This window comes from Nonomuraea montanisoli, assembly GCF_013363975.1.
Taxonomy (GTDB): Bacteria; Actinomycetota; Actinomycetes; order Streptosporangiales; family Streptosporangiaceae; genus Nonomuraea; species Nonomuraea montanisoli.
Window position 1 is genome coordinate 1 of record NZ_JABWGN010000011.1, and the last position, 57,671, is coordinate 57,671.

46 protein-coding genes, 2 tRNA genes and 1 pseudogene (1 of these 49 running past the window's edge) are annotated in these 57,671 nt (G+C 72.6%); 23 read left to right on the plus strand and 26 right to left on the minus strand.

All coding sequences use genetic code 11. The annotated features are described in order from the left end of the window. Positions 1-581: 581 nt before the first annotated feature. Both HTZ77_RS27530 and HTZ77_RS27535 read left to right on the plus strand, forming a co-directional pair. Positions 582-983, plus strand: coding sequence for a hypothetical protein (locus HTZ77_RS27530; protein ID WP_175592619.1), 402 nt, complete (start codon positions 582-584; stop codon positions 981-983). Between the two features lie 1,079 nt (positions 984-2,062). Beyond that, on the plus strand, positions 2,063-2,305 hold the full coding sequence (locus HTZ77_RS27535) for a hypothetical protein (protein ID WP_175592620.1): 243 nt from the start codon (positions 2,063-2,065) through the stop codon (positions 2,303-2,305). Between the two features lie 21 nt (positions 2,306-2,326). On the opposite strand, the gene HTZ77_RS27540 is transcribed toward HTZ77_RS27535, so the two are convergent. Continuing rightward, positions 2,327-2,794 (minus strand): group II truncated hemoglobin, encoded by a 468-nt coding sequence (locus tag HTZ77_RS27540; RefSeq protein ID WP_175592621.1) that lies wholly within the window; start codon positions 2,792-2,794, stop codon positions 2,327-2,329. A 443-nt stretch (positions 2,795-3,237) separates the two neighbouring features. Here HTZ77_RS27540 and HTZ77_RS27545 point away from each other — a divergent pair, with 443 nt between their 5' ends. Continuing rightward, positions 3,238-3,780, plus strand: coding sequence for a class I SAM-dependent methyltransferase (locus tag HTZ77_RS27545; RefSeq protein WP_235995260.1), 543 nt, complete (start codon positions 3,238-3,240; stop codon positions 3,778-3,780). Positions 3,781-3,951: 171 nt separating this feature from the next. On the opposite strand, the gene HTZ77_RS27550 is transcribed toward HTZ77_RS27545, so the two are convergent. From HTZ77_RS27550 to HTZ77_RS48395, 3 genes and pseudogenes are all read right to left on the minus strand, one after another. Then, positions 3,952-5,286, minus strand: a complete 1,335-nt coding sequence (locus tag HTZ77_RS27550) for an ABC1 kinase family protein (RefSeq protein ID WP_175592623.1) — start codon at positions 5,284-5,286, stop codon at positions 3,952-3,954. A gap of 62 nt (positions 5,287-5,348) precedes the next feature. Next, positions 5,349-5,849, minus strand: a complete 501-nt coding sequence (locus tag HTZ77_RS27555; protein ID WP_175592624.1) for a hypothetical protein — start codon at positions 5,847-5,849, stop codon at positions 5,349-5,351. Between the two features lie 810 nt (positions 5,850-6,659). Then, a pseudogene (locus tag HTZ77_RS48395) lies at positions 6,660-7,028 on the minus strand (ThiF family adenylyltransferase); the annotation flags it as partial. Between HTZ77_RS48395 and HTZ77_RS27565 the strand changes: the two are divergent. The 4 genes from HTZ77_RS27565 (at position 6,933) to HTZ77_RS27580 (ending at position 9,586) form a co-directional block, all read left to right on the plus strand. Further along, positions 6,933-7,205 carry a hypothetical protein gene (locus tag HTZ77_RS27565; RefSeq protein ID WP_175592626.1) on the plus strand — a complete coding sequence of 91 codons (273 nt, stop codon included), beginning with the start codon at positions 6,933-6,935 and terminating at the stop codon, positions 7,203-7,205. The pseudogene HTZ77_RS48395 and the gene HTZ77_RS27565 sit on opposite strands and share 96 nt — an antisense overlap. 416 nt (positions 7,206-7,621) lie before the next feature. Further along, the gene (locus tag HTZ77_RS27570; RefSeq protein ID WP_175592627.1) at positions 7,622-8,404 is read left to right on the plus strand and encodes an enoyl-CoA hydratase/isomerase family protein; all 783 of its coding nucleotides are present in this window, start codon (positions 7,622-7,624) and stop codon (positions 8,402-8,404) included. Positions 8,405-8,471: 67 nt separating this feature from the next. Then, complete coding sequence (locus HTZ77_RS27575; RefSeq protein WP_175592628.1) at positions 8,472-8,987, plus strand: M48 metallopeptidase family protein; 516 nt, start codon at positions 8,472-8,474, stop codon at positions 8,985-8,987. 56 nt (positions 8,988-9,043) lie between these two features. Beyond that, complete coding sequence (locus HTZ77_RS27580; RefSeq protein ID WP_328808792.1) at positions 9,044-9,586, plus strand: hypothetical protein; 543 nt, start codon at positions 9,044-9,046, stop codon at positions 9,584-9,586. Positions 9,587-9,667: 81 nt separating this feature from the next. On the opposite strand, the gene HTZ77_RS27585 is transcribed toward HTZ77_RS27580, so the two are convergent. From HTZ77_RS27585 to HTZ77_RS27595, 3 genes are all read right to left on the minus strand, one after another. Continuing rightward, entirely contained in the window at positions 9,668-10,660 is a 993-nt protein-coding gene (locus HTZ77_RS27585; protein ID WP_175592630.1) for an endonuclease/exonuclease/phosphatase family protein, read from the minus strand. Between the two features lie 63 nt (positions 10,661-10,723). Continuing rightward, complete coding sequence (locus HTZ77_RS27590) at positions 10,724-11,296, minus strand: NUDIX hydrolase (protein ID WP_175592631.1); 573 nt, start codon at positions 11,294-11,296, stop codon at positions 10,724-10,726. Next, positions 11,293-12,570 (minus strand): zinc-dependent metalloprotease, encoded by a 1,278-nt coding sequence (locus HTZ77_RS27595; protein WP_407940563.1) that lies wholly within the window; start codon positions 12,568-12,570, stop codon positions 11,293-11,295. The genes HTZ77_RS27590 and HTZ77_RS27595 overlap by 4 nt, the downstream gene beginning before the upstream one ends. 79 nt (positions 12,571-12,649) lie before the next feature. Between HTZ77_RS27595 and HTZ77_RS27600 the strand changes: the two genes are divergently transcribed. The 6 genes from HTZ77_RS27600 to HTZ77_RS27625 all read left to right on the plus strand — a co-directional run bounded on the left by HTZ77_RS27600 (position 12,650) and on the right by HTZ77_RS27625 (position 18,820). Continuing rightward, complete coding sequence (locus HTZ77_RS27600) at positions 12,650-13,723, plus strand: NAD-dependent epimerase/dehydratase family protein (protein WP_175592985.1); 1,074 nt, start codon at positions 12,650-12,652, stop codon at positions 13,721-13,723. Between the two features lie 103 nt (positions 13,724-13,826). Continuing rightward, positions 13,827-14,252 carry a molybdenum cofactor biosynthesis protein MoaE gene (locus HTZ77_RS27605; protein WP_175592632.1) on the plus strand — a complete coding sequence of 142 codons (426 nt, stop codon included), beginning with the start codon at positions 13,827-13,829 and terminating at the stop codon, positions 14,250-14,252. A gap of 25 nt (positions 14,253-14,277) precedes the next feature. Next, positions 14,278-15,309 carry a YlbL family protein gene (locus tag HTZ77_RS27610; RefSeq protein WP_328808793.1) on the plus strand — a complete coding sequence of 344 codons (1,032 nt, stop codon included), beginning with the start codon at positions 14,278-14,280 and terminating at the stop codon, positions 15,307-15,309. A gap of 139 nt (positions 15,310-15,448) precedes the next feature. Then, on the plus strand, positions 15,449-18,406 hold the full coding sequence (locus HTZ77_RS27615) for a UPF0182 family membrane protein (protein WP_175592634.1): 2,958 nt from the start codon (positions 15,449-15,451) through the stop codon (positions 18,404-18,406). A 62-nt stretch (positions 18,407-18,468) separates the two neighbouring features. Next, positions 18,469-18,545, plus strand: a tRNA-Met gene (locus HTZ77_RS27620). A 198-nt stretch (positions 18,546-18,743) separates the two neighbouring features. After that, positions 18,744-18,820, plus strand: a tRNA-Met gene (locus HTZ77_RS27625). Between the two features lie 123 nt (positions 18,821-18,943). On the opposite strand, the gene HTZ77_RS27630 is transcribed toward HTZ77_RS27625, so the two are convergent. Further along, a complete protein-coding gene (locus HTZ77_RS27630) occupies positions 18,944-19,468 on the minus strand; it encodes a GNAT family N-acetyltransferase (protein WP_175592635.1) in 525 nt (174 codons plus the stop codon). 139 nt (positions 19,469-19,607) lie between these two features. Here HTZ77_RS27630 and HTZ77_RS27635 point away from each other — a divergent pair, with 139 nt between their 5' ends. Then, positions 19,608-20,873 carry a serine hydrolase domain-containing protein gene (locus HTZ77_RS27635; protein ID WP_175592636.1) on the plus strand — a complete coding sequence of 422 codons (1,266 nt, stop codon included), beginning with the start codon at positions 19,608-19,610 and terminating at the stop codon, positions 20,871-20,873. Between the two features lie 144 nt (positions 20,874-21,017). On the opposite strand, the gene HTZ77_RS27640 is transcribed toward HTZ77_RS27635, so the two are convergent. The 5 genes from HTZ77_RS27640 to HTZ77_RS27660 all read right to left on the minus strand — a co-directional run bounded on the left by HTZ77_RS27640 (position 21,018) and on the right by HTZ77_RS27660 (position 25,032). Continuing rightward, positions 21,018-21,212, minus strand: coding sequence for a hypothetical protein (locus HTZ77_RS27640; protein ID WP_175592637.1), 195 nt, complete (start codon positions 21,210-21,212; stop codon positions 21,018-21,020). Positions 21,213-21,258: 46 nt separating this feature from the next. Continuing rightward, positions 21,259-21,528, minus strand: a complete 270-nt coding sequence (locus tag HTZ77_RS27645) for a WhiB family transcriptional regulator (RefSeq protein WP_175592638.1) — start codon at positions 21,526-21,528, stop codon at positions 21,259-21,261. A 129-nt stretch (positions 21,529-21,657) separates the two neighbouring features. After that, entirely contained in the window at positions 21,658-21,918 is a 261-nt protein-coding gene (locus HTZ77_RS27650) for a hypothetical protein (protein WP_175592639.1), read from the minus strand. Positions 21,919-22,026: 108 nt separating this feature from the next. Further along, on the minus strand, positions 22,027-22,899 hold the full coding sequence (locus HTZ77_RS27655) for an acyl-CoA thioesterase (protein WP_175592640.1): 873 nt from the start codon (positions 22,897-22,899) through the stop codon (positions 22,027-22,029). A gap of 75 nt (positions 22,900-22,974) precedes the next feature. Then, positions 22,975-25,032 (minus strand): ATP-dependent DNA helicase UvrD2, encoded by a 2,058-nt coding sequence (locus HTZ77_RS27660; RefSeq protein ID WP_175592641.1) that lies wholly within the window; start codon positions 25,030-25,032, stop codon positions 22,975-22,977. A gap of 143 nt (positions 25,033-25,175) precedes the next feature. Between HTZ77_RS27660 and HTZ77_RS27665 the strand changes: the two genes are divergently transcribed. Next, positions 25,176-26,108: an alpha/beta hydrolase gene (locus tag HTZ77_RS27665; protein WP_328808794.1), complete on the plus strand. Its 933-nt coding sequence runs from the start codon at positions 25,176-25,178 to the stop codon at positions 26,106-26,108. A 90-nt stretch (positions 26,109-26,198) separates the two neighbouring features. Continuing rightward, the gene (locus HTZ77_RS27670) at positions 26,199-26,447 is read left to right on the plus strand and encodes a mycoredoxin (protein ID WP_175592642.1); all 249 of its coding nucleotides are present in this window, start codon (positions 26,199-26,201) and stop codon (positions 26,445-26,447) included. 75 nt (positions 26,448-26,522) lie between these two features. Here the strand turns inward: HTZ77_RS27670 and nudC are convergent, their stop codons facing one another. Beyond that, positions 26,523-27,485 (minus strand): NAD(+) diphosphatase, encoded by a 963-nt coding sequence (nudC, locus tag HTZ77_RS27675; RefSeq protein ID WP_407940564.1) that lies wholly within the window; start codon positions 27,483-27,485, stop codon positions 26,523-26,525. Positions 27,486-27,641: 156 nt separating this feature from the next. Here nudC and HTZ77_RS27680 point away from each other — a divergent pair, with 156 nt between their 5' ends. Genes HTZ77_RS27680 through HTZ77_RS27695 form a run of 4 tightly spaced genes read left to right on the plus strand, consistent with a single transcriptional unit; the run spans position 27,642 to position 33,114 of the window. Then, a complete protein-coding gene (locus HTZ77_RS27680) occupies positions 27,642-28,787 on the plus strand; it encodes an ATP-grasp domain-containing protein (protein WP_175592644.1) in 1,146 nt (381 codons plus the stop codon). A gap of 17 nt (positions 28,788-28,804) precedes the next feature. Further along, on the plus strand, positions 28,805-30,430 hold the full coding sequence (locus tag HTZ77_RS27685) for an IucA/IucC family protein (RefSeq protein WP_175592645.1): 1,626 nt from the start codon (positions 28,805-28,807) through the stop codon (positions 30,428-30,430). Further along, positions 30,431-32,038 carry an IucA/IucC family protein gene (locus tag HTZ77_RS27690; protein WP_175592646.1) on the plus strand — a complete coding sequence of 536 codons (1,608 nt, stop codon included), beginning with the start codon at positions 30,431-30,433 and terminating at the stop codon, positions 32,036-32,038. It abuts the gene before it with no gap. Next, positions 32,035-33,114 (plus strand): type III PLP-dependent enzyme domain-containing protein, encoded by a 1,080-nt coding sequence (locus tag HTZ77_RS27695; protein WP_175592647.1) that lies wholly within the window; start codon positions 32,035-32,037, stop codon positions 33,112-33,114. The genes HTZ77_RS27690 and HTZ77_RS27695 overlap by 4 nt, the downstream gene beginning before the upstream one ends. Here HTZ77_RS27695 and HTZ77_RS27700 read toward each other — a convergent pair. After that, positions 33,074-36,370, minus strand: a complete 3,297-nt coding sequence (locus tag HTZ77_RS27700; protein WP_175592648.1) for an ATP-dependent helicase — start codon at positions 36,368-36,370, stop codon at positions 33,074-33,076. The two genes, HTZ77_RS27695 and HTZ77_RS27700, sit on opposite strands and share 41 nt — an antisense overlap. Then, positions 36,364-39,597: an ATP-dependent helicase gene (locus HTZ77_RS27705; RefSeq protein WP_328808796.1), complete on the minus strand. Its 3,234-nt coding sequence runs from the start codon at positions 39,595-39,597 to the stop codon at positions 36,364-36,366. Before HTZ77_RS27705 ends, HTZ77_RS27700 begins: the two co-directional genes overlap by 7 nt. A 579-nt stretch (positions 39,598-40,176) precedes the next feature. Between HTZ77_RS27705 and HTZ77_RS27710 the strand changes: the two genes are divergently transcribed. Then, on the plus strand, positions 40,177-41,373 hold the full coding sequence (locus HTZ77_RS27710) for an RNA-guided endonuclease InsQ/TnpB family protein (RefSeq protein WP_328808797.1): 1,197 nt from the start codon (positions 40,177-40,179) through the stop codon (positions 41,371-41,373). A 52-nt stretch (positions 41,374-41,425) separates the two neighbouring features. Here the strand turns inward: HTZ77_RS27710 and HTZ77_RS27715 are convergent, their stop codons facing one another. The 4 genes from HTZ77_RS27715 to HTZ77_RS27730 form a co-directional block, all read right to left on the minus strand. Beyond that, entirely contained in the window at positions 41,426-41,575 is a 150-nt protein-coding gene (locus tag HTZ77_RS27715; protein ID WP_175592651.1) for a hypothetical protein, read from the minus strand. A gap of 171 nt (positions 41,576-41,746) precedes the next feature. Beyond that, positions 41,747-46,546: a cation-translocating P-type ATPase gene (locus HTZ77_RS27720; RefSeq protein ID WP_235995262.1), complete on the minus strand. Its 4,800-nt coding sequence runs from the start codon at positions 46,544-46,546 to the stop codon at positions 41,747-41,749. 197 nt (positions 46,547-46,743) lie between these two features. Next, entirely contained in the window at positions 46,744-47,424 is a 681-nt protein-coding gene (locus HTZ77_RS27725) for a hypothetical protein (RefSeq protein WP_175592652.1), read from the minus strand. Between the two features lie 144 nt (positions 47,425-47,568). Further along, entirely contained in the window at positions 47,569-48,372 is an 804-nt protein-coding gene (locus tag HTZ77_RS27730; RefSeq protein WP_175592653.1) for an SAM-dependent methyltransferase, read from the minus strand. A 95-nt stretch (positions 48,373-48,467) separates the two neighbouring features. On the opposite strand from HTZ77_RS27730, the gene HTZ77_RS27735 reads away from it, so the two are divergent. Both HTZ77_RS27735 and HTZ77_RS27740 read left to right on the plus strand, forming a co-directional pair. Further along, positions 48,468-49,439, plus strand: a complete 972-nt coding sequence (locus HTZ77_RS27735; RefSeq protein WP_175592654.1) for a helix-turn-helix transcriptional regulator — start codon at positions 48,468-48,470, stop codon at positions 49,437-49,439. 95 nt (positions 49,440-49,534) lie between these two features. Then, positions 49,535-50,041: a VOC family protein gene (locus HTZ77_RS27740; RefSeq protein WP_175592655.1), complete on the plus strand. Its 507-nt coding sequence runs from the start codon at positions 49,535-49,537 to the stop codon at positions 50,039-50,041. Between the two features lie 639 nt (positions 50,042-50,680). Here HTZ77_RS27740 and HTZ77_RS27745 read toward each other — a convergent pair. From HTZ77_RS27745 to HTZ77_RS27770, 6 genes are all read right to left on the minus strand, one after another. Further along, positions 50,681-53,533, minus strand: a complete 2,853-nt coding sequence (locus tag HTZ77_RS27745) for a CDP-glycerol glycerophosphotransferase family protein (protein WP_235995263.1) — start codon at positions 53,531-53,533, stop codon at positions 50,681-50,683. A gap of 104 nt (positions 53,534-53,637) precedes the next feature. Next, positions 53,638-53,943, minus strand: a complete 306-nt coding sequence (locus HTZ77_RS27750) for an MGMT family protein (protein WP_175592656.1) — start codon at positions 53,941-53,943, stop codon at positions 53,638-53,640. A gap of 16 nt (positions 53,944-53,959) precedes the next feature. Then, positions 53,960-54,319, minus strand: a complete 360-nt coding sequence (locus tag HTZ77_RS27755) for a hypothetical protein (RefSeq protein WP_175592657.1) — start codon at positions 54,317-54,319, stop codon at positions 53,960-53,962. A 23-nt stretch (positions 54,320-54,342) separates the two neighbouring features. Further along, entirely contained in the window at positions 54,343-55,515 is a 1,173-nt protein-coding gene (locus tag HTZ77_RS46665; RefSeq protein WP_175592658.1) for a S8 family serine peptidase, read from the minus strand. Further along, entirely contained in the window at positions 55,509-56,309 is an 801-nt protein-coding gene (locus tag HTZ77_RS46670; protein ID WP_328808798.1) for a hypothetical protein, read from the minus strand. Before HTZ77_RS46670 ends, HTZ77_RS46665 begins: the two co-directional genes overlap by 7 nt. Positions 56,310-56,461: 152 nt before the next feature. Further along, positions 56,462-57,671: the 3' portion of a S8 family serine peptidase gene (locus tag HTZ77_RS27770; RefSeq protein ID WP_328808799.1), read on the minus strand. Its footprint extends 26 nt past the window's final position; the window shows 1,210 of its 1,236 coding nt (coding positions 27-1,236); the start codon falls outside the window, past its right edge; the stop codon is at positions 56,462-56,464.

Below are 57,671 nucleotides of genomic sequence, written 5' to 3' on the forward strand. Positions count from 1 at the left end.
CTCCATTAAAGGTCTGATACCCAACTAAAAAGGAATCCGTCACCGGCTTTCGCCGATATGACGGGGTCATGCATTGTTCATGCACTGGCTTTTAACACACTGTTGAGTTCTCAAGAAACGGACGCGTTCTCCCCGGTCCTGCGAGAGGCGCTTTTCGTTTCGTTCGTTCGTTGTGTCTTTATTCTTTCAGCGACCGTATTTTCTGTCAAATTCGGCGCTTTCGGAATTCCGACCGCACCCCGTCTCCGGGGCAACCCCTCTAACTTACCAGCCGATCCAGACACATGCGAATCGTCCGGACTGAGCCAGAAGTTGGAGGGAGGTGCTGGGCTTCTCCGAGGCTCTCCCGAGCCCCTGGCTGCCCTGCGCGGACAACTCTAGCAGCCCTGCGCCCCTGCTTCGCGCCACTCGGGTAATCACATGGTCCTTCCCTCCCCTCATGTCACTCAAACCTCGGGATGACGTGAGCTGTTCGTACGACGAGTCGGCTTGGTCGCGCGGCAAGCCGACGTCAACCCATCCGCAATCGCGTGAAGGTACGAAGTACTTACGAGCACTCTGCACCTTCGGAGGTGTCCGCAATGACCCGCTCGGAGTTCGACGACATCCGCGCCTTCCTCGCCGACGAGGCGACCCACGCCGGCGACCTGCTGCGGGTCGCCCGGACTCTGATCGACGACCTGGAGCACGTCCGCACGCGTGAGGCCATCCTGCGGACGTACTACCTGCGTCTCCTCACCGCCGCGCGCGCCACCGTGGCTGCTGACACGGTCGGCGCGCCGGACCCGTTGGTCTTCCTCAAGCACGAGCTCGCCGAGCACGGCCAGCTCCCCGAGGAGGGCGAGGCGGTGCAGCGCATCCTGTCCGACGCTCGGGCGGCCGAGGCGTTGCTCGCCTGCCTGGAGCAGAACGGCCAGCGGCAGCGTCCGCAGGGCATGCGCCTGCGCCGGTGCGTCGGCACCGGCCGCCGTCTCTCCCACTGAGCCGCCTCTCCCACCGACCGGTACCGAGTCCCACCACCCACCGGTACCGGGCTTGTCGCTGACCGGCCGCCGGTGGCGTCTGTCCGGCCGTCGACTCCCGCTGACCAGCCGGCGTCACGCGCAGACGGCCAGCGTCACCGCGCAGACGGCCAGCGTCACCGCGCAGGCGGCCAGCGTCACGTCCCCCGCGAGCGCACCTCCATCCCGCCACCATCGCGTTCCGGCCAGCCACCGTTCCGGTCTGGCTGGCCACCGTCCCGGTCTGACCGGCCACCGTTCCGTCTGACCGGCCTGAGCGGTCACTGCTCTGGTGTGACCAGCCGAGCCGCCCGCGCCTCTGTGTTCGCCGGCGGACGGCTGCCGTCAGGAGTCTGCGCCCGGCCCACCAGCGAACGCGCTATCAGTGGTCTGCGCCCGGCATATCACCGGCTTCCGTGAGATGCCGGTGGCCGGCCGGGCGTCGACACACGTGGTGAGCGGACGCCTGTCTACGTCTGGGCGTCAACGCCACTGGTTGTCACCTACCGGCCGGCGGCCGTGCTCGTTCCGAGCCTGCGCCGCTCGGGTGCGTCCGACACCGCCTGTCTTGGACGGCCCTCGCTGCCGGAAGCAAGGGGCGCCTCGGTCATGCGGGGCTACGGCAGGGGATCGGTGGCCGAACTCGTCCCCGTCAGGCGTCCGCACCCCGACCTCCGTGAGGCCGTTCTCCGTCAGGCCGTTCGGACGGGGCGTCGGCGGCCTCGGAGTGGGGTGCCAGGGCCGTCCCTCACGCACTCAGCCCCTGTGAGCAGGGGCGGGAGTCGTGTGATGCGCCGGCGGCGGGGGTGACTGGATGACAACTTCGCACATACCCACCCTTGGTGCTATGGCTGTCAGACTGCGCGTATGTGGCAGCGAGGGTTGAATTGGGCGGCAGTCGCCTTTGTGGGGATATTCGGCCTAATGTGGGTTGGCGTAGTGATTTACGCGGACGCCCAATCCGCCCTCTGGATGCGCGTCGGAGAGACGATCTTCGGCCTTCTCCTCGCCGGCTGGGCCGTCCGAAGGGCCGCCAAGATGATCATAAGAGCGTGAGTGCCATGAGCGAGCAACTCTACGAAATCAGCTATGACATGGGCGACGACGTACAGGAGTCGTGGGTCGCCATGTACCGCGACAGGTTCCCGGAGCGGCATCGCATCGCCGAGATCGACGATGAGGCGGCGCGCGGCATCTCGCACTGGGTCCACGAGGAGGACCCGCGGGAGTCCGACGTGCACACGGACCTGTTGGAGGAGCCCCGATCGTACTTCGAAGAGGACGATCGGGACTGGACGACCTGAACCTACGACCTCACCGGTCTTTCAGGGCTGGTACGGCGGCGCGACGCCCCATCCCCATCGCGGCACCGGTGCGCTCGTCGCCGGCTTGGCGTCGGGCTGGGAGTTGTGCAGCGCCAACCTGGTTCCCCATTCGATGTAGCCGGCGAACGCCGCCCTGAACTCGGGATCGTCCGGCAGACCCACCTCGTCGGCGGCGTCCATGAGCAGGTTCACCCAGCGGCGCCGCTGCGGTTCGGTGATCGCCTTGCCCAGGTGCATGGACAGCATGTGGGAATAGCCGCCGCGCTCCTTCGTGTAGCGGTCGGGACCGCCGAACACCTCCGCCAGCCACATGGCGACATAGCGGGGATGGTCAGGATCCATGTGCCGGAACAGCGGGCCGACCAGATCGTCCTTCCGGACATGCGTGTAGAAGGCCTCCGTGAGGCGCTCCAGCGCCTCCGCTCCGCCTGCCCACTCGTAGAGAGTCGGCACTGTCTCATTTGTCACGTAATGATGTAATCAGGTGGAGCTGAAGCGGCTCAAGCCTATTTGGCCAGTCGCCGGGCCATGTGGAGTCACAGGATGCGCCTCTGACGGGCAAGCACGCCCCAGGACGCGCAGGTACGGGACGCGCTCTGAACGCCGCCCGTGGATGCGGGCGTCGCACAGGAGTCGTGGCCATGAGGATGTCGTCGTGCACAGGCGCCGATGTCCCCGATGTCTTCGCGTCTCTTCACCGGCTGGGCTCCGCCTTCACATCGGCATAGGCGGTACGTCACGCTCCACCCGCCGGGCACATATCCGCTCCGCACACTGCGCACACTCAGTCCACGCACCGGCTGCCGGCGAGGGGTCCTGGTCTCATCCCGTCACCGCGAGAACGCCCCGGCGCTACGCGAAGCCTGGACAATCTTCGAATGGCCTTCAACCACAATGATCACTATCACCCCTTGCTGACCAGGCAGATCCCTCGTGGAGCCCGCCGGGCGCTCGACGTGGGGTGCGGAACGGGACGATTCGCGCGCACGCTCGCCGCGCGAGGGCTGGACGTGGACGCGGTCGATCCCGACAAGGCCGTCATCGACGCCGCCACGGGGCAAGGCATCCGTTACATCCACGGCGACATCACCACCATGGAGCTGGAACCCGGCCGCTACGACTACATCTCCTGCCTGGCGAGCCTGCACCATGTGCCGTTCGACACCGTACGCGCGTTGAGGGCGGCGCTGGCGCCCGGCGGGGTGCTGGCCGTGCTGGGGTGCTACCGGGCGAGCGCTCCTTCGGATTACCTGTTCGACCTGCTGGCCATCCCCGCCAACGCCGCGATGCGGCTCGCGTTGATCGGACGTCCCGCTCCGGAGGTCGACGCGCCGGTGACGGCGCCGAGCATGACGTCGGAGGAGGTCAGGAGGGAGGCCGCGACGCTCCTGCCCGGGGTGCGGATCAGGCGGCTGTTGTTCTGGCGCTATCTGCTGACTTTTCAGGCCCAGTGACCCATCCGGCGGGGCTTCCTTCCCCCTGAGCTCTGTGATTCCCATGCCGTACGAGCTGCCGAGCTCTGTGGTTCGCATGCCGTACGAGCGGCGTTGGTCTTCCGGGCACCGTGATGCGCGTCCCGCACAGCCCCTGCCAGGGACATCCGTCCTGGCCGCGCCGCGCATGAGTCAGCTGAGGGCCAGGGCCTCGTCGTTCGGGTCGTCCGCGAAGCCGGGGACCCAGCGGATGACCTCGTCGCGAAACCGCGCCGTCGTGTTGAGCTGGCACAGGACTCCGACCCCGGCCGCGTGGACCCGGTGGATGAGGACGTACGACACCGGAAGGTTGAGCTGACGCACCACGTTCGTCGGGCGCAGGTCGGTGGCGGTGGCGGCCTGCGCCTGGAGCCATTCCCGGCTGAACGTGAACTCCTCCACCGCCGTGGGCTCCACGTACGGGGCGAGGAACGCGCGCAGCGCGTCCGGGTTCACCTCGATCTCCGGGCGGATGAAGCCCTCTTCCCTCAGGCCGTTGACCACGGTCCGCATGTCGCCCTGGTTGAAGATCCGGGTCAACTTGCCGAACGCCTGCGGGTAGCCGTCGGGGAGCCGGTTGACGGCGCCGAAGTCGAGGATGCCCAGCTTGCCGTTCGACAGCATGCGGAAGTTGCCCGGGTGCGGGTCGGCGTGCAGCATGCCGACGCGCGCCGGCGAGGAGAAGAGAAAGCGGACGAACAGCAGCCCCATCCGGTCGCGCTCTTCCTTGGTGCCCTCGGCGATGATCCGGGACAGCGGCGTGCCGTCCATCCACTCGCTGACGAGCACCATCTCGTTGGCGGCGATCACGTCGGGAACGTGGAAGTCGGGGTCGTCCATGAACTCGAGGGCGAAGGCGTGCTGCGCCTCAGCCTCGCGGAGGTAGTCCAGCTCCTCGGCGATGCGCTCGCGCAGCTCCGCCAGCACCGCCTTGATGTCGAGACCCGGCAGCATGACCCCGAACAGTTTGCCGAGCCGGGCGAGCTGGGCGAAGTCGCCGAGCAGCGCCTTGCCCGCCCCCGGATACTGGATCTTGACGGCGGCCTCCCGGCCGTCGTGCCAGACGGCCCGGTGGACCTGACCGATCGACGCGGCGGCCGTGGGCTTGTCGTCGAACGAGATGAAGTGGTCGCGCCAGTCGTCGCCGAGCTGCTCGGCCAGCACCTTGTGAACGGTGGCCGTGGGCAGCGGGGGCGCCGCCTCCTGCAACCGGGTCAGGGTGGCACGGTAGGGGCCCACGATCTCCTGGGGCAGGGCGGCCTCGAAGATGGACAGGGCCTGTCCCACCTTCATCGCTCCGCCCTTGAGCTCGCCGAGCACCTTGAAGATCTGCTCGGCCGTCCGCTGCTGGATCTCCAGGGCCACCGTCTCGGCCGGTTTGCCGCCGATCCGCTTGCCGAGTCCAAGGGCGGCGCGGCCGGCGAACCCCAGAGGAAGGGTGGCCAGCTTGGCGGAGCGCGTGACGGCGCGGCGCGGAAGATCGCTCACACTGATACGCGGTCTCTCGGCGAGAAACCGCTCCCCCTTTCGACGGTCGGCGCCGGAACACCTCAGTCGCTCTTGGGCGACACGACCATTCTTAGCGAATAAGGATTGTTTCGCATACAACGACATTCAGGATGACGCGTCCAGGGCGTGCTGCCCCAGCGTCCATCGGGGGTAACGTCCGCTGTGCAGTTCGTCACAGCGGACGGACGGCCGTCCAGATGGGCCAGCGCGTGGCTCGTCGCGGCGGCGGCCACGATCGCGGCCAGGGTGGTGTCGCAGGCGATCTCGCCTGGTGGGTAGCCGCCCAGCCGGGCGGTCACCATCGCCCAGCCGGGGTCGCGGTCACGCCGGGTCAGGTCGAGGCAGTGCAGGCACGTCGTACGGCCCGGCAGGACGAGCGGCCCCACGGACCCGTGCCCCTCGAACGCGGAGGCCGGCAGGTGCGGGATGCCCAGCTCGGCCAGCTCGTTGACCAGGACGAAGTCGAGCGGCTCGACGGGGGCCAGGATCACCAGGTCAGGGCGGTGCGTTCCGTCGCCCAGGTAGGGGCCGCCGGCTTGCACCAGGGTGGACGGTGTGCCCGGAGGGGGCGGCGGGGTGATGGTCGAGTGGTGACGGGCCCGGTCTGGTGCGGGCCGGAGGCTCCTTCCTGGCGTGGCTGGGCGCGGGTGGATGTCGCTTGCGCTTGGTGCCGTTGGGGGGTGGGTCTGGGTCTGTTGTCCCGTTGGTGGACGGTCGTCGGTCTGATCGGGGGCTGGAGGGCGACGGTCCTCGGTCTGGTGAGCCGCTGGGTGGCGGTCGTGGGTCTGGTGGGCCCTGGGTGAGTGGTCTTGGTTGCGGGCGGATGGCGGGGTGTCATGCATCCGGGCTGATGGTGGGTCGTCGTGGGCCCGGGCTGGTCGCGGGTCCTCATGGGCCGGGGCTGGTCGCGGGTCGTCATGGATCTGGGCCGATGGCGGGTCGTCATAGGCCCGAGCTGGTCGCGGGTCCTCATGGATCCGGGCCGATGCCATGTCGTCATAGGCCCGGGCTGATGGTGGGTGGTGGTTCGGGGGCTCGTTGGGACGGGCCGGCGTTGGTGGGTGGGCGCCGGGCCGGAGGGAGTGGGAGCCCGTTCGCTGCGGACGGGCGAGAGGGCTGACGGTGGCTGAGGGGGTGTGCTTCCCGCGAGAGTGGGGGCCTGGCCGGTGAGGGACCGGCAGGGTGGGAGTGACGTGACCGGCCGCCGGGGGCTTGTCGGCCGCTGACGCCCCGTTCGCGCCCTGGCTCACAGTGCCGTCCGTTTGCCGGCCAGCAAGGGCGCCGCCGGAGGTGAGGCGGCGTGCGACCGCCACAGCTCCGTCCTGGCGGCTGAGGCCCAGCTCGCTCCAGGTCAGGCCGCCGGGCGTGAGGTCGCGGGGGCGGACGGGGCCCGGGTCGAACACCCGGATGTCGCCCACTCCGCACGAGGCCAGCAGGGCGACGATCTGCGCCCCGATCCGGCCTGCTCCGTAGACGCGGACCCGTGCGCGTCTCCTCGCCTCGAACGCGGCGAAGCCGCCGTCGGAGCCCGGGGACGCCAGGTCGAGGGCGTCGACGTCGGGCTCCAGCCGGTCGCGCTCCGCCAGGGACAGCCCGCGCAGCGGCACGTGACCGGCTGAGGCGTCGTGGAGCACCCTGCGGGCGACGAGCTGATCGAGCAGGGCACGGGCCATCGGCTCGTCCAGGCCGGCCGCGGACGCGGCGCGCAGCACCTGACGCATGTCGCGCGTGCCGTCGAGCAGGGCCAGCCATCGCCGGACCGGGACGGTGAGACCGGTCAGGATGACCGCTCTGGCGGGGTGTACGCCGATCTGGAGGGTGTGCTCGTCGCGGAGGATGCGGCGGAGGGCGGGCTTCACACGTGGCCTCATGGGCGGAAGGTTTCCACGGCGTGGTGACCTCGTGGGGCGAGTTTTCGCAGGCTGTGGATAAGTCGGCGGGGTTGGGGGTGGGTGTGGAAAACCTGGGGGGTCGTCGCTCCATCATCGTGACGAATCGCTGCGGGAAGGTGCGTTCGTCTGTGGCCTCGGGCTGTCGCGGCTTGGGCAGTCACGCGGCTTGGGCAGTCGCGGGTGGGGTGCGGGGAGGCATGGGGTGAAGGTCTGGACGGCCGAAGGACGCCGAAGGACGCCGAAGGACGCCGAGGAACGTCGGGGATGCCGGGGGACGCCAGGGGATGCCGGGGGACGCCAGGGGATGCCGGGGGACGCCAGGGGATGCCGGGGGACGCCGAAGGCTTGCGTGACCGTGAAGGGCAGCCGTCGGAGCGGGCTCGCACCGCCCCACGAACCCGCCCCCGTCGTACGCTCCCCGCATGACCGAGCTTCTCGTCGAGCGCGACCCCGACGGTGTCGTGCTGCTGACCCTGAACCGTCCCGACCGGCGCAACGCCATGACCGACGGCATGACCGAGCAGTGGCGCACCACCATGGCCGAGCTGGCCCGCGACCGGGACGTGCGGTGCGTGGTCGTCACCGGGGCCGGGTCCGCGTTCTCCGCCGGTGGTGACCTGTCGTGGCTGGGCGAGCGGAACGTCGAGCCCGTCCCCGCGCTGCGCGACCGGATGCTGGAGTTCTACCGTTCCTGGCTGTCCATCACGGCGCTGGAGGTGCCGACGATCGCGGCCGTCAACGGGCCCGCCGTCGGCGCGGGGCTCTGCCTGGCGCTCGCGTGCGACCTCGTGTACGCGGCCGACGACGCCCGGCTGCTCGCGCCGTTCACCTCGCTCGGGCTGCACCCGGGCATGGCGGCCACCTATCTGCTGCCCGCCAGGGCGGGCGTCGCGCCGGCGCGGGAGATGCTGCTCACCGGAAGGGCTATTTCGGGCAGGGAGGCGGAGATTAAAGGTTTGGTAAATCGTTCATTTCCGCGAGCTGACCTCATGACGGAAGTCTCCGCCGTGGCGGGAGAGATCATCAGGAACGCTCCCGTCGCCACCCGGCTCACCAAAGTCGCTCTGGCCGCCGGCCACGCGGATCTCGAGGCCGCGCTGCGCTGGGAGGCCCTCGCACAGCCCGTGACCATGGCTTCCGCCGATCTGATGGAGGGGCTCGCGGCGCAGCGGGAAAGGCGTGTGCCCAAATTCACCGGCTCTTAATCACCTGACCAGGAGAAACAAGCACTGCCCTCTGTGGAATTTCGCCGGTGTCGGCTAACGTGCATATGTGCCCCCCGAGACAGTCGAGGTCCGTCGGAGTTCTCGTCGCCGGCGTACGGTCTCCGCATACCGCGACGGCGACAAGACGATCGTGCTCCTGCCCGCCTGGCTGACCGGTCAAGACGCGGACGAATGGGTGAGCCGGATGCTCGATCGGCTAGCGGCCAAGGAGCGCCGGAGGAAGCCGACCGACGAGGGCCTCCTCGCCCGGGCCAGGGAGCTGTCGACGAAGTTCCTCGACGGCAAGGCCGATCCGGCGAGCGTGCGCTGGGTCGACAACCAGCAGCACCGGTGGGGCTCGTGCACCCCGGAGAACGGCACGATCCGGATCTCGACCCGGCTCAAGGGCCTGCCCGAATGGGTGATCGACTATGTGATCATCCACGAGCTGGTCCACCTGCTGGTGCCGAGCCACGGCCCCGCGTTCTGGACGCTGGTGGAGCAGTACCCGCGGGCCGAGCGGGCGCGTGGATTCCTGGAGGGCTTCTCGGCCGCCGCCCACACCGCGCCGGAGGAATGTTGAGGCGGACAGCCGCGGTTCTCGTACGGCAGAGCATGTCCGGGGCGGCCCCTGAGGGCGTGGACCCGAGGGAGTTCCTGGAGGCGGTCGCCGAGGACGCCTACGAGGTGGTCGCCGGCCTCGACCTGGTGACGCCCGTCCTGGTGACCGAGGTTCCGGGGCTCGACCACCTGGTCTGGCCGGGCACCGAGGTGATCGAGGTGCCCGAGGACGAGCCCCTGGCGGGGGTCGCGGGGCGGCTGGGCGGCGACCAGGCCGTGGTGGTGTCCGCCGACGCGCCCGACCTGCCGCCGCTGCTGATCGGCAAGCTGTTCCGCGAGCTGGGACGGGCCCAGGTGAGCGTGTGTCCCGCCGACGGCGGCGGGGCCGTCGCGATGGCGTTCGGGCTGCCGATGCCCGCGTGGGCGGGGGCCGGGCTCGACGAGGACGAGCCGGTCGCGGCGCTGCGCGCGGCGGCTCCGGGCAGGCGGACGGTGGCCACAGTGCCGGGCTGGCACCGGCTGCGGACCGCCGACGACCTCATGCGGCTCGATCCGGGGCTGGAAGGCTGGGACAACACCCGGACGCTGTTGTCCGGGTCGGGTCTCTCCTCGCTCCGCTGACCTGGCCCGACCTTCACACCCGGGCCCGTCCTTCAGGAAGCAGCCGGCGAGGAGCACGCCGATCTCGCGACGCGACGCGCGTCACGGTACGGCGAGCTCGGCGAAGACCGCGCGGTGGTCGGTGCCCGGCACCGTGTGGACGCTGACCTCGCGCACCCCCACCCGGTGGTCCACCAGCACGTGGTCGATCGTGATGATCGGCGGCACCTTCTTGTTGGCCGGCCACGTCGGGACCAGCCCGGCCCCCACCTGGTCGGCGGCGTCCTTGTAACCACGCGACAGCACGCCGCGCATCGGCGCGTGGTCGAGCGAGGCGTTGAAGTCGCCCGCCAGCACGCGCACCACGTCCTTGGAGGCCGACGGCAACCGGCCGAGGGCCTCGCTCCACTCCACGGCCTGGGGCCCCAGCGGCGGGTAGGGATGGACGTCGACGAACTCGATCGCCGTGCCGCCCGGCAGCGCGATCCTGGCCGCCGGCATGTGATGGCCTACGGTCGGCGCGAGCTCGGGCATCGCCACCAGCGGGTGTTTGCAGAACAGGCCGCTCCCGGTGGCGCTCCACTCGGCCTGCAGCACCCGGTGGGGCATCAGGCTCTTGAGGCCCAGCGCGTCGAGCTCCTCGACGGCGCCGGGGGTGAGCTCCTGGGTGCTCAGCACGTCCGGGTCGAGGCGGTGGACGAGGTCCATGACCGCGTACGGGTCGGCCCTGCCGAACAGCATGTTGAGCGTGAGGACCCGCAGCGGCCGGCCGGGGGTGGCGTCGGCCGTGCCGAGCGCCCGGGGCAGGACGCTGGCGCCGAGCGCGGCCGTCGCGACGAGGGCGACGGCCGTGGCGGCGCGCCTGCGGCCCAGCGCGGCCAGGAGGAGCGGGATCAGGGAGCCCGCCGCGACGTACGGCGTGGCGGTCATGAGCTGCGTCGGCAGCGAACCGCGTTCGAGGCCGGCGACCCTGGTCACGGCCCACGCCGCGAACGGCGTCACGGCCAGCCACGTCAGCGTGGCGGGCAGCCGGCGGCGCCGCTTGGCGGCGGTGACGATCGTGCCTCCGACGGTGCTGTCGGCTGAGATCCCCACATCTTCCCCTTTGGACCGTTCCTAACCTGGGCCGGACGCCGCAGGCGTGGAACGGTACGGACTCTAGCCGGACACCTGTGAACGTGGTGTAAGACGTGACAGGAGAATGTCCCTTCCGCGTGCCGCGAGGCGGCGGGTGGCCTCGTCCGACAGCTCCGGGATCTCGTCGACGGGGAACCAGCGCAGGTCCAGCGACTCGTCGCTGATGACCGCCTCGGCGCCGGGCGGCGCCACGGCGGCGTACTCGACGTCGAGGTGCCAGCTCCGCGGCGGATGGCACCACACCTCGTGCCGGTCGAGCGCCAGCGGGCCCGGCAGCAGCTCCAGGCCCGGGATGCCGGACTCCTCGATGGCCTCGCGCAGGGCGACGGCGGCCAGCGAGGAGTCGGACGGCTCGCAGTGGCCGCCCATCGGCAGCCACATGCCGGCCTTGGGGTGCAGGGTGAGCAGCACCCGCCCGCCGTCGTGCGACAGCACCGCCGTGGTGGCCGTGAGGTGGCCGGGCACGCAGGCGCGCAGCATCGCGTCGTCGTGGTCACGCAGGTGGTCGAGGAACCCTACGCGGAGCCGTTCCTCCTCGGCGGTGGGCGCCGTCCAGCCGGACAGGACGGCCACCGCGTCGCCGTGCAGGCTCACTTCTGGTCGTCCTCGCCCTTCTCCTCGTCCTTCGTCTCTCCCTGCCCGCCTTCGAGCTGTGAGATGTCCCACGCCGACTCGCCGCGGACGAACGCCTCGGGGTCGTCGAGGTCGTCGGCCGACGGCATCAGGTCGGGGTGGGACCACATCGCGTCGCGCCCGTCGACGCCGCGCGCCTCGCGGACCGCCTCCCACAGCGCGGCGGCCTCGCGCAGCCGCCGGGGACGCAGTTCGAGGCCCACGAGGGTGCCGAAGGTCAGCTCGGCCGGGCCGCCGGTGGCGCGGCGCCGGCGTACGGTCTCGGCGAGAGCGCCGGCCGAGGGCAGCTTGCCCTCGGCGGCGTGGCCGGCCACGGTGGCGACCCAGCCCTCGACCAGGGCGAGCGCGGTCTCCAGGCGGGCCAGGGCGGCCTTCTGCCGCTCGGTCTCCTCGGGCTTGAGCAGGCCGCCGCCGCTCAGGGCCTCCTGGATGGCCTGGGGGTTGCTGACGTCGAGCCCGCGGATCTGCTCCTCCAGGGCGGAGGTGTCGACCGTGATGCCCCGCGCGTACTCCTCGACCGCGCCCAGCAGGTGGGCGCGCAGCCACGGCACATGCTGGAACAGCCGGTGGTGCGCGGCCTCGCGCAGCGCCAGGTACAGGCGGATCTCGTCGGCCGGCAGCTCCAGCCCCTGGCTGAAGGAGGCGATGCCGCCGGGCAGCAGCGCGGCCCGGTCGGACAGCGGCAGGCCGATGTCGGTGGTGCCGATCACCTCGCGCGCCAGCGAGCCGAGGGCCTGGCCGATCTGCTGGCCGACCATCATGCCGCCCATCTGCTTGAGCATGCCCATGAGCGGCCCGGCCATCTGCTGGGCCTCGGGCGGCAGGCCCGAGCCGCCGAGCGCGCCGCCCATGGTCTCGACCATGCGCGCCGCGATCGGCTCGCACAGCGTGCGCCAGACGGGGATCGTGTTCTCGATCCACTCGGAACGGCTCCACGCCTCGGGGGCGCCGACGCCGCTGGGCAGCGTGGTGGCCTCGTTGAGCCACAGGTCGGCCAGGCGCAGGGCCTCGACGATCTGCCGGCGCTCTCCCTCCATGACGCTGGGATCGCCCTCGGCCACCACGGCGTGACGGGCGATGTTCTTGGCCATGTCCCAGTTGACCGGGCCGGATCCCTGGGGCGCCGACAGCATGTCGGCGAACTGGCGCATCGCCTGAGCCATCTGCTCAGGGTCGCCGAACATGGCGAACGGGTTTTCGTTGGGGTCGTTTTCGCGACCTGGCAGGTCAGTCACCGCTCTACCTCGTGCAGGATGGAGGAGTCCACATCCGCCACGTTAGTCGTCCTGCGGCGGATCAGTGCAAAGTGAGGACCTGGTGCCTACCTCGAAACGCCCGCGCCAACCAGTCGTCGCCGTCACCGGCGCGGCCTCAGGGCTGGGCCGCGAGCTGCTCGCAAGGCTCGTATCCTCCGCGGATTTCCGCAGGGTGGTGGCCATTGACGAGGAGCGCGGCGACGTCCGGGAGGCGACCTGGAGAGTCATCGACGTCCGGGATCCGCTCTTGGCGAACCGGATCTCCGACATCGACGTCATCGTCCACCTGGCCGGTGACTACGCGGTCGACTCCGACCCGCGTGAGCGCCGCGCGTACAACCTGAGGGCCGCGCAGACCGTGCTCACGGCCGCCGCCGCCGCGCGCGTGCGGCGGGTGGTGCTGGTCACGAGCGCGATGGTCTACGGGGCTGCGCCGGAGAACGACGTACCGTTGCCGGAGGACGCCGCGGTGGCGGCCGAGCCCGACACGGGGGTCGTGGGCGACTACCTGGAGATCGAGGCGCTCGCGCGGCGGTCGCTGCGCAGCCATCCCGGTCTGGAGGTGACGGTGCTGCGGCCCGCGGCGGTCGTGGGCCCCGGCGTCGACACGGTCATCACCCGCCATTTCGAGTCGCCGCGGCTGCTGACGGTCAAGGGCTGCTCGCCGCGCTGGCAGTTCTGCCACCTGGACGACCTGGTGTCGGCGCTGGAGCTGGCGGCGCGGGGCGTGGTGACGGGCGTGGTCGGGGTCGGCTCCGACGGCTGGCTGGAGCAGGAGCAGGTCGAGGAGATGTCGGGGCTGCGCAGGTTCGAGCTGCCGGCCGGGCTGACGTTCGGCACCGCGCAGCGGCTGCACCGGCTGGGCATCACCCCGGCGCCGGCCACCGACCTGCACTACGTCGTCTACCCGTGGGTGGTCGACTGCGCCCGGCTGCGCGAGGCGGGCTGGAAGCCGTCGTGGACCAACGAGGCCGCCTTCAAGCAGCTCCTGGAGCTGCGCGAGAAGGCGACGACCGTGGTCGGCAGGCGTCTGCCGGTCAAGGAGGCCACGCTCACCGCGGCGGGCGCGACGGTCGCCGTCATCGGCACGGCCGCCATCGTGCGCCAGGTCCGCCGCAAGCGCCGCCAGTGACCGCCAGAGCATCAGTGACGGCAGAGCATCGGTGACGGGCGTCCACGAGGTCCGCCGCGAGTACCGCCGGTGAGGGCGCGGGCCGGTTCGGTAGGCTTTCGTCGTGGACGTCATCCGGTTGCTCGGCATACGTGACACCTCGCTCTCCGTGGAGGAGGTGCTCGCCGCCGTGGGCGACCACGCCGCCGGTGGCACGACGCTGTTCGTCGGCACCGTACGCGAGCAGGACCACGGCAAGCCGGTGACCCGCCTGTCCTACTCCGCGCATCCGACGGCCGAGGCCGAGCTGCGGCGCGTGGCCGAGAAGGTCGCGGCCGACTTCCCCGTCACGGCGCTCGCGGCCGTCCACCGGGTCGGCGACCTGGAGCTGGGCGACATCGCGGTGATCGTCGCCGTGGCGACGCCGCACCGCGGCGAGGCGTTCGCCGCCTCCCGCAGACTCATAGACGACCTCAAGGCCGAGGTGCCGATCTGGAAACATCAGGTGTTCGCCGACGGCTCGGCCGAGTGGGTCGGCGCCTGCGAATAAGCTCGTCCTCATGTCGCGTCGCGCCTTGACCCTGCTGGTTGCGGGCTTCCTCGTGCTCACTCTCGGCGTCATGGGCGCGGTGATGAAGGTGCCGTACGTGGTGCTGAGCCCGGGGCCGACCGAGAACACGATCGGCGTGGTCGACAAGAAGCCCGTGATCAGCATTACAGGCCGGCAGACCTATCCGACCAGCGGTCAGCTCAACCTCGTCACCGTCGCCTACCAGGGCGGGCCGAGCAGCCAGATCGACCTGCTGACCGCGCTGCGCGGCTGGATCGACCCGACCGTCGCCGTGGTGCCCGAGTCGACGATCTTCCCCGACACCCGCTCGCAGCAGCAGGTCGAGGAGGAGAACACCGTCGAGATGGCCAACTCGCAGGACTACGCGAAGGCCGCGGCGCTCACCGAGCTGAAGATCCCGTACAGCACGGCCGTGTCGGTGGTGTCCACCGAGAAGGGCAAGCCGGCCGACGGCAGGCTGCGCAAGGGCGACGAGATCACCGCGGTCGGCGGCAAGCCGGTCGGCGACGTGGAGGGCATCTCCGAGGCGGTCAAGGCGGTCGAGCCCGGCCGCGACGTGACGTTCGCCATCACCCGCGGCCAGGACAAGCTCGACGTCACCGTGCCGACCGTGCGGGGCGCCGGGGGCAAGACGGTCGTCGGCATGATGATGCAGGCGAAGTACAAGTTCCCGTTCGACGTCGCCATCAACGTGGGCGACGTCGGCGGGCCGAGCGCCGGGCTGATGTTCTCGCTCGGCATCCTCGACAAGCTCACGCCGGGGGAGCTGACCGGCGGCAAGGACATCGCCGGGACCGGCACCATCGACCCGTCCGGCGCGGTCGGCCCGATCGGCGGGATCGCTCAGAAGATGGTCGGCGCGCGCAAGGCCGGGGCGACCGTCTTCCTGACGCCGGCCGACAACTGCGCGGAGGCCATGAAGGCCGTTCCCGACGGGTTGCGCCTGGTCAAGGCCACTTCACTGCACGAGGCGGTGCAGGCTCTGGACGCCCTCCGCACGGGTAAGGGACAGGTGCCGGCCTGCTCCGCCGGATGACGCCTGATGAAACTTCCGCCGATCGCCGTGCGTTAGTCGAAGGGCTGGCACAGCGGTGTAGGTTGCCAGACACGGACCGTTTGTTCACCACGACGAGGGGTTGGCCTTGAGCTTCCGGACCCCAGGAGCCGGCCGGGCGATGCGCTTGCCCCGCCGGCCGAGATTGCTCCTGCCCGTCGCGATCGCGCTCGTGGCGATCGTGGCGTTGTTCTTCCTCTTCTCCGGCATCTACACCGACTATCTGTGGTTCGACTCGGTCGACTACACCTCGGTGTTCTCCGGTGTGCTGCTGACGGAGATCGTACTGTTCCTCATCGGGGCGGTGCTGATGGTCGGCATAGTCGGCGGCAACATGGTGCTGGCCTACCGCACCCGGCCGATGTTCGGGCCCGCCGTGTTCGGCGGAGGGAGCGGCGCCGACCGCTACCGGATGGCGCTCGACCCCCACCGAAAGCTGATCTTCATCCTCGGCATGGGCATGCTCGCGCTGTTCGCGGGTTCCTCCTTCGCCGGTGAATGGCAGACGTGGCTGGAGTTCGCCAACGGGACGACCGTCGGCAAGACGGACCCGGTGTTCGGCATTGACGTGTCGTTCTTCATGTTCGACTACCCGTTCATCCGGATGGTGCTGAACTTCCTGTTCACCGCCGTGATCATCTCGATCGTCCTGGCGGCGATCACGCACTACCTGTACGGCGGGTTCCGGCTCCAGTCGCCCGGCGTCCACGCCTCGCGCGCGGCGCGGGTGCACCTGTCGGTGCTGCTCGGCGTGTTCGTGCTGCTGAAGGCCGTGGCCTACTGGGTGGACCGGTTCGGGCTGGTGTTCTCCGACCGGGGCTACGTCGACGGGGCGTCCTACACCGACGTCAACGCCGTCCTCCCGGCCAAGACCATCCTGGCGATCATCGCGCTGATCTGCGCCGCGCTGTTCTTCGCGGGCGTGGTGCGGCCCGGCGGCATGCTGCCCGGCGTGTCGTTCGGCCTGCTGGTGCTGTCGGCGGTGCTGATCGGCGGCGTCTACCCGGCGCTGGTCGAGCAGTTCCAGGTCAAGCCCAACCAGCAGCTCAAGGAAGCGGCCTACATCGACCGCAACATCAAGGCCACCCGTGAGGCGTACGGGGTGGACGACGCCGAGATCCTGCAGTACTCCGCGGAGTCCGACCCGGCCAAGGTGAAGACCGACGGCGACGCGTCGGTGAGCGGCGTGCGCCTGCTGGACCCCGCACTGGTGTCTTCCACGTTCGACCAGACGCAGCGCATCCGCGGCTTCTACGGCTTCTCCGACCAGCTCGACGTCGACCGCTACAAGGACGCCAACGGCAAGCTGGTCGACCACGTCGTGGGCGTCCGGGAGCTGCTCAACTCCCCCGACGGCCCGGGCAACTGGATCAACCAGGCGCTGGTCTACACCCACGGCTACGGCATCGTGGCCGCGCCCGGCAACGAGGTCGATCCGGGCGGCCTGCCCGCCTACGACGCCAAGGACATGCCGGTCACCGGCCCGCTGGCCGGCTCGACGGGGCTGAAGGAGTCGCGCGTCTACTTCGGCGAGATCAACTCCAGCGAGTACGTCATCGCCGGCGGTGACCCGAGCAGGCCGCAGGAGCTCGACTACCCCGACACCGGCGGCACCGGCCAGAAGAACACCACCTACGCCGGCAAGGGCGGCGTGCCGGTCGGCTCGTTCGTCAACCGGCTGGTCTACGCGGCCAAGTACGGCGAGAAGAACATCCTGCTGTCGGGCGACATCAACGACAACTCGAAGATCCTGTACGAGCGCAACCCGCGCGACCGGGTCCAGAAGGTGGCGCCGTTCCTGACCCTCGACGGCAACCCGTACCCGGCGGTCGTGGACGGGCGCGTCACCTGGATCATCGACGGCTACACGACCTCGAACGAGTACCCGTACTCCCAGAGCGAGAGCCTGGGCGACATGACCCGTGACACGGCCGTCGACCGGCGCGTGGTCGCGCAGCAGCCCCAGGACAAGATCAACTACATCCGCAACTCGGTGAAGGCCACGGTCGACGCCTACGACGGCACGGTCAGGCTGTACGCCTGGGACGACAAGGACCCGGTGCTGCGGACGTGGAGCAAGGCGTTCCCGGGGATCCTGCAGCCGGTCTCGAAGATGAGCCCCGACCTGCTGAGCCACGTGCGCTACCCCGAGGACCTGTTCAAGGTGCAGCGCTACACGCTCTCGCGCTACCACATCACCAACGCCTCGGCCTTCTACAACGGCCAGGACTTCTGGAACGTCCCGAGCGACCCGTCGCAGGGCAACCAGTCGATCAAGCAGCCGCCGTACTACCTGACCGCGACGATGCCGGTCCAGGACGCCAAGCCGTCGTTCTCGCTGACGACGACGTTCGTGCCCAAGGAAGGGCCGAACCTCGCGGCGTTCATGGCGGCCGGCTCCACGTGGGGCCAGGACTACGGCAAGCTGCGCATCCTGCGCATGCCGTCCAACACCGCCATCCCGGGTCCGGGCCAGGCGCAGAACAACTTCCAGAACAAGTTCTCCGGCGAGCTGGGCCCGCTGGGCCTGGGCAACGCCAACGTCCGGTACGGCAACCTGCTGACGCTGCCCTACGCGGGCGGGCTCATCTACGTCGAGCCGGTGTACGTCCAGACCAAGGCCGGCACCGGCCAGGAGCCGTACCCGATCCTGCGGCGGGTGCTGGTGGCGTTCGGCAACAAGGTGGGCTCGGGCGACAAGCTGGAGGACGCGCTCGCGCAGGTCTTCAGCGAGACCCAGCAGCAACCCAACCAGCAGCAACCACAGCAGACGCAGCCCAACCAGCAGACGTCGGCCCTCGCCCAGGCCATCACCACGGCGCAGAAGGCCTACCAGGACGCCCAGAACGCCCTGAAGGCCAGCCCGCCTGACTGGGACGCGTACGGCAAGGCGCAGAAGCGCCTGGACGACGCCCTGAAGGCGCTGCAGGGGCTGGGGGCCCAGGTGCCCACCACGACGCCGACGTCGGCGCCCACGGGCACTCCGGCACCGACGGCGACGTCTCCGTCCTCTCCGTCGCCCTCGCCGAGCGCGACGCCCACGGGGTCGGCCTCGGCGAGCCCGCAGGGAGGCACGTAGCCGCCACGTGGCCCCGGCGATTTGCCACTGCCCCGCGATCCCTATAGTCTTTAGACACACGACGCGGGGTGGAGCAGTTCGGTAGCTCGCTGGGCTCATAACCCAGAGGTCGCAGGTTCAAATCCTGCCCCCGCTACCAGGTCAAAGGCCCGGAGGACTTCCTCCGGGCCTTTGCTTTTGGGGCATGAGTTCGCCGGTTTCCGTCCTCCGGCCACTTGATGTGACACGTCACACAAAGGACCGAAATTCCATACGCTCCTGGAATATCAAGGAGACCGGCGCTGGCTGTCGATTTGCCACCGCGCAGCCGTGCCTATAGTCTCAAGACACACACCGACGCGGGGTGGAGCAGTTCGGTAGCTCGCTGGGCTCATAACCCAGAGGTCGTAGGTTCAAATCCTGCCCCCGCTACCACTGACAGAGGTCCGGAGAGTTTTCTCCGGGCCTCTGTTTTATTGCCCGCGCACGTTCGCATCCCTCGGGAATCACAAGAACACAGCGCTGAGCCTCATTTCCTCTTTTGCCGACATCGTGGGGTCAGCTTTCGCCGAAGGTGGTCGAATAGATGCTGCGCGGCAGCCCGTGATACAGCGCCGTGCGCTCCCGGCCGAGCCCCAGTTTCTCGGCCACGCGCTGGGAGGGGACGTTGTCCGGGTGGATGATCGAGATCAGCCGGTCCACCTTGAGGACGTCGCGCGCGAGGTCGCGGCAGGCCAGGGCGGCCTCGGTGGCGTAGCCCCGGCCCTGGAGCCCGGGCGGCACCAGGTAGCCGACCTCGGTGAAGACCTCGCCCTCCACCGGCTGCAGGGTCAGGCCGCAGTTGCCGGCGAACTCCCCGGTCTCGCGCACCGTGAGCGCCCAGAGCCCGTACCCGTGCTCGGCGTAACTGCGCTCGCTGGACTCGATCCAGCGCAGCGACTCCTCGCGGGTGCGGGTGCGGGGGTAGTAGCGCATCACCTCCGGATCGCCCAGCAGGGCGGCCATGTCGTCGAGGTCGTGAGGGGTCAGCTCGCGGAACGAGAGCCGGGCCGTGGGCGGCGGCAGGACGCGTCGCGTGGTCACGTGGCAGGGGTCCCTTCGGGTCGGGGACGGTCGGGAACCCAGGGATCTTACGCCGGTTTCGGGCGATCGCAAGAGGGCTTACCAGCTGACTGTGGTAGTAAAGGTCCCCAATGTTGCAGTTGAGGCAAGAGGGGACATTATGACTACGCTGAGCCGACGACGCCTGCTCCAGACAGGTGCCGCGGCGGTGCCCGCCATCGCGCTCGGAGCCCGGCCCGCGCGGGCGGCGTCCTTCTCCTTGCCGGTCACGGGTGTCGTGCCGAGCTCGATGGCCGGCTTCGACCAGGCGATGCAGAAGTACGTCACCGAGCGGGAGATCGGCTGCGCCCAGCTCGCGGTGGCCAAGAACGGCAAGATCCTGCTGGCCCGCGGCTACGGCTCGTACACCAGGACCACGTCCGAGGGCAGGGTCTTCGCCCGGGTGCAGCCGACGTCGTTGTTCCGGATCGCGAGCCTGAGCAAGAACATCACCGGCGCCGCCATCGCCCGGCTCGCCCAGGACGGCAAGCTGAGCCTCACGGCGCCGGTCGCGTCGCTGCTGGGCCTGTCGGCCGACGCCGACCCCCGGCTGGCCCAGGTGACCGTGACGCGGCTGCTGCAGCACCTGGGCGGCTGGGACCGCGCGGTGTCGCCGGACCAGCTCTGGGCCGACCACACGATCGCCGCCTCGCTCGGGATCTCGCTGCCGGTCGACCACGCCGACATCATGAAGTGGTCCACGGCCAGGAAGCTCGACTACGACCCGGGCACCAAGTACGCCTACAGCAACTACGGCTACATGCTGCTCGGCCGGATCATCGAGAAGGTGTCCGGGATGAGCTACGAGGCGTACGTCAAGCAGAAGCTGCTGGCGCCGGCCGGCATCACCCGGATGAAGCTCGGCCGCAGCCTGATGACGGAGACCGGGATGAGCGAGGTCACCTACACCTCGAAGCTCACCAACAAGACCGTGCTCGATGACTCGGGCACCGTCGTGCCGTACCCGTACGGCGGGTTCAACATGCCCAACCAGGACGCGAACGGCGGCTGGCTGGCCTCGGCCGTGGACATGGTCAAGTGGGGCTTCGTCTTCGACAAGGCCGGGACGGTGCTGAACTCCACGTCGCTCTCGCGGATCTTCGCCAAGCCGGAGATCGGCATGAACTCGGGCGGCTCCTGGTACGGCTTCGGCTGGAGCGTGCGCAACAACAACGTGGGCACGCTCAACACCTGGCACACCGGGTCGATGCCGGGCACGTTCAGCTTCTTCGCCCGGATCCAGAACGGCGTCAGCTACTGCGCGATCTTCAACCGGCGCGAGGAGACGGGCAGCCCCGACTTCGACTCGATCGACCCGATCCTCGGGCAGGCGACCGGCACCGTGACGACGTGGCCGACGACGGACCTCACCCCCAAGTACTTCTGACACGTCCGGAGAGACGGAGAAGGGCCGGGCGCGACGATTCGCGCCCGGCCCCGGTCATTCATGGGGTGCCACCGCCTGGACGGGAGGTCCGTGCGGTGGCCCGGCATGGACGGGAGATCCTGCGCCGGCGGCAGGATCTCCGCGTCACACCTGCTGGCTCAGAGCCCTGCGCAGCCGTTCGTTGGCTCGCCGGACCTGTCGCCGCGCCCGCTCCACGCGCTGGACGCTGGCGATGAGCCGCTGCTCCTCCGCCTCGCGGTGGAGGGTTTGTATTCGGTCGTTGACCAGGTCATGGCTCAGATGCGGGACTTCGAGGCTGTGGATGATTCCGATGTTCATTGCTTTGTCTGCTTTCTGATGAAGAACTGCGGTGCGGAAAGGTGGGTCAGGCAGCGACCGGGTGCTTGCGGGGACGCCCGCGGGGCCGCTTGCGGGGCACGATGACGCCCCGGAGGATCAGCTCGCCGCCCCAGACGCCCCACGGCTCCTCGCGCTCGAGCGCGCGGGCCAGGCAGGCCTTCTGGATGGGGCAGCCGCCGCAGAGTGTCTTCGCGAACTCCACGTCCTGCGGCGATTCGGCGAACCACAGGTCAGGGTCGGTACGACAGGGGATCTTGGCTTCGTCGATCAGGTCCATGATCGTCTTGGCCCCCATCTGTGTCTCCTTTGATTCGATCCTGTTGATCTTGGTCGGGCACCTCGTAGGTGGTCGGGGATCACGGACAAACAAGAAGGCCGCGGATCCTTGGTGCGGATCCGCGGCCTGGGGGCTGCTGTGTGCCGGTCAGGTTGTGACCGGAGCATCCCTCCAGGGTTGCGGACCGCGCATTCCACCCTTGGTGATCTGCTGGGTCGGCACGTCGGCGCCTGCGGCGGCAGCCGGGGCACTCGGGGCGGCGGCGCCCAGGTGGACGCGCGCGTAGACGGGAGCCTGGCTGCGGGCAGACTTCTCCTGCCGCAGCTTGGCCGGCCCATCGGCGAGCCTCACCGTGCTACGGCATGCGGAAGCGAGCCACTGCGTGGCCGACATGTTGATGCTGATCACTGGGACTCACCTCCATCTACGGATCGCCGGACAGGACCGTCCGACTTGCTTGACCATGACCCTAAACCGGGAACGCAGATACCGGCAACCTATTTTCTACCTGCGATTTCACGACTTCGTGACACGGATCATCGCCTCCTGCACGACGGACACGACGAGGTCACCGGACGCGGTGAACATCTCACCGCGCGCGAGCCCCCGGGCCCCTCCCGCCCACGGCGACTGCTGCGCGTACAGCAGCCAGTCGTCGGCCCGGAACGGCCGGTGGAACCACATGGCGTGGTCCAGCGAGGCGCCCTGGATGTCGGAGGCGCCCCAGGCGATGCCGTGGGCGAGCAGGACCGTGTCGACAAGCGTGAAGTCGGAGGCGTAGGCCGCCAGCACCACGTGCAGCAGCGGGTCGTCGGGCAGGTCGGCGTCGTAGCGGAACCACACGTTCGTCTTCGCGCTGCGCAGCTCCGGGTTGCGGTGGGCCTCCCACGTCAGCGGCGTGGCGTAGCGGGCATCCACCGGCCGGGGCCGGGAGAGCCAGTCGCGGTACTCCGGCCGGTCGCCCACCAGCGCGTACATGCGGTCCTGGAACGTCGGCAGCGTCGCGGGGTCGGGCACCTCCGGCATGACCGACGCCTGATGCTCCAGCCCGTCCTCGAAGATGTGGAACGAGGCCGACATCGTGAAGATGGCCTTGCCGTGCTGGATGGCCACGACGCGGCGCGTGGTGAAGGAGCGCCCGTCGCGCACCCGCTCGACGTTGTACACGATCGGCACGGACGGGTCGCCCGGCCGGATGAAGTAGGCGTGCAGCGAGTGGACCGCCCGGTCCGGCGGCGCCGTGCGGCCGGCCGCGACCAGCGCCTGCGCGGCGACCTGGCCGCCGAAGACCCGCTGGATGCGCTCCTCGGGGCTGCGCCCGCGGAAGATGTCGAGCTCGATCTGCTCAAGATCGAGCAGGTCGAGCAGCTCCTTCAGCGCCTCGTTCACGGGTCCCCCTCAGGATGAGCAAGTTTGGTACGGCAAGTCTGACTTGTCGCCCAGCTCTCCCCCAAACCGGGTCGGTTATGAGGCAGAACGGCACAAGGACAGGACGGCCTCGCCGTACCGGTCGAGCTTGACCCGGCCGACACCGGCGATCGACAGCAGCTCCTGCTCGGTGCGCGGCGCCCGCTCGGCGATCGCCTGCAGCGTCACGTCCGTGAAGACGACGTACGGCGGGACCTTGCCCTCCTTGGCCGTGGCCGTGCGCCACGCCTTCAGGCTCTCCAGCAGCTCCTCGTCGTAGTCGGCCGGGCAGGTCGCGCAGCGGCCGAGCTTCTGCTCGGCCGCCGCCACGAGTGTCTTCGCGCAGATCCGGCAGCTCACCGGAGCGGCCACCTGGCGGCGCTCGCGCGCCGGGCCCGACGGCCGGGAGGCGGCGGAGGCAGAGGGAGCGCGGCCGGTCAGGCCGTCGAGGAAGCGGGAGGGCCGGCGGCCCTTGCGCCCGCCGGGCGCCCGCGACAGCGCCCACGACAGCGCCAGGTGCTGCCGGGCCCGGGTGATGCCCACATAGAGAAGGCGGCGCTCCTCCTCGATCTGCTCGGGCGTCTCCGCGTAGACGATCGGCAGCATGCCGTCGGTCAGGCCCACCAGGAAGACCGCGTCCCACTCCAGGCCCTTGGCGGCGTGCAGCGAGGCCAGCGTGACGCCCTCGACCGGCGGCGCGTGCTGCTCGGAGGCGCGCCGCTCCAGCTCGGCGACGAACCCGTGCAGGTCGGCCCCCTCGGCCGCCATGTCCTCGGCCAGGTCGGCCAGCGCCCGCAGCGACTCCCACTTCTCGCGGGCCTTGCCGCCGCCGGGCGGCGCCGGGGTCAGTCCGAGACCGGCGAGGATGTGGTGGACCTCCGAGGCCAGCGGCTCGTCCGACGCCGACCGGGCCGCCCCGCGCAGCAGGACGACGGCCTGGCGCACCTCCGGGCGCTCGAAGAAGCGCTCGCCGCCGCGCAGCACGTACGGCAGCTCCGCCTTGGCCAGGGCCTCCTCGTACGCCTCCGACTGGGAGTTGGTGCGGAACAGCACGGCGATCTCGCGGGACGGCACACCCTGGTCGAGCAGTCTCCTGATCGCCCGGGCGACCCCGGCGGCCTCGGCAGGCTCGTCGTCGTACTCGTGGAAGCCCGGCTTGGGCCCGTCGGGGCGCTGCGCGACCAGCTCCAGGCGGTGCGGCGAGCGGCCCTTGGCGATGACGAGGTTGGCCAGGTCGACCACCTGCGGGGTCGAGCGGTAGTCGCGCACCAGCTTGATCACGGCCGCGTCGGGGTGCTCGACGGCGAACCCGGTCAGGTAGCGGGGCGTGGCGCCGGTGAAGGAGTAGATCGTCTGGTTGGGGTCGCCCACCACGCACACGTCGTCGCGCCCGCCGAGCCAGGTGTCGAGCAGCAGCTTCTGCAGCGGGTTGACGTCCTGGTACTCGTCGACGACGAAGTAGCGGTACTGCCCGCGGATCTGCGCCGCCACCTCCTGGTGCTCGGTCATCACCGCCGCGGTCAGCTCCAGGATCGTCTCGAAGTCGACCAGGTGCCGCTCGCGCCTGACCTGCTCGTACGCGTCGTAGAGCCGCGCCAGCTCCTCGGCCGGCACCGGCGGGGTGCGGTTGTACTTGGCCGCGGCCGCGGCGTAGTCCTCGGGGCCGATCTGGGTGACCTTGGCCCACTCGACCTCGGAGGCGATGTCGCGCAGCTCCGACCGGTCGGCGCCCCGGCGCAGCCGGCGGCACGCCTCCGACAGCACCGGCAGCTTCGACTCGATCACCGACGGCGCCTCGCCGCCGATCACCCGCGGCCAGAAGTAGGTGAGCTGGCGCAGCGCCGCCGCGTGGAACGTGCGCGCCTGCACCCCCGGCGCGCCCAGCGCGCGCAGCCGCTGCCGCAGCTCACCGGCCGCTCGTGTGGTGAATGTCACGGCCAGCACGCTCGGCGCGTCGACCACCCCGCTGCGCACCGCGTGCGCGATGCGGTGGGTGATCGCCCGGGTCTTGCCGGTGCCCGCACCAGCCAGAACGCACACGGGGCCGCGCACGGCCTCGGCGACCGCGCGCTGCTCCGGGTCGAGGCCGGACAGGACGTCATCTGTGCTGCTCACCTGTCAATCCTCCCAGCCGGTGGCGCTGACCGTCCCATTCTGGCAACATGCGGGCCGTCATCCGTTCAACGTCACCGAGATGCAAAGAACTGGTCTTTTCCCCCACAATGGGGCCGACCACGTGCATGGGGGAAAGGAAGACCGTGCGCACAGCGGTTCTCGTGGGGGCTCTCGCACTCGCCGCCGTCACCGTCACCACCTCGGCCGTCGCCGCGCCTGCCGCCGCCGAGACCGCCGTCGTGGCCAAGGACCCGACGCCGGGCCCGGTCGCCACGGCCGGCCCGTCCACGGTGACCAGCCTCGCGTACGAGACCGTCACCTACGGCCCGCAGCGCCGCCAGGACATGGACGTCTGGTGGAACGCGGACGGCGAGCAGCGGCCCGGGGTCTTCCTCATCCATGGCGGCTGGTGGTCCGCCGGCGACAAGCGGCAGATGACCACGATCGCCCGCGGCTACGCCGACCTCGGCTACACCGTCTTCAACCTCAACTACCGGCTCTCCGGGCAGGCGGCCTGGCCCGCGCAGCGCACCGACGTGCTCGCGGCCATCCAACTGGCTCGCAAGCACGCCGAGCGCTGGGGCTTCGACATGAAGAACTTCGTGATCGTCGGCTTCTCGGCCGGTGGTCACCTGGCGGCCTCGGTCGGCACGTACGGCGACGGCATGAGCGGGCTCAAGGGCGTGGTCGGCCTGTCCCCCATCGTGTCGCCGCTGCGCGCCTACACCGACGGCGCCGTCTCCACCGACCCGTACAAGCGCCGGCTGCGCGCCGCAGCGATCAAGCTGGCCGGCGGGTGCGAGCCCAAGGGACGCTGCTCGCGCGTCTGGGCCAGCATGGAGGTGGCCTGGCACGCCAGCCGCCACGACGCGCCGATGCTGACGGTCCACTCCGAGGACGAGTTCGTGCCGCCCGCGCAGAGCCAGCTCCTCAAGCAGATGCTCGGCCAGGTCGGGGTGCCGGTGACGGTCATCACGGCGCCGGGCACGGCGCACAGCGCGCCGCTGTACCGGCTGCCGGGCATCGCCGAGCAGGTGCACCAGTGGATCGCGGACCGGCTCAGCGGGCAGCTCTGACGCCGGGTCTCCCCGGCGAGGAATGAGCGCGGGCCCGGCCGTGTTGAACGGAGCGGCCTGTCTCCTGGACCTTGGAGGGATTCGTCCGACATGGCGCTCACCGTCTACAGCACCACGTGGTGCGGGCCCTGCAAGTGGCTGAAGTCGCAGCTCACCCGCGAGGGCATTCCGTTCACAGAGGTCGACATCGAGCGTGACCCCGCCGCGGCGGAGTTCGTGATGAGCGTCAACAACGGCAACCAGACCGTGCCGACGGTCGTGATCGAGACCCCGTCGGGCCGCATCGTCCGCACCAACCCGTCGGCCCGCGAGGTCAAGGCCCTCCTCGAAGCGGCCTGACCCCACCACGACGACGAGGACCCGTGCCGCTCAGCGGTCCGGGTCCTCGTCACATGAACAGCTCGCCCGCGCTGCTTACCAGTCGCCCGTGAGGTGCTCGCCGTACCAGGTCTCGATGAGGCGGCGGGCGATGGAGACGGGCGGCGGGAGCCGCACCTCGCCGGAGGCCAGGGCCTCGGCGAGCTCCTCGCGGGAGAACCAGCGGGCCTCGGCGATCTCCTCGGCGTCGGGCGTGAGCGTGGTGGTCAGGGCCTCGGCGAAGAAGCCGAGCATGAGGCTGCGCGGGAACGGCCAGGGCTGGCTGCCGAGATAGCGCGGGTTGGCGACCTGGACCCCGACCTCCTCGGCCACCTCCCGGATCACCGCGTGCTCCAGCGACTCGCCCGGCTCCACGAAGCCGGCCAGGATGGACAGGCGGCCCTCCGGCCACTGCGGGCCGCGGGCCAGCAGGCAGCGGTCGTCCCGGTCGCGCACCAGCATGATCACGGCCGGGTCGACGCGTGGGAAGTGCTGGCTGGAGTCGCGCGGGCAGACCCGGATGTGGCCGCCGGCGCGCACCTCGGTGCGGCTGCCGCAGCGGGGGCAGTACTCGTGGGCCGAGTGCCACGCCTCCAGCGCCACCGCGTAGACGAGCAGCCCGGCGTCGCGGTCGCCGAGCAGGCCGCCCGCCTGGCGCAGGCCCGCGGCGAAGGTCTCGCCCTCTGGGGCGTCGAGCAGGCTCATCGGGACCGTGACCCGGCCGTTGACGTCGCCGGTGGCCGCGCCGGGCAGCGACGCCGCGACCGCGAAGTAGGCCACGTCGCCCTCGACGCCGAGCAGGTAGCGCTCGCCGGGGGGCGCCTCGTCCGGGCCGAACAGCACCGCCCGCACCTCGTCGCCGGTGCGCCGGACCAGGGTCTGGCCGTCCTGGATCACGAGCACCCGGGTCGTCGGCGCGGCCCAGGCACGTTCCAGCCACGCGGCGTCGGCCCGCAGGGCGGACGACCGGTCGATGGTGCCGCGCGCGAGGAGCAGCGGTCCGATCAGTTGCTCTTCCACGCTCGTCTCCACGGCCCCACCCTTCCAAGTTCCGGATGTCATCCTATGACCCCGGCGTTAGCCTGAGGTTGCGGCGTACCGGCTCGGGGGTGATCTCCGAGGGGCTAGGATCTGCGGTTAGGTTAGCCTTACCTGATCACCCGGGGGTGCCACGCGTTGCGGCTGTACCTGACCGCTCTCAAGCCGACCGACTCGGTGACCGACGGGTTCCTCCCGGCCGCCCGCGCGCTGGGCTGCGAGGTGACGATCCTCACCGACCGTCCCGACCGGCATCCCCATGCCGTCGGCTGCGACGTGCGCGACCCGCGCGCGCTCATCGACGCGATCGCCGTCCTGGGCCGCCCCGACGCGATCTTCTCCAACTCCGACCACCTCCAGGCCGAGACCGCCCTGGCCGCCGCCTACTTCGGCCTGCCGGGCAAGGACTGGCGGGCGTGCGTGTCGGCCAAGAACAAGTTCCTGACCCGCCGGGCGCTGGCCGAGGCGGGGGTCGAGCGGGTCCGGTCCGTACGGCTGGCGCCGGGCGACCCCGTGCCGGACGACCTGCCGTACCCGGTGGTCGTCAAGCCTCGCGAGGGAGTGGCCAGCGAGGACGTGCTGCTGGTCGAGAGCGGTCTGGCCGCGGCCGTGGCGGAGGTCAGGCGGCGGCGGCCCGGCGAGGCCCTGGTCGTCGAGGAGTACCTGGAGGGGCCGCTGCGCACTCTGGAGACGCTGGGCGACGGCTCGCGGACGCGGGTGCTGGGCGGGTTCGCGACCACGCTGGGGCCGCTGCCGCACTTCGTGGAGGAGCGGCTGGACTGGGCACCGGACGGCCCGCACGAGCACGTGCTGGCCGCGCTGCGGGCCCTCGGCGCGGGGTTCGGCGCGTGCCACACCGAGTACGTGGTCACCGCGGACGGCCCGCGCCTGGTCGAGGTCAACTACCGGGTGATCGGCGACCACTGCGACTTCCTGCTCGCCGACGTGCTGGGGGTGCCGCTGTTCGAGTGGATCCTGCGGGTCCATCTCGGCGAGCCGCTGTCCGCCCTGCCGGAGGTCCCGGCGGGCACCGGCCACGGCAGCGCGGTCAGCGTGGTGGCCGACCGGCCGGGCACGATCGTGTCGGGCCCCGGGGCCGAGACCGTCGTCGCGGACGGCGTGCGGCTCTGGCACCGGCCGCTGCGCTCCGCGGGCGAGGTGGTGGAACGCACCCACACCAACCGCGACTATCTGGGCGTGATCCGCGCCGTGGGCCCCGACCGCGACCGCGTGGAGGCGGCCATCGGCGGCTATCGGGCGACCCGGCCGTGGGTGATCGGGTGAAGGGGGTCGGAGGCCGGATGAAGGCCGTGCGGGACCGGGTGAAGGCCGTTCGCGAACGGGTGACGCACGACCGGACGGACGGCCCCGCCGATCCCCGCGACGGGCGGGGGCGGGAGGCTGAGCTCGCGGCGCGGGTGCTGAACGCGCTGCTGCGCGAGGACTACGGCCGCCTGTCGGCGCGGGTCAGCCGCAACAGCCGTGACGGCGTCGCGCTGGTGCTGGCCGGCGGCCGGGTGGTGCGGCTGGCGGCCGGCGCGCTGTTCCAGGACTTCGTGGTCGCGCCCGGCGAACGGCTCACGCTGGCCGAGGTGCTCGACACGCTCGCGGTGATCGCCGACCCGGCCGACGCCCAGGGGGTGGCGGCCTTCGCCGAGGAGTGCGCCCAGGCCCTGGCCGCCTGGCAGCTGCACGACGAGCGGGCCGACCGGGTGCTGGCCGGGGGGCCGTCGTACGAGACGCTGGCGGCGTTCGCGGACCACCCGGTGTACCCGACGTCCCGGGCCCGGCTCGGGCTGTCGGCCGAGGAACTGGTCGCGTACGCGCCGGAGTTCGCGCCCGTCTTCGAGCTGCGCTGGGCGGCGGTGCCCCGCTCCCTCCTGGCCCCGGGCTCGGCGGAGCTGCCGCCGGACGTGGCGCCCCCGTTCCCCTCCCCCGGCCCGGACACCACGCTCTTCCCCGTCCATCCGCTGACCGTGGGCGAGGTGGCGCGGATCGAGGGGGTGCGGCTGCTGGACGAGCCGTGGCTGACCGTGCGGCCGACCCTGTCCCTGCGCACCGTCGAGGTCGCCCCCCGCACCCACCTGAAGCTGCCCGTCCCCACCAGCACCCTCGGCGCGCGCAACCGGCGCTCGATCAAGCCGGGCACGCTGGAGGACGGCGCGCGGGCCGAGCTGCTGCTACGCCGGCTGGCCGACCCGGGCGTGCTGGTCGCCGACGAGCAGACCCACGCCCACGCGGGCCACGAGTACCTCGCCTGGATGGTGCGGCGGCTGCCCGTGGGCACTGAGGGCGCGGTCGTGCCCATAGGCACTGAGGGCGCGGTCGTGCCCGTGGCGGCGCTCAACGCGCCGGGCGTTCTGGCCGGGCTGGACGAGCGGCTGGGCGGCGACGTGCTGGCCGCCTACCTGCGCCTGCTGCTGGGCTGGAACGTGCGGCTGTTCGTCCGCTACGGCGTCGCCCTGGAGGCCCACCAGCAGAACCTGGCGCTCGTCGTGCGCGAGGGCCGGCTGGAGCTGCTCGTCAAGGACAACGACGGGCTGCTCGCCTCCCCCGCGCGGCTGGCCGCGGCCGGCATCGACCCGCCCGCCTTCACCGACGAGCGCATGCTCACCGACGATCCGCACGCCCTCGCCGACGTCTTCGTCACCATCACGCTCCACCTGGCCGCCGCGGCCGTCGTCTTCGGCGCCCTGCCGCACCGTCAGGCCGCCGCCATGCTGCGCGACACGCTCGCCGCGGCCCTCGGCGAGCACGGCGACGACCCCATGGCCCGGCTGCTGCGGGCCCGGACGCTGGAGGCGGCGCGGCTCACCGGCAAGTCGATGATCACCGCCGGCACGCTCGTGGCCAAGGAGCGGTCGGGCGCCCGCGACGTCAACAAGTTCTACGGCACCAGCGGGCCCAACTACCTGAGGAGAGCTTGAATGCACGGTCTGGTCCTCGGCGCGACCAGCTCCCCGGCCGAGGAGGCGACGCTGGCCGCGCTGCTGCGCTGCTGCGTGCGGGAGGTGGCCGGGCCGCGCGGGCTGGTGTGGCCGGCGCCGCCGTACGTGCTGCTGCGGGTGGGGGGCACGCTGCTGCGGGCGCGCACGCGCGGCGGGGCGGCGCTGCGCCTGGACGGGACGCCGGAGCGGCTGGAGCAGGGCGCGTGGCGGCCGCTGACCTCCGGGGAGCTGGTCCGGCTGGCCGAGACCGAGCTGCGCGGCCCGCGGGCGGACGGCGCGGCCAACGAGGAGTTCGCCGGGCAGGTGGCGGCCAGCAGGGAGGCGGTGGCCGCGATCCTGCGGGCGCGGGCCGTGACCGAGCCCCCCGCCGATCCGTGGCTGGCCTCGGAGCAGGCGCTGGTGTTCGGCCACCCGTTCCATCCGAGCCCGAAGGCCCGCTCCGGCGACGCGGACGAGTGGACGCGGTACGCGCCCGAGACGCACGCCCGCTTCCCGCTCCGGCTGCTCGCGGTGCGCGAGGACGCGCTGGCCGAGGAGGGCGACGTCTCCGCGCTCGACGCCCTGGGCGAGGCGCCGGCGGGGCACCGGCTGCTGCCCGCCCACCCCTGGCAACTCGACCTGCTGCGCGACCGGCTGCGTCCCGCGCTCGGCGGGGCGCTGACCGACCTGGGGCCGGGCCCGCTGGTGTCGCCGACCTCGTCCGTCCGGACCGTGTACGCGGCCGGGGCCGGGACGTGCCTGAAGTTCAGCCTCGACGTGCGGATCACCAACTGCGTCCGCAAGAACGCCTGGTACGAGCTGGCCGGGGCGGTGGAGCTGACCTCGCGGCTCGGCCCGGTGTTCGACGAGGTGGGCGCGGTGTTCCCGGGCACGCGGTGGCTGCGGGAGCCGGGCTACCGCTCGGCTGCCCTCGGCACGGGCCTGCTCGAAGGGCTCGGGGTGATCGTCAGGGAGAGCCCGTGGCGGGTGTGCTCGCCCGGCGTGGTCCCGGTGCTGGCGGCGGCCCTCGCCCTGGACCCGGCCGCGGGCGGACCGGCGCCGTACGGCAACGACGCGATGGAGCGGGATCCGCTCGGGTGGTGGACGACGTACGTGTCGGTGGTCGCGCCGCCCGTGCTCGACCTGTTCTTCACGCACGGCGTGGTCCTGGAGCCGCACCTGCAGAACGTGCTCGTCGGCCTCGACCCCGACGGGCTGCCGCGCGAGGCCGTCTTCCGCGACCTGGAGGGGACCAAGCTGGTCGCCGGCCGCCACGACCTGGCCGGGCTGCCGCCCCGGGTGGCCGAGGCGCTGACGTACGACGCCGAGCGCGGCTGGGCCCGGGTCGTCTACTGCCTGCTGGTCAACCACCTCACCGAGGTGGCCGCGACCGTCGCCGCGCGGGGCGGCGACGAGCTGCTGCGCGAGCTGTGGCGGGCGGCCCGCGCGGTGTTCGCGGCCGAGGCCGACCGGCTGGGCCGGCCGCTGCCCCTGCCCGACCTGCTGGCGGGCGCGCCGCTGCCCGCGAAGGCGAACCTCGGGGTCCGCTGGGCCCGCGCCGCCGACCGGGCCGCCGGTTACGTGCCGATCGCGAACCCGCTCGCATGATCCCCGCCCGCGTCCGCGAGGCCGCCGCCCGCCTCGGCGACACCCCCGCCTACCTGTACGACCTGCCCGGCCTGGACGCCCACGCCCGGTCCGTACGGCGGGCGCTGCCCGGCGTCGAGCTGTACTACGCGGTCAAGGCCAACCCCGACCCGGAGCTGCTGCGCGTCCTCGAACCGCACGTCGACGGGTTCGAGGTGTCGTCGGCCGGCGAGCACGCGCACGTGTCGGCCCTGTTCCCGGGCAAGCCGCTGGCGCTCGGCGGGCCGGGCAAGACCGACGCCGAGCTGCGGCTGCCGCACCACCGCCTGCACGTGGAGTCGCCCGGCGAGCTGCGCCGCCTGCTCGGCACCGGCCTGGAGGCCGACGTGCTGGTGCGGCTCAACCCCGGCCTCCCGGTCGAGGGCGCCGCGCTGACGATGAGCGGGCCGTTCGGGATGGACGAGGCCGGGGTGGCGGAGTGCCTGCCGCTGTTCACCGGCCGCGTACGGCTGCGCGGGGCGCACGCGCACCTGGCCAGCGGCCTGGCGGCGGCCGAGCTGCTGCGCCTGGCCGCCCTGCTGCTCGCGCTCGGCGACGGGTACGAGGAGATGAACCTGGGCGGCGGCATGGCCGTGGACTACGCCGCGCCGCAGGCGAGGTTCGGCTGGGAGGAGTACGGCGAGGGCCTGGCCGGGCTGCGGCGGCCGGGGCAGCGGCTGCGGATCGAGCCGGGCCGGGCGCTGACCGCGTACTGCGGCTTCTACGCGACCCGCGTCGTGGACGTCAAGCGGGTGCGCGGCCGGGCGTACGCGATCCTGCTGGGCGGCACCCATCACCTGCGCACGCCCGTCACCAAGGGCCACGACCAGCCGTTCGCGGTGCTGCCGGAGGGCCGCGGGGAGGGCGTGGCGGACGAGCCGGTGACGCTGGTGGGGCAGCTCTGCACGCCCAAGGACGTCTTCGCCCGCGACGTCGTCACCTCGGTGCGGGTCGGCGACGTGGTGGTGTTCGCGATGGCCGGCGCCTACGCCTGGAACATCTCCCACCACGACTTCCTCATGCACCCTCACCCGGAGTTCCGTCATCTGACGGGGTGACCGCGCTGAGCGGCACCGCTTCGATGAGCGCCACCAGGCCGTCGGCGTCGAGCAGGTCCACGGGGCGTACGGTCCGGTTGGCCCGCACGTAGTGGAAGGCCGCGCCGACGTGGTCGAGCGGCACCCCCGCCAGGTGCGACCAGGCCAGCCGGTACGCGGCGAGCTGCACCGACGCGGCCCGGGCCTTCCTGCCCCTGGGCGGCCGGCCGGTCTTCCAGTCGACCACCTCGTAACGCCCGCCGGGCAGCTCGAACACCGCGTCCATCCGCCCGCGCACCAGCCGGTCGGCGATCATGGTCTCGAACGGCACCTCCAGGTCGAGCGGGCGGCGCTCGGCCCATTCGCTGCGTTCGAAATGCTCCTGGAGCTCGGCCAGCCGCACGTCGGCCTCCTCGACCTCTTCGACCAGGTCGAGGTCGAAGTCGTCGAGCAGCCGCTGCTGGTCCCAGCGGGTCTCCAGCCACCTGTGGAACGAGGTGCCGCGGCGGGCCAGCGGAGCGGGCTTGACCGGCACCGGGCGGCGGATCCGGCGGGCCAGCTCGCGGGCGTCGGCGGCGAGCGTGACCAGCGACGACACGGTCAGCTTCGACGGCAGCTCGACGGTCGTGGCGCCGCGCCGCCGGTGCAGCTCACGCTCGCGCAGCAGCAGGTCCGTGTCGCGCTCCCAGGCGCGCACCCGCTCCTCGTCGAACGTGCGCAGCGGCTCGTCACCGGCCGGGGCGAGCGTGCCGGCCAGCGCCTCCTCCACCAGGCGGGCGCCGTCGAGGACCGACTCGTAGCGCAGCCCCTCGGGGGTGACCGGCCAGACGGCGGCGGCCGGCTCGGCCAGCAGCGGGTTCGACGCGCCCTCCTCCAGGCCGGGCGCCCAGAAGGCCACCTTGTCGGCGGTGTCGCGGATCTCCAGCAGGAAGTCCGACGGCTCCAGCGGCCTGGTGGCGCTCCCCCACCGGTAGCCGGAGGCGATCAGGTGGTAGTGGGCCCGCGTGACGGCCACGTACGCCAGCCGCCGCTCCTCCATCAGGTCGCGCTCGCGGCAGCTCTCGTCGAAGACGGCCAGGTCCTCCTTGGTCAGGCCGCTCAGCCGGGGCAGGTCGGCGACGTCGCCGCGCAGCGGGTAGGGCAGCTTGCGGGGGTTCTCCGTCCAGCGGCTGTTGGTGACCGGGGTGGCGGGGAACATGCTGCCGGTCGCGACCGTGCCCCTGGAGCTGACGAGCTGCGACAGGCCGGGCACGACCACGATCGGCCACTCCAGCCCCTTGGAGGCGTGCACGGTCATCAGCTTGACGCTGTTGCTGTCGCCGACCCGGCCGGCCTCCAGCCCGAACTCCTCGCTCTCGGCCGCCTGGAGGTAGGCGAGGAACGCGCCCAGCGTCGGGTCCTCCGAGTCGCCGGCGAACCGGGACGCCGCGTCGAGGAAGGCGTCGAGGTCGGCCCGGGCGGCGAACGCGCTGACCGTGCCGCCCCGCGCCGCGACCTCGATGTCGAGGCCGAGCCGCCGCTCCACCTCGGTGATCAGGTCGGGCAGCGGCTGCCCGACGTGCGCGCGGAGCTGGCGCAGCTCCTGCGCGAGCGCCACGAGCCGGGTGGCGGCCAGCGGCGAGAACGACTCCAGCCACTCCTCCCGGTCGGGCAGCTCGTCGAGCGCGTCGACCAGGCTGCCGCGCTCCTCGGCCAGGTCGGCCACCACCTGGTCGAGCGGGTCGCTCTCGAAGCGGCCCTCGCGGGTCTCACGGTTCAGCTCCCGGGCGTACTGGCCGAGGACCCGCAGGTCGGCGGGGCCGATCCGCCAGCGGGGCCCGGCCAGCAGGCGGGCCAGCGCGTCGCCCGCCGTCGCGTCGTACAGGACGCGCAGCGTGGCGACGATGTCGGTGACCTCGGGGACCGTGAGCAGACCGCCCAGGCCGACCACCTCGACCGGGATGTCGCGCTCCTCCAGCGCCTTGCGCAGCGCCGGGAACTGCGAGCGCTTGCGCGCCAGGATCGCCACGTCCTGCGGCTGGATCACGGGCGTCTTCTTGCGCTCGCCCTCGCCCCACGGCATGCCGTCGGGGGCGGTGTCCTTGCCGATCATGCGGGCCAGGCCGTCGGCGATCCACCGGGCCTCGTCCTCGGCGGTCTCGTGGAAGGCGCAGGTGACGCGGCCGCGGTCCACCCGGTTCGGGCCGGGCACGAGGACGGGCACCTCGCGGGCCTCCATGCGCAGCGGGAGCTGGATACGGGCGGCCACGTCGAGGACCCGGTCGCCGTTGCGGAAGCTGACGCTGAGCTGCCGCACCGGCGCCGGGTCGCCGGCGCCCGTGCGGAAGTCGCGGGGGAAGCGGCGCAGGTTGCCGGCCGAGGCGCCGCGCCAGCCGTAGATCGACTGGCAGGGGTCGCCGACCGCGGTGACCGGGTGCCCGCCGCCGAACAGGCTCCTGAGCAGGACGAGCTGGGCGTGGCTGGTGTCCTGGTACTCGTCGAGCAGCACCACGGCGAAGCGGGAGCGCTCGATCTGGCCGACCTCCTTGTGGTTGGCCGCGATGCGGGCGGCCAGGGCCATCTGGTCGCCGTAGTCGATGACCTCCCGCGCCCTCTTCAGCCGCTCGTACGCCTCCACCAGCGGCAGGAGCTGCTCCCTGGCCGCCTGGACGTTCACCGGCCGGTGCTGGGCCTGCGTGACCCGGCCGGGCAGCCGCTGGTGCAGCTCGCGCAGCCACTCGCCCACCCGGCGCACGTCGCCCGAGCCGCGCAGGTGCTCCGACAGCTCACCCGCCAGCTCCAGGACGGCGGCCGTCACGGACGGCGGGCCGAGCTCGACGCGGTCCATCGGCCCGTCGTAGCCGGCCACCACCCGGGAGGCGAGCTGCCAGGAGACGGCCGGCGTGACCAGCCGCATGGTCGGCTCCAGTGCCTCGCGCAGCGCGTGGTCGGTGACCAGGCGCGCCGCGTAGGCGTGGTAGGTGGACACGGTGGGCTCCTCGTCGAGCATCTCCCGCGTCACCAGGCCCGCCTCGGCCAGGCCGTTCAGCCGCTCACGGACGCGGACGGCCAGCTCGGCGGCGGCCTTGCGGGTGAACGTCAGGCCGAGCACGTTGCCCGGCTTGACCAGGCCGTTGGCCACCAGCCAGACGACGCGGCCGGCCATGGTCTCGCTCTTGCCGGAGCCGGCGCCCGCCATCACGACCATGGGTTCGAGCGGCGCCTCGATGACGCCTGCCTGCTCGGGGGTCGGCGGCAGGATGCCGAGCTTCCCGGCCAGCTCGGCGGGAGTCAGCACACCTGGCCTCCGCTGTCGTTGACGGGACAGCTCGCTCTGGCGGCGCAGGTGCGGCAGCCGTCGTTCGCCTTGGCCTGGAAGAACGGGCCGGACATGCCGGTCGCCACGGTGTCGACCAGGTCGGCCGCCCAGCCGGGGTTGGCGTCGTCGGCCAGCGCGCCCTGCTGCTGCTCCAGCGCCTCGTTGCGGCCGCCCGCCTTGCCGAGCTGCACCAGCGCGGCGCCGCCCGGCTCGGTCATGCCGTGGCGGGCGAACGCGCCGAGCAGCGCGGCGAGCTGGTAGACGCCGAGCTGCGGGTGCCGGTCCAGCTCGCCCGGCCGGGGCTTGGAGCCGCCGGTCTTCAGGTCGATGATCACGGCCCGACCGTCGGAGTCGCGCTCGACCCGGTCGACGCGGCCCTTGATCTGGACGCCGTCGCCGACCGTGGCGACGAACGCCTCCTCCAGGGCGACCAGCTCCCTCGGGTTCTCCTTGTGCCAGCGCAGGAACTTGCCGATCATCTGCTCGGCGACCTGGCGCTGCTTGCGGTTGAACCAGGCGCCGCCGAAGTCCAGCTCGTGCCAGACGTCGTCCAGCCGCCGGCTCAGGAGGTCCTCGTTCGGCAGGTCGGTGGAGGCGAGCACCGCCAGCGCGTGGATGATCGTGCCGAGCCCCTGGGCGGTGCTGGTGCCCGCCGCCCCGACGGCCGTCTCCAGCAGCCAGCGCAGCCCGCACTTGGTGAAGCTCTCGACCGCCGACGGCGAGATGCTGACGGTGTCGTCCGGCCAGCTCAGCGGCCGGTCGTCGGTCATGGTCGTCAGGGCGTACCACTCGTTGGGGTGGGCGCCCCGCACCCCGGCGGCGGCCAGGCGGGCGAGCTGCTGGGCGGCCTTGCCGCGCACCTTCGCGGGCCGCGTCGGGTCGGTGACGGCGCTGCGCAGGTCGGCGACCAGCGCCGCCATGGTGAGCCAGCGCGCCCGGTCGTCCACCGTGGCCGTCTCCACCGCGCCCGGCATCAGCTCGGCCAGGAACCTCGACGGCCGCTCGTCGGTGTCCTCGCCGCCCACGGCCGTCACCACGAGCCTGTGCCGCGCTCGCGTCGCCGCGACGTAGAACAGCCTCCGCTCCTCGGCCAGCAGCTTCGAGGCCAGCGACGCGGCGTTCGGCTTGGCCCCCTCCGCCAGCTCCACCAGGTCGTCGGCGCCCAGCATGGACCCGCGCAGCCGCAGGTCGGGCCAGACGCCCTCCTGCACGCCGGCGACGACCACCACGTCCCATTCGAGGCCCTTGGAGCGGTGGGCGGTCAGGATGCGCACGGCGTCGCCGTCCGGCGCCCGGTCGGCCAGCGTGTCGCCCGGGATCTCCTGCGCGGCCAGGTCGTCCAGGAACACCTCGGCCCCGGCCCTCGGCATCCGGTCCACGAACCGGGCCGCGTGGTCGAACAGCGCGACGACCGCGTCGAGGTCGCGGTCGGCCTGCGCGCCGCGGGCGCCTCCGGTCAGGCTCAGCTCGGTCCACCGCTCGGCCAGGCCGCTCGCCTGCCAGATCGCCCACAGGACGTCCTCGGCGGTGCCCTGCTCGCGCACGGCCTCGCGGGCGGTGACCAGGAGCCTGGCGGCGCGCTCGGCGGGCAGCGCGATGTGCGGCTCGACGCGGGTCAGCTCGCGGGGGTCCTGGAGCGCGGCCACGAGGAGCTGACCGGACGTGCGCGGCCCTTCGCCGGCGTCGTCCTCGGCGTCCGCCTCCTGAGGTCGCTCGCCGAGGGCGTGCGCCTCGTTCTCGGCGATCTTGAGGGCCCTGCGCAGGCGCCGGACGCCGATCATGTCGGTGCCGCCCAGCGGGCCCGTCAGCAGTTCCTCGGCCACCGTCTCGTCCAGCGTCGCGGGGTCGAGGGCCACGCGCAGCATCGTCAGCAGCGGCCGTACGCCGGGCTCCTGGGCGATCGGCACCTCGTCGCCCGCCACCATCGTGGGCACGCCCGCGCTGACCAGGGCGCGCCGCAGCAGCGGCACCTGGCGGATCGCCGAGCGCACGAGCACCGCCATCCGGTGCCAGGGCACGCCGTCGATGAGGTGGGCCCGGCGCAGCGTGTCGGCCACGACCGCGGCCTCCTGGCTGGTGCTGTCCGCGAGCAGCACGCGCACGTCGCCGGGGTCGGCGTCGGGCACGGACAGCAGCTCGCGGTGCCCGTGGGCCCGCGCCCGCTCCGACCCGGGCGCCGGGGCCTGCGGTACGGGCACCGGGTCCTTCTGAGCGAGGGCCGGATCCTTCGACAGCGGGGCCGGATCGGGGAGGGGGGCGGCCGGGAGGCGGGCGGCGACGCGGCGGGTCGCCTCCAGCAGGCCGGAGCCGCTGCGGCGGCAGACCCGCAGCGCCAGCACCGGGGCGTCCCGGCCGTCGCGCGTACGGAACCGCTGCGGGAACCCCAGGATGCCGCGCACGTCCGCGCCCCGGAACCCGTAGATCGACTGGTCGGGGTCGCCGACGGCCACCAGGTCGCGCCCCTCGCCCGCGAGCTGCCACAGCAGCAGCTCCTGAGCCGGGTCGGTGTCCTGGTACTCGTCCACGAACACCACGTCGTGCGCCGCCCGCTCCCTGCGCTGGACGTCGGGGTCGGCCAGCAGCCCGGCCGCCGCCCGGATCAGCTCGGCGTAGTCGAGCACCGGCTCGGGGTCGAGGTCGAAGCGGCTCTCGTACCGCCGGGCGAACCCGCCGACCGCCACCCAGTCGTCGCGCCCGTACCGCCGGCCGAGCTCCTCGACGCGCTCGCCGTCGAGGCCGCGCTCGAAGGCGCGCGACAGGAAGTCCCGCAGCTCCTCGGCGAACCCGCGCGTCTTCAGCGCCTCCCGCAGCGAGCCCGGCCACTGCGTCGCGCCGTCCTCCAGCTCGCCGTGGAGCAGCCGCCGGATCTCCAGCAGTTGCTCGGGCCCGGTCAGCAGCCGGGGCGGCGGCTCGCCGGCCAGCACGGCCTCGCGGCGCAGCAGCGCGTACGCGTAGCTGTGGAAGGTGAGGGCCAGCGGCGTGCGGGTGGTGCGCCGCAGCCGGGCGGTGATGCGTTCGCGCAGCTCACCGGCGGCCTTGCGGCTGAAGGTGAGGATCAGCACGCGCTCGGGATCGGTGCCGCGGCGCTCGATGCGGTCGACCACCGACTCGACGACGGTCGTCGTCTTGCCCGTGCCGGGACCGGCCAGGACGAGCAGCGGCCCGCTTCCGTGGGCGACCACGGCACGCTGGTGCTCATCGAGCACAGGTGGCTCGGCGGGCCTCTTGTTCCCGCGCCGCACCAACCGCCAGGTTTGACCACTCACAGCACTAGATTCCATCACAACCTCCCGAGAGGACCGTCGCCTTCAAGCAACGGGGGATCGGGAGCGGGGGGCCGTCAAGGTGCGAGCACGCCCTGACCTGTCTGGTCTGCCCATCGAAGATCTCCGTTCGTCGCGTATCAGATACGTCGCGCTGTGATACTGGCCGCGTGACTCGTCAGGTGCGCACCTCCCCCGGCGCGGCGTACGACCTCGAGTACTACGTCGTGTGGAGCTCGAAGTACCGCCGCCCGGTCCCTGGCGGGCGGGTCAAGACGCGCCATGCCGAGGCGGTCGAGCACGGCTGGTGGAAGTCGCACCCGAAGAACTCGCCATCGTATGTCCGACCAGTTGCAGGTGTTCACCTCCCACCCCTTGCGGGCCGCATGTGTCCACCTGCATTCCCGGCTGCCACGCTGTGGTCGAGGTTCTGCTGCGTGGCGACGGTCGGCGCCGTGTCCGCTGAGACGGTGCGGCGCTCCATCGACACGCAGGACGAACGGCTTCCCGAGGGCGGTGGCGGTGCGTAGGTCGTTCACGTTCCTGTTGCGCCCCACCAGCAAGCAGGCCGCCGCGCTCACGCAGTGCCTGGAGGACCACCGGCAGCTGTACAACGCCGCGCTGGAGCACCGCCGTACGGCCTACCGCGCGGCGAAGGTCACCATTCGCTACGGCGACCAGTCGGCGGAGCTGAAGGGGATCCGCGCCGACGATTCCGCCGGGCAGGGCCGGTGGTCGTTCTCCTCCCAGCAGGCCACACTGCGGCGGTTGGACAAGGCATTCAAGGCGTTCTTCGCCCGCGTGAAAGCAGGTCGCACGCCCGGGTTTCCCCGTTTCAAGGGTCGAGGCTGGTTCGACACCGTCGAATGGCCGAAGGACGGCGACGGCTGCCGCTGGGACTCCCAGCCCCATCACCCGACCGCCACGTTCGTGCGCCTCCAGGGTGTCGGGCATGTGCGCGTGCACCAACACCGGCGCGTGCTCGGCACCGTCAAGACCATCAGCATCAAGCGGGAAGGCCGCCGCTGGTTCGTCGTCCTGTCGTGCGACGACGTGCCCGCCCAGCCGTTGCCCGCCACCGGGGCGGTCGTCGGTATCGACATGGGCGTGGCGCGGCTGGTGACGACCAGCAACGGCGACCACATCGCCAACCAGCGCCACCTCGCCGCATCCGCCGGCCGTCTCGCGGCGGCACAGCGCGACCTGGCCCGCAGGAAGCGCGGGTCCGAGCGCCGCCGTAAGGCCGTGGTCCGTGTCGCGGCCCTGCACGCCAAGGTGCGCCGGCAACGCCTCGACGGCGCGCACAAGGCAGCGCTCGCGCTCGTCCGCACCTACGACGTGATCGTGCACGAAGCGCTCAAGGTCACCAACATGACCCGACGCGCCGCACCCGAACCAGACGGCGAAGGCGGATGGCTGCCCAACGGGGCAGCCGCCAAGTCCGGATTGAACAAGAGCATCCTGGACGCGGGTTGGGGGGTGTTCCTGACGATCCTGTCGCACAAGGCTGAAAGCGCCGGTCGCAAGCTGATTGCAGTGAACCCCGCCAACACCTCCCGCACGTGCGCCGAATGCGGGCACTGCGCGAAGGAGAACCGCACCACTCAGGCCGAGTTCCGGTGCGTGGCGTGCGGGCACACCGCACACGCCGACATCAACGCGGCCGTCAACATCCTCAGGGCAGGGCTTGCCCTTCGCAACGCCGCCAAAGCAGCCTAGCGAGAAGCCGCTCCCTTCAAGGAACGGAGGAGTCACCAGACCACAGGGGTAGTTAGGCGGGCTGTGCTCCAGCGTTCTGGAGGAACGTCACGCCGGCGGACCTGGCGAACGTGGTGACCAGAGCGTGGATGAGCCGCGCGAGCAGCGCCTCCAGGACCATGATCGCCGCCTTGGCGAGCAGCGCGGCCAGGAAGTCAGACATCAGACACCTCACGGGGGGATATCGGATTTACTGCCAGATTTCACCACAAATCTGGCATCGGGTGGCATCTTACGTGTCCGATGGGTGAACGCGCGATGACCGGATCGGCGCGCGTTCGGACCGGAGCCTTCCTGGGCGGGCACGGGCTCGGGCTCGGACCGGAAGCCCTTCCTAGGCGGGCACGGGCCCGGGCGTGGGCTCGGGCCGGCTGGAGGGGACGCTCAGGCGGGGCAGGCCGCGTTCCAGACCGCGCTCCAGGACCCGCTCCACGAGCACGGCCGCCGCGGCGCAGCCCAGCCCGATCCCCCACCCCAGCGGACCGATCGGGCGGCACCCGAACAGCCGGCTCAGCCCCGGCACCGAGACGATCACCGCGAGCGCGGCCAGCGACGCGAGCGCCGCCAGCAGGACCAGCCGGTCCCGCCCGCCCACGGCGAGCGTCTGCATGAGCTGCGCCGCCACCAGCCCGACGAGCCCGATCGTGTCGGCCCGGCCCCGTGTGCCGGTCATCCGGCCGAGCAGCCAGGCCGCCGCGGCCGCTGCGGCGGTGGTGATCGCCCGCAGGTGGATGTCGCGGGTCAGGGCCGCGCCCAGCGACGCCTCCGGCCCTTCGGTGAGGAGCCGGTCCGGGTCCACGGCGCCCGGCGGCCGCACCGCCACGGCCATGGCGGGGAGCATGTCGGTGAGGAGGTTCACGAGGAGGAGCTGGCGGGTGTTGAGCGCGCTGCGGCCGGTCAGCAGGCTGGAGCCGAGAGTGAAGACGATCTCGCCGACGTTCCCGCCGAGCAGCATGCTGAGCGAGTCGCGGACCGACCCCCACATCGCCCGGCCCTCCACGATCGCGTCGATGATGGTCTCGATGCGCTCGTCGACCACCACGATGTCGGCGGCGGCGCGGGCGGCCGGGGTCGCGCGGGAGCCGAGCGCCACGCCCACGTCCGCGAGCCGGATGGCGGGCACGTCGTTCGCGCCGTCGCCGGTGACGGCGACCACCCGGCCCATGCGGCGCAGCCCGGCGACGATGCGCGCCTTGTGCTCCGGCGTGACCCGGGCGAACACCGCGACCTCCCGGAGCGCCTCGTCGAGTGCTCCGTCGTCCACCTCGTCGAGCTGGGGGCCGGTCATGACGCGGCCGCCGTTCATGGCGTTGATCTCGGCGGCGATGGCCTCGGCCGTGCTCGGATGGTCACCGGTGATCATGACGACGCGGACTCCGGCTCTCATGAGGCCCTCGACGCTCCGCTTGGCGGTGGGCCGCACCGGGTCCGCCAGGCCGAGGAACCCGAGGAAGCTCAGCCGTTCGATCCTGGACTCGTCCAGGTCGGCGCGGCTGGAGGCCGGCCGCTCGGCGACCGCGAGCACCCGGTGTCCCTGGAGCGCCAGCCGCTCGACCTCCTCCTCCAGCTCCCGCCTGGCCGCCGCGTCCAGGGGCGCCGTCCCGGCGCCGCGCCGCAGGGTCGTGCAGCGGTCGAGCAGCACCTCGGGCGCGCCCTTGACGCTCAGCACCTGCCGCGTGCCGCCTTCCTCCCCGGTCCCGTACGTGCCGAGCACGGCGTGGTAGCCGCGGGCCGGCTCGAACGGCAGCTCGTCCACCCGCCGCCACCCCACGAGCTCGTCGGCCGGCGAGACGCCCAGCCGCTCCGCGCCCTCCACCACGGCGCGGTCCGTGGGATGCGGGATGGCGCGCCCGTCCTCGTACCGGGGACAGGCCCGCAGCGCCGCGGCGACCACGGCCCGCAGCTCGGGCGACAGGTCCGCCACGGCCCGCTCGATCCGGCCGTCCGACACCCGGCCCAGGCTGATGCGCCCCTCCGTGAGCGTGCCGGTCTTGTCGAAGCACAGGACGTCCACGCGGCCCAGCGCCTCGATCGTGGACGGGTTGCGTACGAGGGTGTCGCGAGCCGACAGCCGCTTGGCCGACGCGAGCTCCGCGACCGTCGCCACGAACGGCAGCCCCTCGGGCACGGCGGCGACCGCCAGGCTCACGGCGGGGGCGACGGCGGCGGCCGCCGGGGCTCCCCGCAGCAGCTCGGTCGCCATGAGCGCCACGCCCGAGCCGATGGCCACGGGCAGGATGCGGCGGCTCAGGGCGCGCAGCCGCAGCTCCACGCCGGTCGGCGGCGAGCCGGCCGCGGCCAGCCTCGCGGTGCGGCCGGCGACGGTGGCCTCGCCGGTGGCCACCACGACGGCCAGGCCGTGCCCTGCCGCGACGGTCGTGCCCTGGTACACCATCGACGTGCGGTCCGCGACGGCCGGAGCGGCCGTGGGGGCCGCGCTCTTGGTGACGAGCCGCGACTCGCCGGTCAGCGTGGACTCGTCCAGCTCCAGGCCGGACGCCTCGACCAGCCGGGCGTCGGCGGGGACGGCGTCGCCGGCGCGCAGCTCGATCACGTCCCCGGGCACGAGGTCGTCCGCGACCCCGGCCACGATCCCCGCCTCGATCCCCGCCTCGATCCCCGCCTCCCCGCGCTCCTCCGCCTCGCGCCCCTCCGCCTCCTCGGGAACGAGCGCGGGGGCGGGCGGGCGGCGCAGGCGTACGCGGACGGCGGTGACGCGGGTGAGGCGGTGCAGGATCCGGTCGGCGTGCCAGCGCTGCGTGCCGCCGAGCAGGGCGCCGACGGCCATCACGCCGACGATCAGACCGGCGTCGAGCACCGAGCCGACGGCGGCGGAGACGCCCGCGCCCGAGGCGAGCACGGGGGTGAGCGGGTTGGCGATCTCCTCCAGGCAGGCATGCGTGAGCGACCGCGGCCCGCCACCGGCCACGCCGCCGCCCGCGGCCCCTGTCCCGCCGTACGTCGCGTGACCTCTGCGCCGCGCCGCCTCCTCCTCCGGGAGTCCCTCGGGGGACGTGCGGAGCCGCGACAGCGCGTCCTGGACCGTCATGGCGTGCCAGGGCGTGTGGTCGGCGGGCGGCGGCGGCGCCTCCCTGCCCGCCCGGCGCCCCGTCCACTCGCCCGTCACGAGCGCGGCCACGGACGCGGCGTTGCTCACCAGGTGCACCCTGCCCAGCGCCGTCCGCGCCGGCCCCAGGAACGCCAGCACCGCCCCCGTGGCCGCCCCTGCCCCCGCCACCCGCACGCTGCGCCTGGCCGCCTTCCGCGCGTACGGCAGGCAACGCAGCAGCAGGTACGCCCCGTCGAACCCGCCGATCACGTCCGCGTCCCACGGGACCGGACGGGGCCTGCCCAGCACGCCGATCCCCAGGTCGGCCCGGGCCAGCGCGCGCCGTCCCCGTTGTGACACCACCGCCACGCCGTGCCCCTCGGCCTGCATCACCCGTATCTCGGCGGCCAGCCGCGACCCGCCGCGTACGACCCGCTTCACCCCCAGCCGCCCGGCCAGCCGTGGATCTCCCCCGGCCAGCACCACCTCGCACGCGTTCCCGGGGGCGGCCACCAGGGCCTCGGCGAGCGGGTGCGGCTCCGGCTCCAGGCCGACGACGGCGACCACGTCCCCCTGCCTGGCGATCGCGACCAGCCGCACCCCTTCCTCCCGCCACCGCCCCACCTCGGCGGGCTCCGGCTCAAGAGGATCCGGCTCATGAGGGCCCGGCTCATGAGGGCCCGGCTCATGAGGGCCCGGCGGCTCGTACGGGGCGACGCTCCAGCCGTCGCGCGCGCGGCGGACCCTCGGGGCGGAGCGGTCCGTGAGATCGATGAGCGCGTACAGGCGGGTGTGCAGCTCGTCCAGGTCGGCCCCGGAGGCGAGGGGTACGACGCCGTGGACGGCCCACGCGCCCGTGGTGAGGAGGCCCGCGTCCAGGACCACCGTGTCCACGCGGTCCATGCGGTGCAGAGCGTCACGGTCGAGCACGATGGTGTCCCGCCGTCCCAGCGCCCGGATCAGCGCGCTGGTGAACGCGTCCCTGCCCAGGCGCGCCGCCTTCGGGACCCCGGCGACCAGCACGGTCAGCCCTCGCTGGTGATCGCGGCTGAGGAACGTGGTCACCCCCTGCCCGGCCAGGGACAGCGCGCCGGCCACGTCCGCGTACCTCTCGACGGGCCCGCGCGGCAACGGCGTCACGCGGCGCGGCACGGCCGTACGGATGTGGCGGTAGGTCCCCTCCTCGGCGGCGAACTCCTCCTCGCGCCGCTCCCAGGCGGCGCGCCCGGCGCGGGTGTCCACGTAACGGCCGGCGGCGGCGACGGAGTCGACGAGCAGGGACACCGGCCGCAGCGCGAGCGCGTGCGTGAGGATCCGCCCGGATGCCAGCACCGCGTCCACCGCCGGCTTGCCGACGCGTTCCTCCAGCTCCCGGCGTACCCGGGGGGTGTGCTCGACCAGGGAGAGCAGAGCCGGCGCCAGCGCGGGCAGCCTCGGCACGCGGGCGGCCTGCCCGGCCAGCGCCGCGCCGGCGCCGAGCAGGTGCAGGCCGAGGCTCACGGCGGCGCGCGCCTGCTGCTCGACCCCGTCGAGCGCGCGGGAGGCCCTGCCCCATCCGTCCTCGTCCTCGTCCCCGTAGCCGGCTCCGTCGTCGGCCGCGCCTCCGTCGCCCTGCTCGCGCTCGTCCTCGTCCTCGTCGCCGCCGACGGCGGCCTCGATCGTGCGGATGTCGTCGAGGACGTCCAGGACCTCCTGGACGCGGGCCAGACCGGGCCGCCGCCCCTTCTCCGGGGAGCCGTCGTCCTCATGCGGGGAGCCGTCGTCGCCCGCGCCGGGCTCCCCGACGTCCAGCTCCTCGATGATCTCCAGGAGTTTGTCCACGTCCGTCGTGGCCGGGTCGCAGGCGACGTACACGAACCCGAGCGCGCCGTTGACCTCGGCGCGTTCGACACCGGTGGCCAGCAGACGGTCCTCCAGGAGGCGCGCCCGCCGCCCGGTGCCCGGCCCGCCCACCGCGCGCAGCTCGACGCGCATGCCGCCCGGGCACGCGCGGACCACCCGAGGGCGCGGGAGGAGACCGCGCAGCGGCTCGGGAAGCATGCCGAGCAGGGCGCCCGCGGCGGCGGGTACGCCGGGCAACCGCATGTGGTCTCCCTCTCCCATCGAACGGATGTGTCCTGCCGGGGGACGCGTCCTGCCGGGGGTGCGTCCTGCCAGGGGTGTGTCCTGCGGGGGAGGTGAACAGGCGGACCTGTCAGGGGCTGCGGGCCGGTCGAGGACCGCGTCGGCCGCCCGCGTGACGCGAGCGGCCGTGGGTCGTCTCGTCGCGCACGGTCACGCGCTCACCCGGGGGGCTGCTGCGTACCGGCGGGGGACGGGGGCTTCGGCTGCGCCCTCGCGGAGGCGGCCCGCGCGGCGGCCGCCCGCGCCGACGCCGCCCTCGTGGCGGACGCCTGCGTGGCCGACTGCGTGGCGGACGCCTGTGTGGCCGACGCCCGCTGGGTGGCTCCTCTTCGGGACGACCCGCTCTTGGGCGCCTCCTCGGCCTTCATGGCGCTCTTGCGGGCGGCGGCGGACGCCGTCCCACCGCCCGCGCCGCCACCGCGGGCCCCCGTGGACACGCGCGGCGCCGACGGCGCCGTACGCCCCGTCACGCTCGCCCCCTGCCCGGCGTTCCCCATGGAGGTCTGCCCCGAACGGGCCCGCTGCGCGATGATCGCTCCGGCGCCGATGGCCGCCGCGACGGGCCACTCGATGACGCCCATGACCGCGAGCGCCCCGAGGGCGCCGTAGTAGGCGACGCGCTCGGGCGGCGGCAGCATCGCCCGCGCGACGTCGGCGGCGTGCCCCATCTCCTGGCGGCTGATCCTGGGGACGTGAACGTGCGGCAGAGGAATCCGCGGCATGCGCATCTGTGGAGGACGGACCTCGATCGTCATCATCGGCAGGTCCAGCGTGAACCGTCTGGCGGAGCCGGCCTCCGTCCCGGCGGTGGCGGTCGAGCGGGTCTGGGCCACGGTCATGACTTCCCCTCTGTACTGAGGAATCCTCTCCGTGTCCCTATCCCACCCCTAGGCGATTCATGCCCGATAGTGCCCTTTTGACGGATTCACTACCAGCCCATGCATCCTGCCGTGCCTGCTCCAGAAGGTCTGCGGCCGACAGAGTCAGCGCTTGCGGGCGATGCCGCCGTACATGAGGCGCTGGCCGACCGTCAGCTCCGACGGAACGGGCCCCTCGGGGCGCCACAGCGGCAGCGCGACGACCCCAGGCTCCAGCAGCTCGAACCCGTCGAAGAAACCGGTGATCTCCGCCTCGGTGCGGAAGCGGCCCGTGCCGAGCAGGGCGAGGAACTTCTTCTCCGCCTCCCGGGAGTCCTCGCTGGAGGCGCAGAAGTGGGTGATGAACAGATAGCTGCCGGACGGGACCGCGTCCATGTACGCCTGGACGATGCCCCGCGGGTCCTCGTCGTCGTGCAGGTGGTGCAGGATGCCGACCAGCATCACCCCGACCGGCCGGTCGAAGTCGATGAGCCGCCTGACGTCCTTGTCGGCGAGGATGGTCTTGGGGTCGCGCAGGTCGGAGGTGACGACGGCGGTGCGGTCGTTCTCCGCCAGCAGCGCCCTGCCGTGGGCCAGCACCATGGGGTCGTTGTCGACGTAGACGACGCGCGACTCCGGGTTGGCGCGCTGGGCGACATGGTGGGTGTTCTCGACGGTCGGCAGCCCCGACCCGAGGTCGATGAACTGCGTGACGCCCTGCTCGACGAGGAAGCGCACGCCGCGGCCCAGGATCTGCCGGTTGTACGTGGCCACGTCGTAGATCTCGGGGACCACCTTCACGATCTCCGCGACGAACGCGCGGTCGACCTCGAAGTTGTCCTTGCCGTTGAGCACCACGTCGTAGGCGCGGGCGATGCTGGGGCGCGTCGTGTCGATGGCGCTGGTCCACTGGTTCGGCGTCTCGGCCACGGCGTTCCCTTCGTGCCTTTCATGGCGGTCCGACAAGCAAGATCCTAGTGCCGCGAATGCGAGAGTTGTACGCGTATCGCGGCATCCTGAGGAACATGGCCACCACGTCCGCCCGTCTGCTCACGCTCCTGTCCCTGCTGCAGAGCCCCCGCGAGTGGCCCGGCAGCGAGCTGGCGGAGCGACTGGAGGTCACCCCGCGCACGATCCGCCGTGACGTCGAACGGCTGCGCGATCTCGGCTACCCGGTACGGGCCACCATGGGCGGCGCGGGCGGCTATCGCCTGGAGGCGGGCAAGGCCATGCCGCCGCTGCTGCTCGACGACGAGGAGGCCGTGGCCATCGCCGTCGGCCTGCGCACCGTGACCCGGCACCCCGTGGACGGCATCGACCAGGCGTCGGTACGGGCCATGGCCAAGCTGGGGCAGGTGCTGCCGTCCAGGCTGCGGGCGCGGGTGAGCGCGCTGGGCAACGCCACGGCCGCGCCGCCTCCCGCCGCCGGTCAGAGCATCGACCCGGAGGTCCTGGCGGTGCTCGCCACGACGGCCGCGGCCGGTGAGCGGCTCCGTTTCGCGTACGTCTCGGGCTCGCCGGACGACGGCTCCGAGACCCGGCGGCACGTGGAGCCGTACGGACTGGTCCCCTGGGGCCGGCGCTGGTATCTCGCGGCGTTCGACTGCGACAAGGACGACTGGCGCGTCTTCCGGGTGGACCGGGTCCGGCAGCCCTGGCCGACGGGCGCGCGGTTCGCGCCGAGGCCGCTGCCCGCCGAGGACGTGGCCTCCTTCGTCACCGCCCGGCTGCATGGCCTGATCCCCGTCTACCGCGCGGTCGTCACCCTGCGCGCTCCGGCCGAGCAGGTGAGAAGCCGCCTCGGGGACGGCGCGGAGGACGTGGTGCCGGTCGACGAGCGCACCTGCCTGCTGGACGGCCGCAGCGACACCCTGGAGTGGCTGGCCTTCCGGCTGCTCACGCTGGGCTGCGAGTTCGAGGTGCACGAGCCGCCGGAGCTGCTGGAACACCTGCGCGAGCTGGGCGGCCGGGCCCTGCGCGCGACGGGCGCCGACTGACCGCCGCACAGGCCGCCGTATAGGACAGAACCCGTCCTACACCCGCTCTACCTTTGGTCAAGACGTTCCGGAAACACGGCACAGGAGGCACACACATGTCCGTCAAGCCCGTCCCCAGCGGCTACACCACCGTCACTCCCTGGATCATCTCCCGCGACACCGCCGGCGTCATCGACTACCTGCGGGAGGCGTTCGGGGCCGAGGAACTCGGCCGGGTCGTCGACGACCGCGGCCGGATCGGGCACGCCGAGGTCCGCATCGGCGACGCGATCGTGATGCTGTTCGACGTGGACGAGAGCTGGCCCGCGACGCCCGCGTTCACCAGGCTGTACGTGGAGGACGCCCGCGCCGTCCATCGCCAGGCCGTCGCCGCCGGGGGCACGTCGGTCTCGGAGGTCACCCATCTGGCCTTCGGCGACCTGGTCGGGCGGGTACGCGACCCGTTCGGCAACGTGTGGTGGATCCAGACGCACATCGAGGACGTGACGCCGGAGGAGATGGAGCGGCGCTGGAGCGACCCGGTGTTCACGGCGGCGATGGAGTACATGCAGCGGCCGGAGACCCCGTTCTTCGCCACCGCCGGCGAGCGTCCCGGAGCCTGACCGGTCGGCGCCTCCGCCGACGCTCGGTGCATCCCACCCGGACGACGCCGCCCCCCCTTCGCCGCCCCCTTCGGCCTCGCCCGCGCGAAGGGGAACGAGCGGCCGCGCGGCAGTGGTGAGTCGGTCGAGGCGTTCTTCGACCTGGGCGGCGCCGTCTGCTCAAGCGGGCGCCCTGTCCGTCGCCGGCTTTCTCGCCCCTGATCTTCCTTATCCACTGCTTCCGGCCTCGCGCCTGCCGTTCCCCCGGGGCTCCTCCCCGCGATGCCCTCGGGGCAATGCCCTCTGTCCGATGCCCCCGAGGTAATGCCCCTCCTCCGACGCCGCGCGGGCACTGCCCTCTGCGCCGCACCGCGCGGGCAATGCCCTCTGCGACGCCGCGGGCGGTGCCCTTGCCGCGTGCCGGCGGGTTCCGCGCTTCGCGCTTCTGAAGGCCCACTCGGGGCGAAGCCGGCGGGCGGAGCCCGCCCTCAGGAAGGCGGCCTCGCGGAGCGAGGGCCTCCAGGGGCCGGGACCGGGCCCGGCTGGAAGAGCGGCTGAGCCCATGGCGCGAAGCGCCGCACGCGAAGGCCTTTGGCCTTGTGCGCCCCATGCGTCAGGGCCCCGGCGTTCGAGAACGCCGGGGCCCTGACCACAGCAGGTCTACGAGAACAGGTGGTCCACCACGCGGGCCGTGGCCTTGCCGTCGTCCTTCGGGGCGTAGGTGGCCCGGAAGGCGTCGTAGCGGTCGCGGTGGGCGGCCGCCACCTGGTCGATCGACCGGAGCGCCTCGATGACCTCGGCCGAGGTGGACAGCACCGGGCCGGGGGCGATCTCGGGCAGGTCCACGTACAGCCCCCGCTTGGCGGAGTACTTCGCCAGGTCGTACGCGTAGAAGACCATGGGGCGGCCCGTGGCCGCGAAGTCGAACATGACCGACGAGTAGTCCGTCACCAGCACGTCCGCCACCAGCAGCAGATCCGCCATATCGGGATAAGTCGTGACGTCGTGGGCGATGTCGGGGACGGCGGGCATGGCCTGCATCGGGTGGGCGCGGACCAGCAGCTCGTGGTCGGCCCCCAGCTCCTCCCGCGCCTTGGCCAGGTCGAGCTTCACCATGGCGTTCTTGCGGTCGTAGTCGCGGTACGTCGGCGCGTACAGCACCACCCGCTTGCCCTCGGCCAGCCCCAGCCGCGCCCGCACCTCGGCGGCCAGCCGCTCGCGGTCGGGCGAGGTGAGCACGTCGTTGCGCGGCAGCCCGCTCTCCAGGATCTCGCCCTGGTAGCCGAACGCCTTGCGCAGCAGCGTGGTGGCCCACGGCGACTGCGACAGCAGCACGTCCCAGCCGCGCACCTCGGCCGCCTGCCGGTGCCAGATCGGCGGGCGCGGGTCGCGGTTCATGTGCGGCTGGTCGTTGCCGACGTGCTTGGCCGGGGTGCCGTTCCAGGTCTGCAGCACCACCTGGTCCTCGCGGGCGCGGAACCAGACGGGCAGGAAGGAGTTGGTCACGATGTGGCGGGACCTGGCCAGCGCGGCGTGGTGCTCGCGGCTGCCCGCGCGCACGGCCGTGGTGCCGGGCGGCGGCGTGAACGCGCCGTCCTTGACGATCCAGATGTGCTCGCGGTCGTCGCCGCGCCGCACCCGCTCCTCGTACACGGCCCGGACGCTGTCGGCGTAGAGGCGGCCGTCGTTGACCACGTACACGGTCGCGTCGTTGAGCGGCTCGGTGCGCTGGGCCGGGTAGAAGACCCGCCGCAGCACGTGGGTGCCGGCCACGCCCTTCTCGTCGGCGGGCAGCACCTCCTCGACGGTGATCACCGGCACGTCGAAGCGGGTGGAGACCATCCGGAACGCGTGCCCGGCCAGCTCGCGCGGCGCCTCGTCCAGCCCCGGCAGGGCGGCGTGGTCCATGCGCAGCGGGACGATCTCCCCCGAGGGGTGGCGGATCGACATGTTCCAGGTGCCGGAGGACAGCGGCACGCTCTCGCCGAAGCGCTCCAGGGCCGCGGGCGTGATCCGGGCGGTGAACTCCTCGCCGTCGCGCTCCATCGGGATGCCGTAGCAGAGGCCGGAGCGATGGCGCAGCGTGAGCACGCGCTGACCGGAGGCGTCGGGGTAGCGTCCGCGCAGGACCAGCGTGGAGCCCTCCCACACCGCCGAGGAGATCACCGGGCGGATGCGGTGGGCCGAGACGATGACGCGGTCGCGCCGGTCGCCGAGCACGGTGATCTCGCGGTCGCCGACGGCGGCCCGGGTCTCGCCCGAGTCGCCCAGCATGACCGAGGCCGCGGGGTCGCCCTTCGGCTCGACCCAGAGCCGCCGCCCGTCCTTCTCGTGCAGGAGCGCGGAGACGGCCTGGACGACCACGACCTCGGTGCCGCCCTGCTGGGGCGTGAAGTCGGCCGCCACGCGGTGGCCGCCGAGCCGGGCGTGCCCCTTGGTCACGCTACGGCCAGGCAGGAAGATCCGCAGCTCCAGGCGGTCGCCCTCGACGGTGACGCCGGTCAGCTCGGCCCGGTTGGGCTGGAGCACCACCTGGAGGGCCCGGTCGGACGTCCAGACGGGACGGACCCACCAGCCGGGACGCAGCTTGAGCCCGGCCGGGCGCTCGGGGCGGCCCACCGAGGAGCCGCGCAGCAGGCCGGTGGCCCGCGCCCCGCGGCTCCAGAACACGATCTCGGCCCGCCACGTCGTGGCGTCGGCCACGGCCGGCCGGTGCCGCATCCGGCGGCGGGCGGCGTGGACGGCGCCGCGCACCGCGCCGCGCCAGCGCAGCGCCCACGGGCTCAGCTCGGCCGAGAACCCCGACCAGTCGTAGTTGCAGCCCGGCTCGCGGGCGCCGTGGGTGGCCTCCGGCTCGAACGTCCGCCGGGTGCGCATGCGCACGGGCGGCAGCCAGCGGGGGCCGCGCAGCACGACGCTCGCCCGGTTGAAGCGGCGGCTGCGCACCGACAGTCCGGCGAGGTAGGCGAAGCCGGTGATGCGCAGCTTGCCGTCCACCCACTGGATGTCGTCGATGTGCGTGACGGGCACCAGGTCGGAGCGGCGCAGCCGGTACAGCTCGGCCGGCAGCTCGTCCTGGAACGGCAGGTCGGCGTACCAGCGCAGGCCCTTGCGGATGCGCTTGGACGGCTCGGCCGCGGCGGCGACCGCCTTCGTCAGCGTCTCGCCGTCGATCAGCTCCGCGTCGGGGCGGTGCTCGACGAGGTGGCAGATGAGCCGGCGGGCGACGGGCAGGTCGCGCTTGACCCGCTCGTCCACGTTCGCGAGGTACGGGCGCAGCAGGGCGACGAGCTCGCGCCGGCGCGCGGGGCCGCGTTTGACCGCGACGTCCATCCGCGCGCCCAGCGGACCGCTGAGCACCTCCGCGTCGAACGCCGCGTCCTGACCGCCAGGACCTGCCGCCCGCATGATCGCGTCCAGGGGCTCGCCGCGATCGCAGAGATCTTGGACGACCTTCAGACGGTCGGCGGCCGGATCGCCGCCCGGGCTCTGCGCTGGAACGCCGGTGGCCATCGGGGGGCACCGCCTTTCGGACCGCCATCACCTGTTTTGCCCATGCTAAGGGGAGTCACATACCGCGCATGCACCGTCGTGGCGAATTCCGCAGCTCAAACGTTTTACTGAGAATCCACTGAACGTCCGTCCCAGCGGGCGGCCCGCATGTCGGCTCTGTCGCCGCGCGTGGGGGTGCCCTCGGCGCGCCAGTTCGCCAGGCACTCCTGGAGGTGGCCGGCCGAGGCCGCGGTGCCGTCGGCGTGGACGACGCGCCACCACGGCACGCCGCCGCCCCACGTGGACATCACGGCGCCGACCTGGCGCGGACCGCCCTCACCGAGGTACTCGGCGACGTCGCCGTACGACATGACACGGCCCGGCGGGATGGACTCCACCACCTGCAGGACGCGCTCGGCGTACGGGTTCACGCGCGCCCCCGGAGGGTCACGGGCCCCACGCGGCGGGTCCCGCGTCGATGATCTCGTGGAACTTGCCCAGGTCGGTCGTCGTGCCGCCGGCCGTCACCTGGACCACGCCGTCGCGCACCGTGTAGCTCTCACCGTCCTCGCCGACCAGCCGGGCGCCGAGCAGGGCGGCCAGCCGGACGAGCTGTGCCACCTGCCAGTCGGAGCCGGGCTCGCCGACCACCTGGTCGTTCCAGCGTGCCACGGTGTGCGTGCCGCCGCCGTGCCTGGCGACGATCTCCTGCGACCCGCTCAGCTCGAACCCGGCCGGCGTGATCGCCTTCGCGAGGTCGGCGTAGGCGATCGGCGCCTCCCGGACCACGCGCAGCTCGTATCCCATGACGCGGGACCATAGCGGATCTTTCACCTTCTACGCTGATTGAGCGCCATGACCGCCCCGCTGAACGTGACCAGCGCCACGAGCGCGGCCCCGCCGAACAGCCACAGTCGCCACGGTTCGGGTCCCGGCCGCGACGGCACCGGGGAGTCCACGCCCTGCCCGAAGTGGAGGTCGTCGGACACGTCGGGCCCGGGCTTGGCCGTGGCCAGCCGGTCGGCGGCGTTGAGCGCGGCGCCCGCGTCGACCACGCCGAAGCCCGTCTTGTCGTCGTACCCGGCCGCGGGACGGCCCCGGGCGCTGGACGACAGCGCCTGCGCGACGCGCTCCGGCGGCATCCCGGGATGGCGGGCCTTGATCAGGGCGGCCACGCCCGCGACGAGCGCGGCGGCCGGGCTGGTGCCCTCGGCCGGCTGGTAGCCGCCCCCGAGCCGGGCCACGGGCACGCCCACGCCGGGCGCCGCGACGAGGACGGACAGGTTGTCGCTGCTGAACGCGGCCCGCCTGCCCTGCTTGTCCACGGCGCCCACCCCGATGACGCCCGGGTAGCCGGCGGGGAAGTTCCAGTAGGAGGTGCCGTTGGTCTGGGCGTAGCGGGTCTGCCCGTCGTTGCCCGCGGCGGCGACCAGCACCACGCCCTTGCTCAGCGCGTACGAGACGGCCTCGCGCTCGGACTTGAGCGGTCCGTAGCCGCCGATCGACATGCTGACGACCTTGGCGCCGTGATTGGCGGCGTAGCGCAGCCCCCTGGCCAGCGGGCTCTCCAGGCCGGAGTCACCGTCGGGCCGGGGGGCCGGCTGCGGCTCGATGGACCCGTCGGCGGGCTGCTCGGTCACCTCCAGCGGCACGGACAGGATCCGCGCGTCGGGCGCGACGCCGATCAGGCCCTCCTCGGCGCCGGTGCCCGCGATGAGCGCGGCCATCGCGGTGCCGTGCGCGCCGGGCCGGGCCGCGCGCTCCACGGACGACAGGCTCATGTCGGGCCCGGTGGTCACCTTGCCGCGCAGCTCCTTGAGCTTCGGGTCCACGCCGCCGTCGATGACGGCGACGGTGACGCCCTTGCCCTTGGTGACGGTCCACGCCTGCCCTACGTTCAGCGCGTCCAGCACCCACTGCTGCTGGTCCCGTACGGGGACGCTCGCGGGGGACTGCAGGGAGAGCGCCGCGGCGGCGAGCACGCGGACGGCGGCGGTCAGCACACGTTCCCCTGGGTGCAGGGCGGGACCTTGGGCGGGTCGGCGAGGAAGTAGGCGATCTGGTTGCCGATGGAGCGGGCGGCCGGCCACAGCTCGCTGTGCAGGATCTCCTCCGGCGGCACGGCCGCGCGCGTGCGCCCGTCGGCGTAGCCCGCGGTGGAGAACACGAGGTACGGCCCGGCGCCCACCCAGCCGGCGCGCTGGCGCTGCTCGGTGCCGAACCGCTCGGTCACCGTGCCGGGGAACGCCACGGGCAGCACGCCCACCCGGTCGTCCTGGGTGAGCTGCTCGGCCGCCGACACCCGGGACTCCTCGTCCTTCAGCACGGCCACGCCGACCGTGAACACGAACGTGGCCGTCTGGTCGACGTAGGTGGCCCGCAGCATGCTCACGCAGCCGTGGTCGTCGAGGACCGCGGCCACCGAGGCGTCCACGCCGTCGCGGCACGCGGTCTCGGGGGCGATGCCGACGCGCCTGGCGTACTGCTGGGCGCTGTCGAGCCCCTGGTACTTGACCTCCTCGGGGAACACCCCGGTCGCCGGCCACGCCTGCCAGCGGCGGGCGATCTCCTCCTGCTTGTAGCGGCTCTGCTCGGCGGGGGTCAGGGGCCGGGAGCGGGTCTCGGCGAGCAGCCCGACGGTGCCGAGCAGCACGACGACGGCCGACATGGCCATGACGGCGCCCACGAGCACGACGAACCAGCGGCGGTAGCGCACGCCACGCCGCAACGCCTCCCGCTCGGCGCGTTCCCGGGCGGCCGCGCTGACGCGGCTGCCGGCGGCCGGCCATCCGCGCACACGCGAACGGCGGCCGGATCGGGCGCCGAGGGGATTCGGCCGTCCCTGCGTCCCTCCGGCGCGGGGCAGCCCCGAAGTCGTCCTACGTGCCTTCACCACCGCCTCGTTCCCAGGATCGCTCCGTGTGTGTTTCGTCCCCCTTGGCACGCGGATCATGCGTCCTCGGGACCCTGTGCCCGGCGCACGCGCCTGACCAGCACGTACATGGTGGCCATGGAGGCCAGCGCGCCGCCCGCCGCCACGGCAGCCACGACGCCGTAGACCCGGGCCCTGCCCCGGTCGCGGGCGACCACGCGGATGGGGCCCGCCGCCGCGCCGCCGACGGGCGAGGCCGGGTCCTGGGCCTGGCCGCCGGTCGCGGTCTCGGTGTGGCGGGCCAGCCGGCGGGCCTCGGCCAGGGCGCGGCGGGCGTTCACGACGCCGAACCCGGTGCCCGTGTCGTAGCCGCCCGGGGGCCGGTCGGTGGCGCTCGCGGTGAGCGCCCGGGCGACGAGCGGCGGCGACATCCGCGGATACTCGGCCTTGATGAGGGCGGCCACTCCGGAGACGAGCGCGGTCGCCTGCGAGGTGCCCCGGCCGATCCAGTACTGGTCGCCCGGGCCCGCGCCCAGGATGTCCACGCCGGGCGCGGCCACCACCACCGACGAGTTGCCGTTCGAGAACGTCGCGCGCCGCAGCCGCCCGTCCGTCGCGCCCACCGCGACCACGCCGGGGAACGCCGCCGGATAGGAGTACGGCGCCGCGCGGCCCGGGCGGCGCGCCCCGTCGTTGCCCGCGGCGGCGACCAGCACGACGCCCCTGTCGATGGCGTACCGGATCGCGGCGCGCTCCTCCCCGCTCGGCAGGTCCTTGGACAGCGACAGGTTGATCACGTCGGCGCCGCGGTCCACGGCGTAGCGGATGCCCCGCGCCATCACGTCCTCGAAGCGCGGGTCGGTGTTGAACACGCGGAACCCCCGCTCCTCGTCCTCCAGGATCACCCGCACCGAAAGGATCTCCGCCTCGGGCGCGACGCCGATGACGCCGCGCGAGCCGTCCGGGCCATGCCCGTGACCGGCGATGAGCGAGGCCATGTACGTGCCGTGCAGCCGGAGGGGGCGCACGCCCGGAGGGTTCGCGCCCTTGGTGAAGTCCCTGCCGACGGTCACCGAGCCGGCCAGGTCGCGGTGGAGCGGGTCCACGCCCGAGTCGAGCACGGCCACGGTGACGCCGCCGCCCCTGGTGGCCCGCCACGCCTTGGGCAGTTCGAGGGTGTCGAGGACCGGCTGCTGGCCGCCGCGCACGTCGTCGGCCAGCGCGGGCGCGGCCAGCGCCGGCGACGCGCCGAGCAGCGCCGCCCCGGCCGCCGCGACCCCGGCCGCC

Excerpts from the sequence above, each read along its gene's own strand:
- HTZ77_RS27640 (WP_175592637.1), bottom strand. The coding sequence starts at position 21,212 with ATGAACATCGGAATCATCCACAGCCTCGAAGTCCCGCATCTGAGCCAT.
- HTZ77_RS27755 (WP_175592657.1), bottom strand. The coding sequence starts at position 54,319 with ATGGGATACGAGCTGCGCGTGGTCCGGGAGGCGCCGATCGCCTACGCC.
- HTZ77_RS27685 (WP_175592645.1), top strand. The coding sequence starts at position 28,805 with ATGAAGGCCGTGCGGGACCGGGTGAAGGCCGTTCGCGAACGGGTGACG.
- HTZ77_RS27535 (WP_175592620.1), top strand. The coding sequence starts at position 2,063 with ATGAGCGAGCAACTCTACGAAATCAGCTATGACATGGGCGACGACGTA.
- HTZ77_RS27695 (WP_175592647.1), top strand. The coding sequence starts at position 32,035 with ATGATCCCCGCCCGCGTCCGCGAGGCCGCCGCCCGCCTCGGCGACACC.
- HTZ77_RS27735 (WP_175592654.1), top strand. The coding sequence starts at position 48,468 with ATGGCCACCACGTCCGCCCGTCTGCTCACGCTCCTGTCCCTGCTGCAG.
- HTZ77_RS27635 (WP_175592636.1), top strand. The coding sequence starts at position 19,608 with ATGACTACGCTGAGCCGACGACGCCTGCTCCAGACAGGTGCCGCGGCG.
- HTZ77_RS27715 (WP_175592651.1), bottom strand. The coding sequence starts at position 41,575 with ATGTCTGACTTCCTGGCCGCGCTGCTCGCCAAGGCGGCGATCATGGTC.
- HTZ77_RS27615 (WP_175592634.1), top strand. The coding sequence starts at position 15,449 with ATGCGCTTGCCCCGCCGGCCGAGATTGCTCCTGCCCGTCGCGATCGCG.
- HTZ77_RS27645 (WP_175592638.1), bottom strand. The coding sequence starts at position 21,528 with ATGGGGGCCAAGACGATCATGGACCTGATCGACGAAGCCAAGATCCCC.
- HTZ77_RS27745 (WP_235995263.1), bottom strand. The coding sequence starts at position 53,533 with ATGGCCACCGGCGTTCCAGCGCAGAGCCCGGGCGGCGATCCGGCCGCC.
- HTZ77_RS27740 (WP_175592655.1), top strand. The coding sequence starts at position 49,535 with ATGTCCGTCAAGCCCGTCCCCAGCGGCTACACCACCGTCACTCCCTGG.
- HTZ77_RS27690 (WP_175592646.1), top strand. The coding sequence starts at position 30,431 with ATGCACGGTCTGGTCCTCGGCGCGACCAGCTCCCCGGCCGAGGAGGCG.
- HTZ77_RS27570 (WP_175592627.1), top strand. The coding sequence starts at position 7,622 with ATGACCGAGCTTCTCGTCGAGCGCGACCCCGACGGTGTCGTGCTGCTG.
- HTZ77_RS27530 (WP_175592619.1), top strand. The coding sequence starts at position 582 with ATGACCCGCTCGGAGTTCGACGACATCCGCGCCTTCCTCGCCGACGAG.
- HTZ77_RS27670 (WP_175592642.1), top strand. The coding sequence starts at position 26,199 with ATGGCGCTCACCGTCTACAGCACCACGTGGTGCGGGCCCTGCAAGTGG.
- HTZ77_RS27720 (WP_235995262.1), bottom strand. The coding sequence starts at position 46,546 with ATGCGGTTGCCCGGCGTACCCGCCGCCGCGGGCGCCCTGCTCGGCATG.
- HTZ77_RS27725 (WP_175592652.1), bottom strand. The coding sequence starts at position 47,424 with ATGACCGTGGCCCAGACCCGCTCGACCGCCACCGCCGGGACGGAGGCC.